This is a genomic window from Salmonella sp. SSDFZ54 (genome assembly GCF_004010735.1).
Lineage (GTDB): Bacteria > Pseudomonadota > Gammaproteobacteria > Enterobacterales > Enterobacteriaceae > Salmonella > Salmonella enterica.
The window spans coordinates 3,051,447-3,109,117 of the sequence record NZ_CP034819.1 but is presented as its reverse complement, the minus strand read 5'-3'; the positions used below and the strand labels follow the sequence as shown (position 1 = coordinate 3,109,117).

The 57,671-nt window shown below is 49.1% G+C and carries 53 protein-coding genes, 1 tRNA gene and 7 pseudogenes (1 of these 61 only partly in view); 16 read left to right on the top strand and 45 right to left on the bottom strand.

From position 1 onward, the window contains the following. Positions 1 to 169: 169 nt before the first annotated feature. The 5 genes and pseudogenes from EOS97_RS15365 to EOS97_RS15345 all read right to left on the bottom strand — a co-directional run bounded on the left by EOS97_RS15365 (position 170) and on the right by EOS97_RS15345 (position 4,566). On the bottom strand, positions 170 to 658 hold the full coding sequence (locus tag EOS97_RS15365; RefSeq protein WP_000545419.1) for a hypothetical protein: 489 nt from the start codon (positions 656 to 658) through the stop codon (positions 170 to 172). Beyond that, on the bottom strand, positions 631 to 1,374 hold the full coding sequence (locus EOS97_RS15360; protein WP_000081372.1) for a transcriptional regulator: 744 nt from the start codon (positions 1,372 to 1,374) through the stop codon (positions 631 to 633). The genes EOS97_RS15365 and EOS97_RS15360 overlap by 28 nt, the downstream gene beginning before the upstream one ends. Before the next feature lie 99 nt (positions 1,375 to 1,473). Then, positions 1,474 to 3,048: an EAL domain-containing protein gene (locus EOS97_RS15355; protein WP_000868281.1), complete on the bottom strand. Its 1,575-nt coding sequence runs from the start codon at positions 3,046 to 3,048 to the stop codon at positions 1,474 to 1,476. Positions 3,049 to 3,558: 510 nt separating this feature from the next. After that, positions 3,559 to 3,859 (bottom strand): annotated as a pseudogene (locus EOS97_RS15350) (hypothetical protein). After that, positions 3,832 to 4,566, bottom strand: coding sequence for a membrane protein (locus tag EOS97_RS15345; RefSeq protein ID WP_001005865.1), 735 nt, complete (start codon positions 4,564 to 4,566; stop codon positions 3,832 to 3,834). Before EOS97_RS15345 ends, EOS97_RS15350 begins: the two are co-directional and overlap by 28 nt. A 663-nt stretch (positions 4,567 to 5,229) precedes the next feature. Here EOS97_RS15345 and EOS97_RS15340 point away from each other — a divergent pair. From EOS97_RS15340 to stbE, 5 genes are all read left to right on the top strand, one after another. Continuing rightward, positions 5,230 to 5,766: a fimbrial protein gene (locus EOS97_RS15340; protein WP_000062035.1), complete on the top strand. Its 537-nt coding sequence runs from the start codon at positions 5,230 to 5,232 to the stop codon at positions 5,764 to 5,766. Positions 5,767 to 5,827: 61 nt separating this feature from the next. Beyond that, entirely contained in the window at positions 5,828 to 6,589 is a 762-nt protein-coding gene (gene stbB / locus EOS97_RS15335) for a fimbrial biogenesis chaperone StbB (RefSeq protein WP_000781496.1), read from the top strand. Further along, the gene (locus EOS97_RS15330; RefSeq protein WP_000075313.1) at positions 6,573 to 9,134 is read left to right on the top strand and encodes a fimbrial outer membrane usher protein; all 2,562 of its coding nucleotides are present in this window, start codon (positions 6,573 to 6,575) and stop codon (positions 9,132 to 9,134) included. Before stbB ends, EOS97_RS15330 begins: the two co-directional genes overlap by 17 nt. A gap of 4 nt (positions 9,135 to 9,138) precedes the next feature. After that, the gene (gene stbD, locus EOS97_RS15325) at positions 9,139 to 10,464 is read left to right on the top strand and encodes a fimbrial usher protein StbD (RefSeq protein WP_000899101.1); all 1,326 of its coding nucleotides are present in this window, start codon (positions 9,139 to 9,141) and stop codon (positions 10,462 to 10,464) included. Then, positions 10,430 to 11,188 (top strand): fimbrial biogenesis chaperone StbE, encoded by a 759-nt coding sequence (stbE, locus tag EOS97_RS15320; protein WP_001247038.1) that lies wholly within the window; start codon positions 10,430 to 10,432, stop codon positions 11,186 to 11,188. Before stbD ends, stbE begins: the two co-directional genes overlap by 35 nt. A 47-nt stretch (positions 11,189 to 11,235) precedes the next feature. Here the strand turns inward: stbE and EOS97_RS15315 are convergent, their stop codons facing one another. The 4 genes from EOS97_RS15315 to proB all read right to left on the bottom strand — a co-directional run bounded on the left by EOS97_RS15315 (position 11,236) and on the right by proB (position 14,411). Then, positions 11,236 to 11,634, bottom strand: a complete 399-nt coding sequence (locus tag EOS97_RS15315) for a membrane protein (protein WP_000766846.1) — start codon at positions 11,632 to 11,634, stop codon at positions 11,236 to 11,238. A 223-nt stretch (positions 11,635 to 11,857) separates the two neighbouring features. Then, positions 11,858 to 11,933, bottom strand: a tRNA-Thr gene (locus EOS97_RS15310). A 115-nt stretch (positions 11,934 to 12,048) separates the two neighbouring features. After that, positions 12,049 to 13,296: a glutamate-5-semialdehyde dehydrogenase gene (gene proA, locus EOS97_RS15305; RefSeq protein WP_000893223.1), complete on the bottom strand. Its 1,248-nt coding sequence runs from the start codon at positions 13,294 to 13,296 to the stop codon at positions 12,049 to 12,051. A gap of 11 nt (positions 13,297 to 13,307) precedes the next feature. Beyond that, positions 13,308 to 14,411, bottom strand: coding sequence for a glutamate 5-kinase (proB, locus tag EOS97_RS15300; RefSeq protein ID WP_001285275.1), 1,104 nt, complete (start codon positions 14,409 to 14,411; stop codon positions 13,308 to 13,310). Positions 14,412 to 14,693: 282 nt separating this feature from the next. Here proB and phoE point away from each other — a divergent pair, with 282 nt between their 5' ends. Then, complete coding sequence (gene phoE / locus EOS97_RS15295) at positions 14,694 to 15,746, top strand: phosphoporin PhoE (RefSeq protein WP_023165961.1); 1,053 nt, start codon at positions 14,694 to 14,696, stop codon at positions 15,744 to 15,746. Positions 15,747 to 15,796: 50 nt separating this feature from the next. Here phoE and crl read toward each other — a convergent pair whose 3' ends face one another. The 3 genes from crl to gpt all read right to left on the bottom strand — a co-directional run bounded on the left by crl (position 15,797) and on the right by gpt (position 18,047). Beyond that, positions 15,797 to 16,198, bottom strand: coding sequence for a sigma factor-binding protein Crl (gene crl / locus EOS97_RS15290; RefSeq protein WP_000174693.1), 402 nt, complete (start codon positions 16,196 to 16,198; stop codon positions 15,797 to 15,799). 57 nt (positions 16,199 to 16,255) lie between these two features. Next, on the bottom strand, positions 16,256 to 17,500 hold the full coding sequence (gene frsA, locus EOS97_RS15285; protein ID WP_000189588.1) for an esterase FrsA: 1,245 nt from the start codon (positions 17,498 to 17,500) through the stop codon (positions 16,256 to 16,258). Positions 17,501 to 17,588: 88 nt separating this feature from the next. Further along, entirely contained in the window at positions 17,589 to 18,047 is a 459-nt protein-coding gene (gene gpt, locus EOS97_RS15280) for a xanthine phosphoribosyltransferase (RefSeq protein WP_001292018.1), read from the bottom strand. A gap of 248 nt (positions 18,048 to 18,295) precedes the next feature. Here gpt and pepD point away from each other — a divergent pair, with 248 nt between their 5' ends. Next, on the top strand, positions 18,296 to 19,753 hold the full coding sequence (pepD, locus tag EOS97_RS15275) for a cytosol nonspecific dipeptidase (protein ID WP_127836166.1): 1,458 nt from the start codon (positions 18,296 to 18,298) through the stop codon (positions 19,751 to 19,753). Between the two features lie 155 nt (positions 19,754 to 19,908). Here pepD and prfH read toward each other — a convergent pair whose 3' ends face one another. The 3 genes from prfH to dinB form a co-directional block, all read right to left on the bottom strand. After that, a complete protein-coding gene (prfH, locus tag EOS97_RS15270; RefSeq protein WP_000602086.1) occupies positions 19,909 to 20,523 on the bottom strand; it encodes a peptide chain release factor H in 615 nt (204 codons plus the stop codon). Next, positions 20,520 to 21,659 (bottom strand): RNA ligase RtcB family protein, encoded by a 1,140-nt coding sequence (locus EOS97_RS15265; RefSeq protein WP_000528891.1) that lies wholly within the window; start codon positions 21,657 to 21,659, stop codon positions 20,520 to 20,522. Before EOS97_RS15265 ends, prfH begins: the two co-directional genes overlap by 4 nt. A 218-nt stretch (positions 21,660 to 21,877) precedes the next feature. Beyond that, positions 21,878 to 22,933, bottom strand: coding sequence for a DNA polymerase IV (dinB, locus tag EOS97_RS15260; RefSeq protein ID WP_001226198.1), 1,056 nt, complete (start codon positions 22,931 to 22,933; stop codon positions 21,878 to 21,880). A gap of 249 nt (positions 22,934 to 23,182) precedes the next feature. On the opposite strand from dinB, the gene dpaA reads away from it, so the two are divergent. Then, positions 23,183 to 23,923 carry a peptidoglycan meso-diaminopimelic acid protein amidase gene (gene dpaA, locus EOS97_RS15255; protein WP_001225658.1) on the top strand — a complete coding sequence of 247 codons (741 nt, stop codon included), beginning with the start codon at positions 23,183 to 23,185 and terminating at the stop codon, positions 23,921 to 23,923. Here dpaA and EOS97_RS15250 read toward each other — a convergent pair. Next, positions 23,894 to 24,661, bottom strand: a complete 768-nt coding sequence (locus tag EOS97_RS15250) for a class II glutamine amidotransferase (RefSeq protein ID WP_000333387.1) — start codon at positions 24,659 to 24,661, stop codon at positions 23,894 to 23,896. The two genes, dpaA and EOS97_RS15250, sit on opposite strands and share 30 nt — an antisense overlap. 212 nt (positions 24,662 to 24,873) lie before the next feature. Beyond that, positions 24,874 to 25,452, bottom strand: coding sequence for a D-sedoheptulose 7-phosphate isomerase (gene lpcA / locus EOS97_RS15245; protein ID WP_000284051.1), 579 nt, complete (start codon positions 25,450 to 25,452; stop codon positions 24,874 to 24,876). A 239-nt stretch (positions 25,453 to 25,691) separates the two neighbouring features. On the opposite strand from lpcA, the gene fadE reads away from it, so the two are divergent. The 4 genes from fadE (at position 25,692) to pagN (ending at position 30,646) form a co-directional block, all read left to right on the top strand. Next, positions 25,692 to 28,136, top strand: coding sequence for an acyl-CoA dehydrogenase FadE (fadE, locus tag EOS97_RS15240; RefSeq protein WP_000973041.1), 2,445 nt, complete (start codon positions 25,692 to 25,694; stop codon positions 28,134 to 28,136). A 108-nt stretch (positions 28,137 to 28,244) separates the two neighbouring features. Continuing rightward, positions 28,245 to 29,012 (top strand): amidohydrolase, encoded by a 768-nt coding sequence (locus EOS97_RS15235; RefSeq protein ID WP_000015789.1) that lies wholly within the window; start codon positions 28,245 to 28,247, stop codon positions 29,010 to 29,012. Positions 29,013 to 29,173: 161 nt separating this feature from the next. After that, positions 29,174 to 29,581: a Spy/CpxP family protein refolding chaperone gene (locus tag EOS97_RS15230; protein WP_000788200.1), complete on the top strand. Its 408-nt coding sequence runs from the start codon at positions 29,174 to 29,176 to the stop codon at positions 29,579 to 29,581. A gap of 345 nt (positions 29,582 to 29,926) precedes the next feature. Continuing rightward, positions 29,927 to 30,646, top strand: coding sequence for an adhesin/invasin protein PagN (gene pagN, locus EOS97_RS15225; RefSeq protein WP_000787605.1), 720 nt, complete (start codon positions 29,927 to 29,929; stop codon positions 30,644 to 30,646). Positions 30,647 to 30,649: 3 nt separating this feature from the next. Here pagN and EOS97_RS15220 read toward each other — a convergent pair whose 3' ends face one another. Further along, on the bottom strand, positions 30,650 to 30,838 hold the full coding sequence (locus EOS97_RS15220; protein ID WP_031603244.1) for a hypothetical protein: 189 nt from the start codon (positions 30,836 to 30,838) through the stop codon (positions 30,650 to 30,652). A 35-nt stretch (positions 30,839 to 30,873) separates the two neighbouring features. Here EOS97_RS15220 and EOS97_RS26950 point away from each other — a divergent pair. Then, positions 30,874 to 31,007, top strand: a pseudogene (locus EOS97_RS26950) (RNA-guided endonuclease TnpB family protein); the annotation flags it as partial. Between the two features lie 601 nt (positions 31,008 to 31,608). Here EOS97_RS26950 and tioA read toward each other — a convergent pair. From tioA to tcfA, 6 genes are all read right to left on the bottom strand, one after another. Beyond that, entirely contained in the window at positions 31,609 to 32,226 is a 618-nt protein-coding gene (gene tioA / locus EOS97_RS15210; protein WP_000241750.1) for a protein TioA, read from the bottom strand. Between the two features lie 139 nt (positions 32,227 to 32,365). Continuing rightward, the gene (locus EOS97_RS15205) at positions 32,366 to 32,821 is read right to left on the bottom strand and encodes an Lrp/AsnC family transcriptional regulator (RefSeq protein WP_023165960.1); all 456 of its coding nucleotides are present in this window, start codon (positions 32,819 to 32,821) and stop codon (positions 32,366 to 32,368) included. Positions 32,822 to 32,953: 132 nt separating this feature from the next. Further along, positions 32,954 to 34,000 (bottom strand): CfaE/CblD family pilus tip adhesin, encoded by a 1,047-nt coding sequence (locus EOS97_RS15200; protein ID WP_086013164.1) that lies wholly within the window; start codon positions 33,998 to 34,000, stop codon positions 32,954 to 32,956. Between the two features lie 34 nt (positions 34,001 to 34,034). Then, positions 34,035 to 36,722: a fimbrial outer membrane usher protein TcfC gene (gene tcfC / locus EOS97_RS15195; RefSeq protein ID WP_000092514.1), complete on the bottom strand. Its 2,688-nt coding sequence runs from the start codon at positions 36,720 to 36,722 to the stop codon at positions 34,035 to 34,037. A gap of 108 nt (positions 36,723 to 36,830) precedes the next feature. Then, entirely contained in the window at positions 36,831 to 37,349 is a 519-nt protein-coding gene (tcfB, locus tag EOS97_RS15190) for a fimbrial protein TcfB (protein ID WP_001056553.1), read from the bottom strand. A 107-nt stretch (positions 37,350 to 37,456) separates the two neighbouring features. Then, positions 37,457 to 38,167 carry a fimbrial chaperone TcfA gene (gene tcfA, locus EOS97_RS15185; RefSeq protein ID WP_001009507.1) on the bottom strand — a complete coding sequence of 237 codons (711 nt, stop codon included), beginning with the start codon at positions 38,165 to 38,167 and terminating at the stop codon, positions 37,457 to 37,459. Positions 38,168 to 39,170: 1,003 nt separating this feature from the next. Here tcfA and EOS97_RS15175 point away from each other — a divergent pair. Continuing rightward, a pseudogene (locus EOS97_RS15175) lies at positions 39,171 to 39,761 on the top strand (ATP-binding protein). 70 nt (positions 39,762 to 39,831) lie between these two features. On the opposite strand, the pseudogene EOS97_RS15170 reads toward EOS97_RS15175, so the two are convergent. After that, positions 39,832 to 39,987: pseudogene (locus EOS97_RS15170) on the bottom strand (transposase); the annotation flags it as partial. Positions 39,988 to 40,039: 52 nt separating this feature from the next. Between EOS97_RS15170 and EOS97_RS15165 the strand changes: the two are divergent. Continuing rightward, positions 40,040 to 40,254 (top strand): annotated as a pseudogene (locus tag EOS97_RS15165) (SymE family type I addiction module toxin); the annotation flags it as partial. 138 nt (positions 40,255 to 40,392) lie between these two features. Here the strand turns inward: EOS97_RS15165 and EOS97_RS15160 are convergent. The 3 genes from EOS97_RS15160 to EOS97_RS26945 form a co-directional block, all read right to left on the bottom strand. Continuing rightward, positions 40,393 to 40,671, bottom strand: coding sequence for a hypothetical protein (locus EOS97_RS15160; protein WP_077906530.1), 279 nt, complete (start codon positions 40,669 to 40,671; stop codon positions 40,393 to 40,395). A 316-nt stretch (positions 40,672 to 40,987) separates the two neighbouring features. After that, on the bottom strand, positions 40,988 to 41,455 hold the full coding sequence (locus EOS97_RS15150; protein ID WP_000828174.1) for an exported pathogenicity island protein: 468 nt from the start codon (positions 41,453 to 41,455) through the stop codon (positions 40,988 to 40,990). Between the two features lie 92 nt (positions 41,456 to 41,547). Continuing rightward, positions 41,548 to 41,823 (bottom strand): hypothetical protein, encoded by a 276-nt coding sequence (locus EOS97_RS26945; RefSeq protein WP_000918611.1) that lies wholly within the window; start codon positions 41,821 to 41,823, stop codon positions 41,548 to 41,550. Between the two features lie 1,071 nt (positions 41,824 to 42,894). On the opposite strand from EOS97_RS26945, the gene EOS97_RS15140 reads away from it, so the two are divergent. Continuing rightward, positions 42,895 to 43,140, top strand: coding sequence for a hypothetical protein (locus EOS97_RS15140; protein ID WP_000994214.1), 246 nt, complete (start codon positions 42,895 to 42,897; stop codon positions 43,138 to 43,140). A gap of 71 nt (positions 43,141 to 43,211) precedes the next feature. Here EOS97_RS15140 and EOS97_RS15135 read toward each other — a convergent pair whose 3' ends face one another. The 17 genes and pseudogenes from EOS97_RS15135 to tssM all read right to left on the bottom strand — a co-directional run. After that, positions 43,212 to 43,637, bottom strand: coding sequence for a hypothetical protein (locus tag EOS97_RS15135; protein WP_001805083.1), 426 nt, complete (start codon positions 43,635 to 43,637; stop codon positions 43,212 to 43,214). Then, positions 43,612 to 43,956 (bottom strand): hypothetical protein, encoded by a 345-nt coding sequence (locus tag EOS97_RS15130; protein ID WP_206613216.1) that lies wholly within the window; start codon positions 43,954 to 43,956, stop codon positions 43,612 to 43,614. The genes EOS97_RS15135 and EOS97_RS15130 overlap by 26 nt, the downstream gene beginning before the upstream one ends. A gap of 1 nt (position 43,957) precedes the next feature. Next, positions 43,958 to 44,655, bottom strand: a protein-coding gene (locus EOS97_RS15125) for an IS1-like element IS1B family transposase (protein WP_225875205.1) whose coding sequence is annotated in 2 segments (ribosomal slippage) — positions 43,958 to 44,406 and positions 44,406 to 44,655 — 699 coding nt in all. Because the reading frame shifts where the segments join, the coding sequence is not laid out codon by codon here. Positions 44,656 to 44,688: 33 nt separating this feature from the next. After that, on the bottom strand, positions 44,689 to 49,092 hold the full coding sequence (locus EOS97_RS26790) for an RHS repeat-associated core domain-containing protein (RefSeq protein ID WP_225875204.1): 4,404 nt from the start codon (positions 49,090 to 49,092) through the stop codon (positions 44,689 to 44,691). Between the two features lie 15 nt (positions 49,093 to 49,107). Next, positions 49,108 to 49,566, bottom strand: a complete 459-nt coding sequence (locus EOS97_RS15115) for a DcrB-related protein (RefSeq protein WP_000186513.1) — start codon at positions 49,564 to 49,566, stop codon at positions 49,108 to 49,110. A 59-nt stretch (positions 49,567 to 49,625) separates the two neighbouring features. Beyond that, the gene (locus EOS97_RS15110; protein WP_000011504.1) at positions 49,626 to 51,875 is read right to left on the bottom strand and encodes a type VI secretion system Vgr family protein; all 2,250 of its coding nucleotides are present in this window, start codon (positions 51,873 to 51,875) and stop codon (positions 49,626 to 49,628) included. A 534-nt stretch (positions 51,876 to 52,409) separates the two neighbouring features. Next, positions 52,410 to 52,544 carry a hypothetical protein gene (locus tag EOS97_RS27385; protein ID WP_001518591.1) on the bottom strand — a complete coding sequence of 45 codons (135 nt, stop codon included), beginning with the start codon at positions 52,542 to 52,544 and terminating at the stop codon, positions 52,410 to 52,412. A 35-nt stretch (positions 52,545 to 52,579) separates the two neighbouring features. Continuing rightward, positions 52,580 to 52,791, bottom strand: a pseudogene (locus EOS97_RS27505) (hypothetical protein); the annotation flags it as partial. 115 nt (positions 52,792 to 52,906) lie between these two features. Next, a complete protein-coding gene (locus EOS97_RS15100; protein WP_001804669.1) occupies positions 52,907 to 53,341 on the bottom strand; it encodes a hypothetical protein in 435 nt (144 codons plus the stop codon). Then, positions 53,338 to 54,069, bottom strand: a complete 732-nt coding sequence (locus tag EOS97_RS15095; RefSeq protein ID WP_000040883.1) for a hypothetical protein — start codon at positions 54,067 to 54,069, stop codon at positions 53,338 to 53,340. Before EOS97_RS15095 ends, EOS97_RS15100 begins: the two co-directional genes overlap by 4 nt. A 49-nt stretch (positions 54,070 to 54,118) precedes the next feature. After that, positions 54,119 to 54,220, bottom strand: a pseudogene (locus EOS97_RS26940) (cytoplasmic protein); the annotation flags it as partial. Between the two features lie 35 nt (positions 54,221 to 54,255). After that, the gene (locus EOS97_RS15090) at positions 54,256 to 54,717 is read right to left on the bottom strand and encodes a hypothetical protein (RefSeq protein ID WP_023165880.1); all 462 of its coding nucleotides are present in this window, start codon (positions 54,715 to 54,717) and stop codon (positions 54,256 to 54,258) included. Then, a complete protein-coding gene (locus tag EOS97_RS15085; protein ID WP_000528843.1) occupies positions 54,702 to 55,172 on the bottom strand; it encodes a glucosaminidase domain-containing protein in 471 nt (156 codons plus the stop codon). The genes EOS97_RS15090 and EOS97_RS15085 overlap by 16 nt, the downstream gene beginning before the upstream one ends. A gap of 103 nt (positions 55,173 to 55,275) precedes the next feature. Next, positions 55,276 to 55,749: a hypothetical protein gene (locus EOS97_RS15080; protein WP_000491748.1), complete on the bottom strand. Its 474-nt coding sequence runs from the start codon at positions 55,747 to 55,749 to the stop codon at positions 55,276 to 55,278. Then, on the bottom strand, positions 55,734 to 56,204 hold the full coding sequence (locus EOS97_RS15075) for a glucosaminidase domain-containing protein (protein WP_000528839.1): 471 nt from the start codon (positions 56,202 to 56,204) through the stop codon (positions 55,734 to 55,736). The genes EOS97_RS15080 and EOS97_RS15075 overlap by 16 nt, the downstream gene beginning before the upstream one ends. A 42-nt stretch (positions 56,205 to 56,246) precedes the next feature. Further along, positions 56,247 to 57,014 (bottom strand): TagF domain-containing protein, encoded by a 768-nt coding sequence (locus EOS97_RS15070; RefSeq protein WP_001254127.1) that lies wholly within the window; start codon positions 57,012 to 57,014, stop codon positions 56,247 to 56,249. After that, on the bottom strand, positions 57,014 to 57,671 hold the 3' portion of the coding sequence (gene tssM / locus EOS97_RS15065; protein WP_001168963.1) for a type VI secretion system membrane subunit TssM. The gene runs 3,212 nt beyond the window's last position; only the last 658 of its 3,870 coding nucleotides appear in the window; the start codon falls outside the window, past its right edge — the gene reads right to left on this strand; it ends in the stop codon at positions 57,014 to 57,016. The genes EOS97_RS15070 and tssM overlap by 1 nt, the downstream gene beginning before the upstream one ends.

Genomic DNA, 57,671 nt, shown 5'->3' with positions numbered 1-57,671 from the left:
CAGGCGGACTGCGAGAGGTTATCAGCGAGTATCAGTCACCTTCCCGAAGAGTCAAAAATTCATAAATAACTGTTTTATATACATTTTAATTAACATTCAAGTTAACCTTTACCCTTGCGGAGGGCAATTTCGCAACTCGCTTTCTGACGCATTCAGACAACATTCAGATCTACTGCGCGGTACAAACGTTATAAAGCTGCCGATTAAGAGAATAAAAAAAGGTTTTCTCACCCACTTTAGATATTCGAATCTCATTAGCCGCTTCCGGATGCAGAACCCGTAAATATGATAACAGATCGCCAGCCGTGTCCGTGGCAAAGACTTTTACCTGGGATACTTCGAACGTATAAACACCAGGCGCTGTTCGATGTAAATTTTTCATATACACGTCCCGGTATAATATTTTTACACCGTTATCTTTTGTTTTTATTTCATATTGAAGCGTAATTCTCTTCATCTTAAAATCAAGAACAAGACTGCCATCGGCATGGATATCTTTAGGTTGTATCGTCGTTACCGTTCTTGTCGTACATAAAAATTCATTAGTATTAATAGAACTATGGTTACTGTTTCGTACCCAAACTACCATCAGTACGACTGAAACAGCCAACATTCCAAGCGTCGCCACGCTTAATAACGTTCTTTTATGGAAATGCATTTCGGCTCCGCTATATCAAGTTGGTTAAGACACTGGACAAAAATATTTGTATTAGGAACGCGAATGTAATAAATGATTTTTCCGTTTTGTTTATGTATTTCATTACTCATCTCAGAGTACGCTTCAACGATATCCGTCAGATGGGTTTTATCATGCCCGACACTATAAAAAGTGTATCCATCATACGAACCCTGGAGGGTAAAGTAATCAATATTTTCACCCTTAACTTTATACATCATAAAAAACATCAGAAGCGCGGCCAGGCAAAAGTAGAGCCAATCTTTTTTATTCACAGCGCCCGGTATTGGGGGGATAATAGTGTCATCGCGTCGCACTTCAACCGTCGATACTTCTGTTTCAGCAACAGCAGGCAACGGCGTATTTTGCGCCTCATCATTCAACGGTTCAATGGAAACTGAGAGTAAAACACCCACGCGAGGACGAGTCACAACAGACGCCCCCTTAAGACCAATTTTATCAAATGATCCTCGTAGCTGGTTAATCAGTTTATAATAACTGGCATCAGAGACCACGACACCCTTGCGCCCCCAGACATAGTTAATTAAATCATCTTTTTTAAAAAGGCCTTCATAAAAAGCGATAAGCAAACTGCGTTCCGATTCAGATATCGTTATCGACTCTCCGGCGCAGGAAAGCGTCATTCGTTCACAATCAAGAATAACTCTTTTGTCAATCAGATAATTGTTCTGACTCATAAAAATATCCGCCCCAGTGCTATCACGTTTCTTCACGGCATAAACATATTACCAGGATATATCGCGCTATTGAATTTTTTTCCGTAGCGAGCTCCTGTATTATTCAGCCACCAGGCCACTCGCAGATTCGTTTTCCCCCTTGAGCAAACCATTTTGCCTCTGGGCCGACTTGCCAAGCCAGCTCATAAAGTCATTAGCCCCCATCGGCCTGGCATAAAGAAATCCCTGAACGAATCCTACCCCGTGGCTTAAGATGTAACGCAATTGGTGCTGGGTACTGACCCCTTCGGCAACCACATTGAGTCCCAGTCGCTGACTCAGCGTAATGATAGTATCCAGGACAGGAACATCATCGCTGCTGGTATCAATGGTATCGATAAACGTTCTGTCTATTTTAAGAGAGTCTACAGGTAATTGTTGGAGATAGGAGAGTGAGCAATAGCCGGTCCCAAAATCATCAATCGCTATTAACACGCCTTTTTCACGGAGCGTTGAAAGTTTTTCCGCGACCTGTGAAGGTTCTACAATCAGGCTACGTTCGGTGAGCTCCAACATAAGCGTTATCGTTCCCAAACGAGTCCTGAGCGCCTCTATATCTTGTATAAAACCGTCATCCATAAGATGCGCAGGCGATATATTTACGCTGATATAGAAATCATCCGGTACAGTCCAGTTTATCACGTCATGAGCAATCAGTTCGAACAGATGACGAGAGAGTGGAATAATCATGCCTTCATTTTCTGCGGCGGTAATAAAAATATCGGGAGTTATAAAACGGCCATCCGGTTGCGGCCAGCGCATTAGCGCCTCCACGCCGCCGCAACTACCGTGTTTAACATTAAAAACAGGCTGATAATGTACCGTAAACTCATTGTGCGTTATTCCCCTGGCAATCTCCCGGGCCAGAGATAAACGTTTTAAATACCAGCGCCTGTAGAACAACATCATCCCTACAGAAAGACACAATGACAGCGGAACAAAAATAAAAAGGTTTTGTAACCAGTATGCCGATAACGTTGAGAAAGGGGTTCGCACCATCAGCTGGATAGTGTGATCGGTTGAGGTGAAGCGCTGCGTTAAAAACGCCTTACCGCGCAACGTCGTAGCGCTGGTAATCGCCTCCCCTGCGCCGAATGTCAGGCTAAAGGCTGATGCTCTCTCTGCTGCCAATATCTCCATGAGCTCCTGGACATACTGCGAATCCACAATGACGAAGGCTGCTTTATTCGCTGCTACTTTTTTCACATAAACCACAACAAGGCGATCGGGTCCTTCGGCCATACTACCGATAGATCGCAACCACCGTTTCGGATAAGAAGCAGGTAAAGAAAGCCCTGCCAGCCGGGAAAAATGATAGCGTTCGGTTCCTGTGACAAAGGAGCAAGTGATATCACCATTTTCCAGAAACCCAATGTCACGGACATAAGGAGTGAAGGCCCGCGTTCTGGACAGTTCTTTCAGCGAGTCAGTACAGGAACTCTCAGCCAGTCTGGCGGCTTTTCCGGCGACTTGCCAGGAGGCGGCTGATATATCCGCGCTAAACCGCAGCAGCGTATTGGCGCTGACGGCGATATCTCGTTTTAGCTGGAAGATACCCGCGAGTAACCCCACCAATATCATTACGATCAGTGGAACGGCAATAAACAACATCAGAAATAGCTTTCTTACTTTCAAATCATTGCCCTCTTACCGGCCTTCCTTTTGCCACTGTACGCTTTTATAGGATAACTAAAGTAACATTAATATAGAAAAGCAATATTGAGAGATAGGTTATACGTTCTTAATGATAGCAAGATGGCACTCCCTGTGCCGAAAATAGACAAGAAAATATCAATACCCAACAGGTGCAGGATACTATCGTTAAAATAAGCGATAGCAGATATCTAAAATACAGACGCATTCAATATGTTAGTCTGATGCCAGGTTCGCTGCCTGATGAGGCATAAATCACGGAACGAATTCCCATCAATACAGGGATTATTGGCTACAACTCAACGTTACTACTGGTGGTACACACATTATACAAATGCCGATTAAGCGAAAACATGTAGGTATTTTTCCCAATTTTGACCATCTTTAACTCATTAATCGTACCAGGCTGTAACAGTCTCAACCAGGAAAACAAATCGCCAGCAGTATCAGACTCAAAAGTCTTAACTGAATTGACTTTAAAAGTAAATGTTTTCATACCCGTTCTGCGCAGTTTGCTGATGCAAATATCACGAAAAAAAAGCCGTTTCTCTTTCGTATCGGTAGTAACATCGTAGTGTAGGGTAATCCTGCCGGATTTAAGATCCAGCACAAGTCCACCATCCATGTACAATTTTCGTGGTTCAATATACGCTTCTGATTTTGTCGTGCATATAAGATTATTGGTTCTATAAGAGTCACGATTTACCCACTCAAGCGCTATTACCGATCCGATTGCGACAATGGCGATAAATATTACAAATATAATCAGTAACGTTCTTTTACTGTAATACATTTTGGCACCGCCATTTCAACAGGATTTAAGCATTGCAGAAAAATATTCATGTTAGGCTCCCTGATATAATAAAGATGGCGTCCATTTTGCCGGTAAATTTTAATTTTTAGAGAGTTAAAAGCAAAAACTACTTCACTTAATGTGACCTTATCCTCTTTTGTTTTATAGATTGCATAATCGTTATATTCGCCAAGATATGTAAAAAAACTATCAGGGCTGTTACGAACAGGCGCTTTATATATAGTAAATACACCATAGAGCAATGCCAGAATAATGGCTCCTGTTAATACCACAAATACGCTGTGACGTTTAATTTTGTAAAATATGTTCTCCCGAGCCGGGGTGCCTTTAACGTTTTCATCACTCACCTTTAGGGAGGTGATTTTTTTTATAGGTTCAATAGCAACAGACAGCGATACCCCCACCCGAGGGCGAGTTACGATGTCAGATGACTGTAGACCGATGCTACTAAAATCATTTCTCATTTGATTAATGAGTTTATAGTAACTTGATTCTGAGACGCAGCCTCCACGATTTTCCCAAACAAAATGAATAATATCTTCTTTTTTGTAAAGACCATGCCAAAAAGCAAGAAGCAGATGGGTCTCAGCTTCTGATATTCTGATTATCTCATTACCATGCGATAAGGTCATCTTCGTACTATCAAATACAACACGCTTATCAAGTAAAAATATGCTTTCATTCATGACAATCCTAAAGGTAACTGCATCCATCATTCAGACGACATATTATCATGCTCAAAAAAGAATTCAGCCCCCTAATTAACCTGAGTTTAACTTATAAGTCTCACTTATAGTAAACAATAATTGACACAAGTATTACCTGCACATTACAAATCAAACAGTTATAGGTAAATCTGAACACTTTTCTTTACCTTAACGCAAACTCAGGAAACTTCTGAAAGGCCAAAAGTAAGAAAAAAGTAAGACTAATTATACTGTTTCAGAAGCACATTTCAGAAAATTTACCTTAATCTCACCATCGTATTATCCATCGGGAGGTTTAACTGATACGGATTTTACATAGCAAAAATGTGCAGGTTTGTATTGCAACATAGTCTATCTATTCAGACGCGGAGAGAATTGTTATCGGATTACACTCAATCAAATGATAACACTATCAGTTGTACTAATGAGATGTATGGACGAAAGCGCTTATCGCTCTATTTCATGATAAGAGAAATAAGTCTGTTTGTTTTATATCGCATTATCAATAGTCAGGAGGGTATAGCTCACATCCAAAAATAGAGTTAATGATCGTTATTTTTACCACTCCTCCATAAGCACGAAAAATTCGGGCGAATTGCACTCGTCCTGAAAAAGTAAAGATTAATACAGGAACATTATCATATGTCTATGAAAAAGTATTTAGCAATGATCACAGGCTCACTTCTTGTCTCCAGCAGCGCGATGGCTGTTTCTGATAACACCATCACCTTTCAAGGGGAAGTCTCTGATGAAACGTGCTCTGTCGTGATTAATGGTAATCAGGCTAAACCCGTCGTGTTATTGCCAACAGTAAGTACTAAAGACTTATCAGAACAAGGGAAAACTGCGGGGCCAATAACGTTTGATATTGGGCTGTCCGGGTGTACCGGCTCTCAGGACAAAACAACAAAAATTTCCACTGTCTTTGTCGGTAATCAGGTCACCAGTAACGGTAACCTGGGTAATACTGGCAGCGCGAAAAATGTTGAAGTCCAATTACTCGACACTTCAGGGGAGCCAATCAATCTGACCGGCGGCTTTACTGGCGACGGCGACCTACAGCTGGAACCAAATGCTTCTGAAGCGAGCGCGACTTATACCGCGCGGTATTACTCTACCGGGAAAGCAGAGGCTGGGACAGTCGCTGCCACCCTTCAATACGCCGTTTCGTATAAATAATTGTCGCTACGGTCTGGCGTTGAAACGCCAGACCATTTTCAATCGCCAGGGAGTTGTTGAGATGAAAATGGATACCCGACATTCCGCATTATATTACTTAATAGTTTTTCTATTGCTGGCCCTACCCGCCACAACATCGTGGGCGAGCGTTACTATTTTGGGTAGCCGAATAATTTACCCATCAACAGCCTCCTCCGTAGATGTGCAGTTAAAAAATAATGATGCAATACCTTATATCGTACAAACCTGGTTTGACGATGGCGATATGAATACCAGCCCGGAAAATAGCAGCGCGATGCCGTTTATTGCCACGCCGCCAGTATTTCGTATTCAACCCAAAGCAGGCCAGGTGGTACGTGTAATTTATAACAACACGAAAAAATTGCCGCAGGATCGTGAGTCAGTATTCTGGTTTAACGTATTACAGGTACCACCAACGAATATTGGCAGCGACAGCGGGCAAAATAAAATGTTGGTGATGCTGCGCTCAAGAATAAAACTTTTCTATCGTCCTGACGGGCTAGGTAAACCTGATAGTCTGGCGAAAAAATTACAGATTAAAACGGTAAATAAGGGTTCCGGAAAAAGCGGTATTGTTATTGTTAATCCGCAGCCTTGGTTTGCCTCTTTAAGTAACCTGAATGTAAAAGTGAACGGCGCTTCGTATAACCTGGATGCTGACATGATTGCCCCTTTCTCCAGTCAAACCTGGTGGCTGCCGGGCAAACGGCCACTCAAATCCTTCTCCGGTACAGTCACCGTTACTTTGGTTAACGACCTGGGCGCAAGGATAAGCGAGAGCTACGATGTCCCCCACCATTAATTTGAACCGCAAAAGCCTTGCGCTATTGATCGCCATAGTTTGCTCAGGCTCCGCGCAGGGTGAAGAGTATTATTTTGATCCTGCGCTACTTCAGGGGGCCACTTACGGACAAAATATTGCCCGTTTTAATGAACAGCAAACGCCTTCCGGAGACTATCTTGCCGACGTTTACGTTAATGGCACGCTGGTAGCCTCGAGCACTAATATTCGATTTAATGCTGTAAAAGAGGGTCAACAGGCTGAACCCTGCCTGCCCTTATCGGTGATGAAAGCAGCACAGATAAAATCACTCCCCGCGACCGACGCTGCGACCGAGTGTCGCCCGCTCAGGGAGTGGGTACCTCATGCCGGCTGGCAATTTGATAGCGCCACGCTTCGCCTGTTGCTGACGATTCCAATGACCGAACTTACGCACAAACCGCGCGGTTATATCTCCCCTTCAGAGTGGGATAGCGGCGCGCTGGCGCTGTTTTTACGCCATAACACAAACTGGACCCACACCGAAAATACCGACAGCCATTATCGCTACCAATACTTATGGAGCGGTTTAAACATGGGCGTTAACCTCGGACTTTGGCAGGTCCGTCATCAAAGTAATCTGCGCTATGCCAATAGCAACCAGGGCGGAAGCGCCTGGCGCTATAATAGCGTTCGAACCTGGGTGCAAAGACCTGTCGCGTCTATTAACAGTATCCTGTCGCTGGGCGATAGCTATACGGACTCCAGCTTATTCGGCAGTCTGTCCTTTAACGGGGCTAAGCTTGTCACCGACGAGCGGATGCGCCCTCAGGGCAAACGCGGTTATGCGCCGGAAGTTCGGGGCGTAGCGGCCAGTAGCGCGCATGTGGTAGTAAAACAACTGGGGAAAGTAATTTATGAAACCAACGTTCCGCCGGGCCCATTTTATATTGACGATCTGTACAACACCCGTTATCAAGGCGATCTGGAGGTAGAGGTTATCGAGGCCAGCGGTAAAACCTCACGTTTCACCGTGCCTTATTCTTCCGTGCCGGATTCGGTTCGCCCCGGTAACTGGCACTATTCGCTGGCCTTCGGCAGGGTTCGTCAGTACTACGATATTGAAAATCGTTTCTTTGAGGGAACGTTCCAGCACGGCGTTAATAACACCATTACCCTCAACCTCGGTTCACGAATTGCGCAGCGTTACCAGGCATGGCTGGCGGGCGGCGTCTGGGCCACCGGTATGGGCGCGTTCGGCCTTAACGCCACCTGGTCGAATGCGCGCGCAGAGCATAACGATCGCCAGCAAGGCTGGCGCGCGGAACTCAGTTACAGCAAAACGTTTACCACCGGCACTAACCTGGTGCTGGCGGCTTATCGTTATTCAACCAACGGCTTCCGCGATCTTCAGGACGTGCTCGGCGTACGCCGGGAAGCAAAAACGGGGATTGATTACTACTCCGACACGCTGCATCAGCGCAATCGCCTGTCCGCGACGGTAAGCCAGCCGTTAGGACGGCTTGGCACGCTTAACCTCAGCGCCAGCACCGCAGACTACTACAATAACCAATCGCGTATAACACAGCTACAAATGGGGTATAGCAACCAGTGGCGGAATATAAGCTACGGGGTGAATATCGCACGACAGCGCACCACCTGGGATTACGATCGCTTTTATCACGGCGTTAACGAACCACTGGACGTGAGTAGCCGACAAAAATATACCGAAACCACAATGTCGTTTAATGTCTCTATACCGCTGGATTGGGGCGAAAACAGAACGTCTGTCGCCATGAATTATAACCAGTCCAGTCAAAGCCGTTCCTCAACCGTATCCATGACCGGCAGTAGCGGTGAAAACAGCGACCTGTCATGGTCGGTTTATGGCGGCTACGAGCGTTATCGCAATAGTAATAGCGATAGCAGCGCGCCAACGACGTTTGGCGGTAATCTACAACAGAACACCCGGTTTGGCGCACTTCGCGCCAACTATGACCAGGGTGATAACTATCGTCAGGAAGGACTGGGCGCGTCCGGCACCCTGGTACTCCACCCTGGCGGTCTGACGGCTGGCCCCTATACCAGCGATACCTTTGCGCTTATTCATGCCGATGGCGCGCAGGGCGCGATCGTACAAAATGGCCAGGGCGCTGTGGTTGATCGCTTTGGTTACGCCATTCTGCCTTCGTTATCTCCTTACCGCGTCAATAACGTTACGCTCGATACCCGTAAGATGCGCAGCGATGCCGAACTGACGGGAGGAAGTCAGCAGATTGTGCCCTATGCCGGCGCCATCGCGCGTGTCAATTTCGCCACTATCAGCGGCAAAGCAGTGCTGATCTCCGTGAAGATGCCGGATGGCGGCATACCGCCAATGGGCGCTGATGTTTTCAACGGTGAAGGCACAAACATCGGCATGGTCGGCCAGAGTGGGCAGATTTATGCCCGTATCGCCCATCCGTCGGGTTCTCTACTGGTGCGCTGGGGAACAGGGGCAAACCAGCGTTGCCGGGTTGCCTACCAACTCGATCTTCACACCAAAGAACCGTTTCTCTATCTGAACAAAATCTGCGAGAAGGAATAGCACAATGCTTTTTAGTTTCCGAACGCTATTGTTTATCACCAGCCTGTTCGTCAGCGCCGGAACATGGTCGTCATGTATCAAAGTCACCGATAAGAGCGCGCTCTCTGACGCGGCGATAAAAGCGGGCTACACGGCGCAAAACTGGATCGGCGCAACTGACACGAATACCGGTAATATCGGTTTGCCAACGGTGATTAGCGTCAGTAATAGTGAAACATTTCAACCCTCCGGCACGCTATTGGCCAGTGGGATCGGTAACTTCCTGACGGCCGCCACCGGCACGCCCTATTCCAGTAAACAGGTACTTTACCGCTGCGATACCGCCGATGCCGGGAAGCTCTATGAGATGTATTCGACAAATGGCGATAGCGCTTTTGCGGGGGCATTTTTTACTCCCGAAGTAGAAGGCGCTTATTATGATGTGGAGCGTAATGTTGCTGTCCGTATGACAAACCTCAGTACCGGCGAATATTACAGCCGTTTCTGGAAAGAACGCCAACTTACCGCAGACAGTTGGTTTCAGGATGACAAATATATTTATATTCCTGCCAGCGCGTTTAGCAACGTGCTATATGAGATGTTTAAAATTGACTCAAGAAAATATTTTGCCTACCAGAATCCAATGGACCGAGATACCTGGACGCAGCCTCGGGGTTATATCGCGTTTAAAGGCCCAGGCTTGATTACCGAGCGGATCAAAGCGGGACTGGATCATGCCAGCGATTATTATGGCTGGCCCAGCTATTGGCCCGGGGCATGGAGTACATATAATAGCGTCACCTATGTTCGCGGCGCGTTATGTAAAATCACAGATTATCCTGCGATCGTGAAAATTCCCCCTGTCGCCGTCGGCATATTAGCCGCCGGAGGCAATAGCCAGGCGCCTTTCCACGTCAGCCTGGAATGTGAGTCCGGTGCCGTGTCCAGTGCCCTCCCGTCCACCAGCGCCGCTAATGTCGCAATGGGGTTTGTCGTTAATCAACCCACCGCCGTGGCGGCGGCGCGTCGCCTGGGGCTAACCACATCCGCAGGCGGTCTGTCGTGGCTACTGGACACCCATTATGGCGAACCTGGCGTAGCTTCCGGAGTGGGTATCCGCATCTATAACGATGCCGGTACGCCGATTAACCTGTTACCCGATCGGATCAGGACAGGCACTGGCAACGCCCGAGGCTGGTATGGCTATAAAGATTTAACCACACGGGTATCATCCGGTTCAGTAGAAACCTATAGCGGTGATTTTACTGCCTCGCTTGAGGCGATCGGCGGACAAACAGTAACGGCAGGAAGCGTGAATGCGCAATTACAGGCAGTGGTTAGTTTTCAGTAAAGTCATATTAACGCTACTTGGGTTGACGGGATGGTATGGCCCGGCACAAGCTGCCGTTAATATTGACAGAACCCGAATTATTTTTGCTTCAGATGAGGTCGCTCAATCGTTGACATTATCCAACGATAATACAACGCCGATGCTGTTACAGGTATGGACCGACGCCGGAAACATTGACGCCTCTCCGGATAACAGCAAAACGCCGCTGGTGGCGCTGCCGCCGGTATTTAAAATGCAGCCAGGAGAACTGAGAACGCTTCGCCTGCTCCTGAGTTCCCGCCAGCAGCTTGCAACGGACCGGGAGAGTCTCTTCTGGCTAAACATTTATCAGATACCGCCAGTCACCCAGGACATTAAAAACCACCCGCGAAAACTGGTGTTACCGCTTCGTTTGCGGCTAAAAATTTTAATTCGCCCGACCGGATTAAAAGCGCCCACGGAAGCGGAGGAGAAAAAATTACGCTTTATTGCTAAAGAGAATACTATACGGATAGTTAACCCCACCTCGTGGTATATGAGTTTAACACTAACGACGGACGACAAGAAAAGTATCGGCGATATCATGGTTGCGCCGAAAACAGCACTTGATGTGCCGCTAACACGCTCGCCAACGCCGGGAGCATCGATAAATTATGCAGTAATCAACGACTCCGGGAACTGGCGACAATATACCGCCATACTGGAAAAATATATTAGTGAGAGTGATTTTACTCCTGAGTTTTGATGGGAAATATTCAGGGATACGATCGTATCCCTGAGACAGGCCAGAATTCAGCATGTACCATTGTCAAAAATAGCATTAAGCTGATATTTTACTTTTTGCACGGCATCTTTGTTCTGTTGAGCTCCCCTCTCCTCAACAGACATATCCCATACATTTTCATTATCTGATTCAATTAATGTGTAGAACGTATTATTATTACGCATCATATAACCACGAAAATTATTTTCGATGCCCGTTGTCACAGGCTTAGCAACCCCTGAAATAACAGACTCCGTCTCTTTATTGAAAAGCTGATATTGAATATTTGCGCAGTTTAAATCACAGGGGGAACATTTAAGATTTAAAACAAGCAGTATCGTGTTATTTTCAAAAACAAGGGCATAATGATTGCTGGCAGATGAACATAACGGGAATAGCGCGAGAAGGAGAATTATTATCAATTTCATATTTTTATATAGACTCCGTCAAAGAAAACTTTCATTTCACTTGTTCTTCTGTTAACTCACCCTTTCATTTCACGCCCCTGAGAATAGCGAAAGGCATACCATGCAGAACGAATGCTTTGCGGACTGACGTCCTCATAGACATCTATACCATGCCAAGCAAGTATGCGAGAAAGAAAATGAGAAGATTGTTATGACAGAAAAGGTTGTAACCGCTTGATTGAGATGGTGCCGATAATAGGAGTCGAACCTACGACCTTCGCATTACGAATGCGCTGCTCTACCAACTGAGCTATATCGGCCCTGAGAAGGGTGTGTTCACGCGGGTGAATCACGGGGTAGAAGGTTAAAACTAACCGGGCGGTGCGTCAATAGCCTTGCTACTCAACCGGCTATTTTTGCACCGCTCGTCATTAATTACGCACGAATCGTACCATCGCCAAAGCCTATCCACTTATAGGTGGTAAGCGCTTCAAGCCCCATCGGACCGCGGGCATGTAATTTCTGCGTGCTGACCGCCACTTCTGCGCCAAGCCCAAACTGCCCGCCATCGGTAAAACGGGTAGAGGCGTTGACATAAACCGCAGCGGAATCCACTTCGTTCACGAAACGCGCAGCATTATGCATATCGCACGTTAAAATTGCATCGGAGTGCTGAGTACCATGTTCGCGAATGTGGGCGATAGCGCCATCCATATTTTCGACCACCACAACGTTCAGATCCAGAGACAGAAACTCGTTATCCAGCTCTTCCGGTTTCAGCGGCACCAGTTTGGCAGGGCCATGCAGTTGCATGACGGTTTCATCCCCATGCAACGTCACGCCGCTCTCCGCCATCTGCTTGCTCAGCGCAGGCAAAAAGCGTTCTGCGATGTCCTGATGCACCAGCAAGGTTTCCACCGTGTTACAGGTGCTCGGGCGCTGGGTTTTGGCGTTAACAATAATCTTCAGCGCCGGGGCGATGTCTGCGCTGCTATCGACAAAAATATGGCACACGCCAATCCCGCCGGTAATCACCGGAATGGTGGATTGCTCGCGGCACAGTTTATGCAAGCCTGCGCCGCCGCGCGGGATCAGCATATCGATGTACTTATCCATACGCAGCATTTCATTGACCAGCGAACGGTCCGGATTATCAATCGCCTGAACCGCCGCCTCCGGTAAACCGCAAGCTTTCAGCGCCTTCTGAATGACACGAACGGTTGCGGCATTCGTGCGATGCGTCTCTTTCCCACCGCGTAGAATCACCGCATTACCGGTTTTCAGACACAAAGAAGCCACATCAACGGTAACATTCGGACGCGCCTCATAGATAACGCCAACCACGCCCAACGGCACGCGGCGGCGCTCCAGACGTAGCCCGCTGTCCAGCAGACCGCCGTCGATCACCTGCCCGACCGGGTCGGCAAGATTACAGACCTGGCGCACATCGTCAGCAATCGCTTTCAGACGCGCAGGGGTCAGCGCCAGGCGGTCCAGCATCGCTTCGCTCAGGCCGTTGGCCCGCGCCTGCTCAACATCTTGTACGTTCGCGCTGAGGATACTTTCCATTTGCGCTTCCAGTTCATCGGCTATTTTTTCCAGCACGCGATTTTTTTCGCCGCTGGAGAGCAGCGCCAGCTTATACGACGCCGCTTTAGCAGCAATGCCCATTTGTTCCAGCATATGCCTGTTCCTTATCGAGTAATCATGTCATCACGATGAACAGCGACCGGGCCATATTCATAGCCCAAAATCGCATCGATTTGTTGAGAGTGGTGACCGGCTATCCGCCGCAGAGCATCACTGTTATAACGGCTGACGCCATGAGCAATATCACGCCCTTGCAGGTTACAAATTCTGATGACCTCCCCCCGCGAGAAATTGCCCGTCACGCTTTTGATGCCTTTTGGCAGAAGTGAACTGCCACGTTCCAGCATTGCCGCGGTCGCGCCTTCATCAACCGTAATTTCGCCTGCCGGCGGCGCGCCGAAGATCCAACGTTTGCGGTTCTCCAGCGGCGAGGCTTGCGCATGAAAACGGGTGCCGACGGAAATCCCCTCCATCACATCGCCGATAACGCCCGGTTTACTGCCTGAGGCAATAATCGTATCAATACCCGCGCGACAGGCTACGTCTGCCGCCTGAAGCTTAGTGCTCATACCACCGGTTCCCAGCCCAGAAACGCTGTCTCCCGCGATAGAGCGCAGCGCATCGTCAACGCCATACACATCTTTGATAAGCTCCGCCTGCGGATTGCTACGCGGATCGGCGGTAAATAATCCTTGCTGATCGGTCAGCAGCAGCAGTTTATCCGCGCCTGCCAGGATCGCCGCCAGCGCGGAGAGGTTATCGTTATCGCCCACTTTAATTTCCGCTGTCGCAACGGCATCATTTTCATTGATAACCGGCACAATATGGTTATCCAGTAATGCACGTAGCGTATCGCGGGCGTTCAGAAAGCGCTCTCTGTCTTCCATATCCGCACGCGTCAACAGCATCTGCCCGATATGGATACCGTAAATTGAAAACAACTGCTCCCACAGTTGAATCAGACGGCTTTGCCCTACCGCCGCCAGAAGCTGTTTAGAGGCAATTGTTGCCGGCAGTTCCGGGTAGCCGAGATGTTCACGTCCGGCGGCAATCGCGCCAGAGGTAACAATAACAATACGATGTCCCGCGGCGTGTAGCTGCGCGCACTGGCGGACAAGTTCTACGATATGGGCACGGTTCAGGCGGCGCGATCCGCCTGTTAGCACGCTGGTGCCGAGTTTTACGACCAGCGTCTGGCTGTCACTCATGATTCTCTGCCGTTCAAAATAAGAAATAAAGACCAAATGAACGTTTTAGCAGGACTGGCTCCGGTTGCCAACAACCTGTACGCGTAGCGTGAAATTTTGTTGCGCAGGATCAGCAAGCGTAGCGGCGGAATTTGACCATTTTATTACCGCAACAATTAAACATATTTTTTTAAAAAAATTCTCACTTTGTCATAAATCTTTCATTACCGAACGTTAAAAACCTTCCTGTTTTTTACCGGGTCTCCCGACAAATCATAGCGCGTAATTAAAACAGGAATGGAAATGAATAAGAGCACTCTGGCAATAGTGGTGAGTATCATCGCATCAGCATCTGTTCACGCCGCCGAGGTTTACAATAAAAACGGTAATAAGCTTGATGTGTATGGAAAAGTTAAAGCCATGCACTATATGAGCGATTATGACAGCAAAGATGGCGATCAAAGCTACGTTCGTTTTGGTTTTAAAGGCGAAACGCAAATTAACGATCAATTGACCGGCTACGGGCGCTGGGAAGCTGAGTTTGCCGGTAATAAAGCCGAAAGTGATTCGTCCCAGCAAAAAACCCGCCTGGCCTTTGCTGGTCTGAAATTAAAAGATATCGGTTCTTTTGACTATGGACGTAACCTGGGCGCGCTGTACGATGTTGAGGCCTGGACGGATATGTTTCCCGAATTCGGCGGCGACTCTTCCGCCCAGACCGATAATTTTATGACTAAACGCGCCAGCGGGCTGGCGACTTACCGCAATACCGATTTCTTCGGCATCGTTGATGGACTGGATCTTACCTTACAGTATCAGGGGAAAAACGAAGATCGCGATGTGAAAAAGCAAAACGGCGACGGCTTCGGCACATCCGTGAGCTATGATTTCGGCGGCAGCGATTTTGCCATCAGCGGCGCTTATACTCTCTCCGATCGCACCAGGGAGCAAAATCTGCAGCGCCGCGGTACGGGCGATAAAGCCGAAGCCTGGGCTACGGGTGTAAAGTATGACGCGAATGATATTTATATTGCGACTTTCTATTCAGAAACCCGCAACATGACGCCAGTTTCCGGCGGATTTGCCAATAAAACCCAAAACTTCGAAGCGGTTATCCAGTATCAGTTTGATTTTGGTCTGCGTCCGTCATTAGGCTATGTGCTGTCAAAAGGCAAAGATATTGAGGGCGTCGGCAGTGAGGATTTGGTGAATTACATTGACGTGGGCGCAACCTATTACTTCAACAAAAATATGTCCGCGTTTGTAGATTACAAAATCAATCAGCTTGATAGCGATAACACGTTAGGCATTAATGACGATGATATTGTGGCAATAGGGTTGACCTACCAGTTCTGATAAGTCGCATTGTGCCTGATGGCGCTACGCCATCAGGCATGACAGCAGGGTTATGCCGACAGTTTTACCGGCTCGTCGTTGAAATCGTCAGACGGCTCCAGCGCCAGCTCCATAGAAATCAGCAGGTCGCGTAGCTTCTCATGAAACTCGCGTAGCGTGTATTCCAGTCGCTCCACCACTTCGGTTTCGTTAATCGGCACTGCGGTCCAGTTGCCCTCTTTATCAAACAAACCAAACTGATAACGATAAGTGAAGCGTTTCTCTTGTGCTTCCAGCTCCATCCACCAGCCCCAAAATTCACGCTTCTCTGGCGCGGGCTTCACGTTGACGCAAACTGCCAGGCAATCGAAAAAAAAACGATTGTCTTCGCACTGCCCTTCCCGGATATAGGGGCCAAGCGCGGTAAATTTCTTGATCAATCTACTTTTCGGGTGTCCACTCGGTAACGTCATTGCGATCTCCTTTAATGAAGCAACTGTTTTACCAAATCAATAGAATTTATCAATCTATTAACACAATCTATGATTAATCCAGTCGGTAATTTCTTGCAGCGCGCGGTCAAAATTGCGGTACACCGGGTTAAAAGGGATCTCTATCAGCTTACCGTCTGAAGATGATGTTGTAATTAAGCGAGACTCTTCTTCCGGGCTGAAAGGATCGTTTTTCCAGAAGCCGGAAAGCATTGGCGTAGGACAACGTCTGCCCAGTAGCCCCTGTACTTTCAACGAATAGCGATTGAGCTCCACACGCAGCGCCTCATCCGAAGCATCATGCATACCCAGACGGCTGGCCAGCACATCCAGATACATCTCCGGCACCGTGCTCTGTCGTTGCGGATCGCTAAGTAGCGCATGGACCACCGGCCCCAGGCAAGCCACCGCTTTCAAACGCGGCGCTTCCAGATAGGCCAGACGCACCGCAACGTTGGCGCCAAAACGGAAACCAAACGCCGCAACACGGGTATGATCCACCCAGGGGACATTAGGAAGCGCTTTTAACACATGCTGGTGGAGCAAGCTGGAATCCTGGGTTAATTTCCACTTTGATGAAAATCCAACCGAAGGCATATCAAGCGTTAACATCGCAATACCGCGCGGCGCGAAATAGCGTTCATACAGGGTGTAATAGTCGGTTTGCATGGCGTCCAGGCCGCCGCACATGAGCACCGTCGGAAACGGACCATCCCCTTTCGGCATATGTAAAAACGCGGTGACAGGCGAACCGCCAGGAACGGCAAATTCCATTTCACGTAACGAGCCTGGCAACCGCTGCGCGGCCTCTTCATAGGCGCGATTCGCCAGCGCCTGCGCCTGCTCCGCCAGCTCATCGCCCTTCAAATGCGGGTAGGCGGCAATGTTATAGAGCGTTGAGGCATGAAGCCAGTAGCGTCCGCTGCGCATGGCGTCCTGTTCCTGACAGGCTTTCTGCTGCCAGTCCATCGCCTGCTTTGCCCACTCATAAATCCAGTTGCCGCCGCGGTAACCGATGACCGTATCGTATAAATCATCATCCGTTCGCTCTGCGTCGCTCATCACAATGCGCGCCTGCACATCAAGGATTTCTCGTGGGTCAACGCCGCGCCAAATCCACATCAGGCGGTTTATCATGCGGTACCAGTGCGGGACGTTCTTACCGTCCAGCGCGGATTGCATGGGCGGCTGCGACCCACGATTGAACCGACGGACAAGGGTAGACGTTTCAGTATGTTTAAAGCGGGGTTTGAACAGGGTTTCGCTGAGGTTAGCCTGTGTCATTCGTGCAGCCTCCTTGGATACTCATAGAGGCTTATTGTAACCAATAAAACAGCGCCCGGCATTGCCGGGCGCTCTGAAAAGCTGCTGATTAACGACCTGAAATCGGCGGTACAAATACCACACCCATATCCCAGGGCTGCTCAATCCAGGTGTTCTGAGGAATATCAATAACATAATCATCAACCAGCGGACGGCCCGCCGGTTTAGCGAAAATCGTGACGAAATGCGCTTTAGGGTACATTTCGCGAATCGCGACGGCGGTGCCGCCGGTATCGACCAGATCGTCGATGACGATAAAGCCTTCGCCGTCGCCTTCTGCACGTTTCAGCACTTTCAGTTCGCGCTGGTTATCGTGATCGTAGCTGGAGATGCATACGGTATCGACATGACGAATGCCCAATTCACGCGCCAGTAGTGCGCCCGGTACAAGGCCGCCACGACTTACGGCAATAATGCCTTTCCATTGTTCTGAAGGCATGAGGCGGCTCGCCAGTTTGCGTGCGTGAATCTGCAACATGTCCCAGGTGACGACGTATTTTTCGCTCATGTGAAGTGTCCCAGCCTGTTTATCTACGGCTTAAAAAGTGTTCGAGGGGGAAATAGTTGCGCGAGATTATAGAGACCTGACGCGCTAAAAACCAGTGTTTAGCGGAATCCACGCCTCTTTTTGTATGCTTTATACTACCCGCAGGCGGAGAAAGTGGTATTCTCAGTCGCATCTCGTAAGAGTTATCAATTCCGCTAACCCTGTGGCCTGTAAGAACGTTTTTCAGACCACCGCCAAGGAGACTTATCGTGTCTGAACTGTCTCAGTTATCACCACAACCTTTGTGGGATATTTTTGCCAAAATCTGTTCTATTCCTCACCCGTCCTATCACGAAGAGCAACTCGCGGAACATATTGTGAGTTGGGCCAAAGAGAAAGGCCTTTACGTGGATCGCGACCAGGTCGGTAATATTCTGATCCGTAAGCCCGCCACTGCAGGTATGGAAAATCGCAAGCCGGTCGTTTTACAGGCGCATCTGGATATGGTGCCGCAAAAAAATAGCGACACCGTTCACGACTTCACTACAGATCCCATCCGGCCTTATATTGATGGCGAATGGGTTAAAGCGCGCGGTACTACGCTCGGCGCCGACAATGGTATTGGAATGGCTTCTGCGTTAGCGGTACTGGCTGATGATAATGTCGTCCATGGCCCGCTGGAAGTGCTGCTGACCATGACCGAAGAAGCCGGCATGGATGGCGCGTTCGGCCTCCAGTCCGGCTGGTTGCAGGCCGACATCCTGATCAACACCGACTCTGAAGAAGAAGGTGAGATCTATATGGGCTGCGCAGGCGGCATCGATTTTACCTCTAATCTGCCGTTGACCCGTGAAGCTGTACCCGCAGGATTTGCATGCTTTAAGCTAACCCTGAAAGGCCTGAAAGGCGGCCACTCCGGTGGTGAAATTCACCTCGGCCTTGGCAATGCCAACAAATTGCTGACGCGTTTTCTGGCCGGGCACGCAGAAGAACTGGATCTGCGTCTGATCGATTTCAACGGCGGCACGCTGCGTAACGCGATTCCGCGCGAAGCGTTCGCTACCCTCGCCGTTGCCGCAGACAACATAGGCGCGCTGAAAACATTAGTGAACGCTTACCAGGATATTCTGAAAAACGAACTGGCGGAAAAAGAGAAAAACCTGACGCTGCAACTCAATGAGGTTGCCAGTGATAAAGCCGCATTGACCGCGCCGTCACGCGATACCTTTGTGCGCCTGCTGAACGCAACGCCGAACGGCGTGATCCGCAATTCAGACGTGGCGAAAGGCGTAGTGGAAACATCGCTGAACGTTGGCGTGGTCACAATGTCCGATGCGAATGTCGAAATTCACTGCCTGATTCGCTCTCTTATCGACAGCGGTAAAGATTATGTGGTGAGTATGCTGGATTCGCTGGGCAAGCTGGCTGGCGCGAAAACCGAAGCAAAAGGCAGCTATCCTGGCTGGCAGCCCGATGCGAACTCGCCGGTCATGCACCTGGTGCGGGAAACCTATCAGCGTCTGTTCAACAAAACACCGAATATCCAGATTATCCACGCCGGCCTGGAATGCGGTCTGTTTAAGAAACCCTATCCGGATATGGACATGGTTTCTATTGGGCCTACCATTACCGGACCTCACTCTCCGGATGAGCAGGTACATATCGAAAGCGTCGGCCACTACTGGACTCTGCTGACCGAATTGCTGAAAGCGATTCCTGCGAAGTAAGAAAGCGCTAAAATGCCCGTCCCATTTCTGGACGGGCTAGCAATATGGAATATCGGGTATCCATTGCCAGATAAGCTCTCCTGAATGCGCTGAAATAGCGCTGCGGCTACACGCGAATAGCCGGACAGCCCTATAACAGCGCCGGTAACACCGAATTATTGTGGCGTAAACGCCATTCCTTTAAATATCCGCAGCGGATTGCCGCGCTCAATCTGATGATGGAACAGACGCCTTTCAGACTTCAACGCCGCACACTCATTTTGCCGTTGCTGTTCCAGCCGCCAGGCAATCAGCAGCCGGGCCAGACGCTTATTCGCATGTTGACTGCGCTCCGACTGAACCTTCACGCTAATCCCGCTCGCCAGGTGCGTGGCCCGCACTGCCGAGTCGGTTTTATTAACGTGCTGCCCACCCGGGCCGGAAGAGCGCAGAGTCTCGAAACGAATCTCATCAGACTGTATGTGCTCGTCGGCGGAAAAGCGCCCAATGCCGACGTACCAGTTTTTTCGCCCATGGTGCGGACGATACGGGCTGGTACAAATCCACAGTAACGTGCCGCACCAACGTTCACTGAAAGCCATAGCTTTTTCGCCGTCCAGCGAGACCAGCGCGGAACGCAGCGTGTCTGGTAATCGTCCCGGCTCTGTTTCAAGTCGCGTCAACGATACCTTTTCTCTGGCAGCTTCTTTCGTCAGACAATCCAGCGCTTTTTTTACCGCCAGACAACACTCGTCCGGTCCCTGCGCAGAAGAAAGTTGCAGTAAGATCATGCGCTTTTCTCCCCTGAGGTTTTCAGCGTCAGCACCGGACGCAGGCAGGCAACTGGCGTAATCAGTCCGGCGTCTGCCAGACAATCCACAACGCTATCGATGGATTTATACGCCTGCGGCGCTTCTTCATAAATGAGCTGGCGATCGCGGCAAATCACCCGGCTACCCATCCCGGTACGGCAGAGCTGTCGCGGGGTAAATTTTGCCGATAACCGGTCTTTACACTCGGTACGCATCCATTTGCGCCCCGCGCCATGCGCCAGGGAGAAGAGGCTCTCCTCGCTGACGACGGGTTTCACCAGCCAGCTATAATCGCCGCGCGAGCCGGGGATAATCACCAGTCCCTGCCCATCTGGCGTAGCGCCTTTACGGTGCAGCCACCCCGCCTCACCCGCGACAGTACAGGGTTCAACGAAGTTATGCGCCACATCCAGCCGCGGTTCGCCCTCAGCCCTGAGCTGTTGCAGTATCCGGCGGGCAATCAGCGCGCGATTACTGCGGGCAAATGCCAGCGCATCGTCATGTTCTGCAAGGTAGCGGCGCGCATCGTCGCTATCTTCCGGCAAACCGTTATGCGAAAACGCCTCCACATGACGACGCAGGATAGCTTGCCCCAGACCGCGTGAACCACTGTGTACCAGCAGTAATAACTGCGTTTTTTGTAACCCCGACAAAGCGAACGAATTAGCATCGACGATGCGATCGACCTGTTGTAGCTCGGCAAAATGATTGCCGCCGCCAATGGAACCCAGCGCAGAGCGCCACGAATGATGTTGCATGGCGGCGGGGACATTCTCCTCCAGCCACTGCGCGTCCGCCACGTCAGGCAGCGACGCCAGCCGCTTCTCCAGTTTATCGGCGTTATATTTACGCCCTAAAATATCCGTTTGCCATAACGCCATGCCGCAGCCGATATCGTTGCCGACCAGCGCCGGATAAAAACGTCCACGTGAGAAAAAGGCTGCGCCAATAGGATAGCCACGCCCCGGATGCAGATCTGGCATCCCGATAACGCGTTTCATACCGGTTAACTTAGCCGTCGTATATAATTGTTGGATCGCGGAATCTTCGATCCACAGGTTATCCGATGCGATAGAAAATACCACATCTGATAAAGGACGAATATAATTGCCCATATACCATTCCATGTATGAATTAAAAAATCAGGAAATGGCAGACGAATCCAGGGCAATAAAAGAAAATTAATCCTGGAAAGGTCTGCAAAGTGCGTTCAGAGAATAAAGTGTCATGATGAACCTCCTTTGCAGTTATTGAGAATGAGAAAACGCGGGTATAGTAATACTGAAATTTAGATGGCGCAATCGTAATAGTGATAAAATCTTAATAGCCTGACTTATAACCCTAACACCAACTGTCGTTCCAATTGAGGGTCGAGCAGCGTTACATGTAGCCCCACCAGCCGTACGCCGCGCTCGCCGCGACGCTCGTCCCAGGTTTTACGGGCGGTGGTAATTAAGTCTTCTTTATTTAATTGCGGCCAGACATGTTCCTGAGTGGTTTGCTGAAAATCATTAAATTTTAATTTAACGCCCTGTCGGGCAATCAGTAAATCGGGCTTTACTATAGCCAGACGACGCTCCAGTTCCGGATATAAATGTTCAATAATGGCCTCGCAGTCCGACCACTCATGAATATCCTCCGCCAGAGTACGCTCAACGCCTACCGATTTACGCAGCCTTTCGCTGTTAACATCACGCTCGTCAATACCCTGACTACGCTCCCATAATACCCGGCCAAATTTACCAAAGCGTTTGAGAAGCATCGCCAGATCGCACTGTTGAATATCCCCGCAGGTTCTTAACCCCATATTTTCCAGTTTGGCGGCGGAAACTTTCCCCACGCCTGGAATTTTGGCTAACGGCAACGTTTTAAGAAAGTCGGGTACATCGGCTGGCGTAATAACATATTGTCCATTCGGTTTATTGAGATCGGAGGCAATCTTCGCCAGAAATTTCACTGGCGCAACGCCGGCGGAGGCGGTGAGTTGCAGTTCATTGAAAATAGTCTGACGAATCTCCCTGGCGATCAGCGTCGCCGATCCATAACAGTGCGGGCTGTCAGTCACATCCAGCCAGGCTTCATCCAGCGAGAGCGGTTCAATCAGTGAAGTGTAGCGGGAAAAGATGTCACGTACATGCCGCGAAGCCTCTTTATAGGCGTCAAAGCGGCCAGGCAATAGGGTGAGATGGGGGCACAGCTTTAGCGCCATGGCGGTCGGCATCGCGCTGCGTACGCCAAACTGGCGCGCAGGATAGTTGGCGGTACTGATAACGCCTCTTCGCTCACGACTCCCGCCAATGGCAATGGGAATATCGCGTAACGCCGGATTATCACGCATCTCTACCGCGGCAAAAAAACAGTCCATATCAACATGTATGATTTTGCGCATCGCTCGCCCCCACAATACTGTTTAAGTGTACAGTATGTTTTATTGCGCGCAAAGAGACATTCGCGTTAAAAATGCGACATATTCGAAGGTATGACGACGAAAGCGGCGGGAAAATTGTAAACGTACACACGGGGACTTGCGAAAAACTGCCGTGGTGCTAATGTGAGCGCTCCAAATCCAGATTACTCCGATTTGGGGACTCTTTTGCCGTTCTGGCGTGTGTAACCGTTTTATCAAGGAACAAGCAGTATGCGTAAAATCGCATTTTTTCTTGCGATGCTTCTGATGCCGTGCGTCTCATTTGCCGGTTTGCTGAGCAGCAGCAGCCCCGTCACGCCGGTCAGTAAAGAGTATAAGCAGCAGTTAATGGGCTCACCGGTCTATATTCAGATTTTTAAAGAAGAGCGCACCCTTGATCTCTACGTCAAAATGGGTGAGCAATACCAGTTGCTTGATAGCTACAAAATTTGCAACTATTCCGGCGGGTTAGGCCCGAAACGCCGTCAGGGCGATTTTAAAAGTCCGGAAGGGTTTTACAGCGTTCAGCGTAATCAACTCAAGCCAGACAGCCGTTTTTATAAGGCCATCAACATTGGTTTTCCCAATGCCTACGATCGCGCACATGGCTATGATGGTAAATATCTGATGATTCACGGCGCCTGTGTTTCCGTCGGCTGCTATGCCATGACCGACAGCGGCATTGATGAGATTTTCCAGTTTGTCACCGCCGCGCTGGTCTTTGGTCAGCCGAGCGTGCAGGTGAGTATTTATCCGTTCCGGATGACCGACGCCAATATGCAGCGTCATAAATATTCATATTACAAAGATTTCTGGGCGCAGCTAAAACCCGGCTACGATTATTTTGAACAGACGCATAAGCCGCCAACTGTTTCTATCGTTGATGGACGTTACGTCGTGAGCAAACCGTTGAGTCACGAAGTCGTTCAGCCACAGCTGGCCTCAAATTATACGCTCTCCGAGGCAAAATAACGCCCATTCGCCTGGCATAATCTTTTGCCAGGTTTCATTCCCCGTTAGCGGCTGGGTAGCAATCACGGTAACCACGTCATTTGGCGTGGTCTGTGAACTGAAATCAATTTCCATATCCTGATCCACCAGCGTGGCTACGCCAAACGGCGCCCGGCGAGTGATCCAGTGCAAATGGGTTGAGCAAAACGCCATCACATATCGCCCATCTGACAGCAGCATGTTAAAAACGCCTTTTTCACGTAATACCGTCGCCAGTGTCGCAATATATTTAAATACCGCCGTCATGTTGCCCGGCGTGCGGGGATAACGCTGCGTTAATTTATGCAATAGCCAGCAAAACGCTTTTTCGCTGTCGGTTTCCCCCACCGGACGAAAATTACCGGTTTCCAGCGACTTATAACCGTTGAGCTGACCGTTATGAGCATAAGTCCAGTTGCGTCCCCATAATTCCCGGGTAAAAGGATGTGTATTTTCCAGCGCCACTTCACCGCGATTAGCCTGACGGATATGAGCGATAACCGAGCAGGACTTGATCGGGTAATTCTGTACCAGTTTCGCAATCGGCGAATGGTAGCTCGGTTGCGGATCTTTAAACGTGCGACAGCCCTTTCCTTCGTAAAAGGTAATTCCCCAGCCGTCTTTATGCGGCCCGGTTCCGCCGCCACGCTGCACCAGTCCGGTGAAGCTAAAGCAGATATCCGTCGGCACATTGGCGCTCATCCCAAGCAGTTCGCACATACATCACCTCCACAAACGCCTTAAGCGGGAAGGCGTAATTTTTACAGCCAATAAAAACTAAAAATATCAAAGAAAACAATATGCTATACCCTAAATAATTCGAGTTGCAGGAAGGCGGTAAGGGAGGAAATCCCCAGGAACATAGATAACTATGTGACTGGGGTTTCTGAGCGCAACCAACGCACCTGCAGCTTGAAGTATGACGGGTATAGTTATTTAACCATCTCTTTTTCGATCAACTGAATCAAAATATGAATCACTTTGATATGAATTTCCTGAATACGATCGGCATAACCGAAGTGCGGTACGCGAATTTCAATATCCGCCGTTCCCGCCATTTTGCCTCCGTCTTTGCCGGTCAACGTAATCACTTTCATGCCTTTTTCACGGGCCGCGGCAATCGCTTTAATCACGTTACCAGAGTTACCCGACGTCGAGATCCCTAACAGGACATCGCCTTCGCGCCCTACCGCCTCAACGTAACGAGAGAAAATATAGTCATAGCCAAAATCATTACTGACGCAGGATATATGGCTAACATCAGAAATCGCAATTGCCGGGTAGCCCGGACGATTTTCACGATAACGACCTGTCAGCTCTTCAGCAAAGTGCATCGCATCGCAATGGGAGCCGCCGTTACCGCAGGAAAGTACCTTACCACCCGCTTTAAAACTGTCAGCCAACAGGACCGCCGCGCGCTGAATAGCGTGAATATTGGCGTCATCTTTTAAAAAATTAGCCAGCGTTTCCGCCGCTTCGTTCAGTTCGTTACGAATAAGATCCTGGTACATGAGGATATCCTTCAGCATGAATGTAAATGACAGTATGCAGTGTACCGGATAGCAGTACAGGCGAGAAGCATAAGCCGAATTAACGCCTCACGCTTTTGATTTTTCGTGCCCCCAAAAACGGCAACAATGTGAGCTTTGTTGTAATTATTTTGTAAACACATTGCTAAAAAATTTTACATCCACTACAACCTAATCATCACAAGTGGTCAGACCTCCTACAAGCAAGGGAGCTTTTCGTTATGATGATTTTGAGTATTATCGCTACGGTTGTTCTGCTCGGCGCATTGTTCTATCACCGCGTGAGTTTATTTCTCAGCAGCCTGATTCTGCTCGCCTGGACCGCCGCACTTGGCGTCGCTGGCCTGTGGTCCATCTGGCTGTTGGTTCCTCTGGCCATTATCCTCGTGCCGTTTAACCTCACACCGATGCGAAAATCAATGATTTCCGCACCGGTGTTCCGCGGCTTCCGTAAGGTCATGCCGCCGATGTCGCGCACTGAGAAAGAAGCGATTGATGCCGGTACAACCTGGTGGGAAGGCGATCTGTTCCAGGGCAAGCCAGACTGGAAAAAACTGCACAACTATCCGCAACCGCAACTCACTGCCGAAGAGCAAGCGTTTCTCGACGGTCCGGTAGAAGAAGCGTGCCGGATGGCGAACGATTTCCAGATTACCCATGAACTGGCGGATCTGCCGCCGGAACTGTGGGCTTATCTGAAAGAGCATCGTTTTTTTGCGATGATCATTAAAAAAGAGTATGGCGGGCTGGAGTTCTCCGCTTATGCGCAGTCCCGTGTACTGCAAAAACTGTCCGGCGTCTCCGGAATTCTGGCTATCACCGTCGGCGTTCCAAACTCACTCGGCCCTGGCGAGTTGTTGCAGCACTATGGTACGGAAGAGCAGAAGAATCACTATCTGCCGCGACTGGCGCGCGGCCAGGAGATCCCCTGCTTTGCGCTGACCAGCCCGGAAGCAGGTTCTGATGCAGGCGCCATTCCGGATACCGGCGTGGTTTGCATGGGCGAATGGCAGGGCCAGCAGGTGCTGGGTATGCGCCTGACCTGGAACAAGCGTTACATTACGCTGGCGCCGATAGCTACCGTGTTGGGCCTGGCGTTTAAGCTTTCCGATCCGGATAGATTGTTAGGCGGAGAAGAAGAGCTGGGTATTACCTGCGCCCTGATCCCCACCTCAACGCCGGGTGTGGAAATTGGTCGTCGTCACTTCCCGCTTAACGTTCCGTTCCAGAATGGCCCAACCCGCGGTAACGATATTTTCGTGCCTATTGATTATATTATCGGCGGCCCCAAAATGGCCGGACAGGGCTGGCGTATGCTGGTGGAATGTTTGTCGGTAGGACGCGGTATTACCCTGCCGTCCAACTCCACTGGCGGGGTGAAATCCGTCGCGCTGGCAACCGGCGCCTATGCTCACATTCGTCGTCAGTTCAAAATTTCTATCGGCAAGATGGAAGGTATTGAAGAACCGCTGGCGCGTATTGCAGGTAACGCTTATGTGATGGATGCCGCCGCATCGTTAATCACCTACGGCATTATGCTGGGTGAAAAACCGGCGGTACTGTCGGCTATCGTGAAGTACCACTGCACCCACCGCGGCCAGCAGTCCATTATCGACGCGATGGATATCACTGGGGGTAAAGGCATTATGCTGGGCGAGAGCAACTTCCTGGCGCGTGCTTACCAGGGCGCGCCTATCGCGATTACCGTGGAAGGCGCGAATATCCTGACCCGTAGCATGATGATCTTTGGTCAGGGCGCCATTCGCTGCCATCCTTATGTACTGGAAGAGATGGCCGCAGCGCAGAATAATGATGTGAATGCCTTTGATAAACTGTTGTTTAAACATATTGGCCATGTCGGCAGCAATACCGTCCGCAGTTTCTGGCTTGGCCTGACCCGCGGATTAACGAGCCATACGCCAACCGGCGACGCCACGAAGCGTTATTACCAGCATCTGAACCGACTGAGCGCAAACCTGGCGCTGCTGTCTGACGTGTCAATGGCGGTACTGGGCGGCAGCCTGAAACGCCGCGAGCGTATCTCCGCGCGTCTGGGCGATGTGTTGAGTCAGCTTTATCTGGCCTCAGCCGTACTGAAGCGTTACGACGACGAAGGTCGCCACGAAGCCGACCTGCCGCTGGTGCACTGGGGCGTACAGGATGCGCTGTATCGTGCTGAACAAGCGATGGACGATCTGCTGCAGAACTTCCCGAACCGCGTCGTGGCCGGATTGCTCACCGCGATGATCTTCCCGACTGGCCGTCATTATCTGGCGCCGTCTGATAAGCTGGATCACGCCGTGGCGAAGATCCTGCAGGTGCCGAACGCCACACGTTCACGCATTGGGCGCGGTCAGTATCTGACGCCCGCCGAACATAATCCGGTCGGTTTACTGGAAGAAGCGCTGCGTGATGTCATCGCTGCCGACCCTATCCACCAGCGCATCTGCAAAGAACTGGGTAAAAATCTGCCGTTTACTCGTCTGGATGAACTGGCGCGCAATGCGCTGGCGAAAGGGCTTATAGATAAAGATGAAGCCGCCATTCTGGCGAAAGCGGAAGAGAGCCGCCTGCGCAGTATCAACGTTGATGATTTTGAACCTGAAGCGCTGGCGACCAAACCGGTAAAGCTGCCGGAGAAAGTGCGTAAAGTCGAAGCCGCATAATCAGTCTCGCCTCTTTCCTGCCCCGCTTTCGCGGGGCTTTTTCTTGCCGCTTTTTTATTATTGCTCATGCTACAGTGTAAAGACGCTGTTCAATGAGGAGCTCCGATCGTGTCTGGTTTGAAAATTACTCTGTTGCAACAACCTTTAGTCTGGATGGACGGCCCGGCAAACCTGCGTCATTTTGACAGACAGCTAGAGCTCGTATCTGGCCGGGATGTGATTGTTCTGCCTGAAATGTTTACCACCGGCTTCGCGATGGAGGCCGCTAATAACTCACTTTCGCAAGATAGCGTGATTACGTGGATGCAGGCCAAAGCCCGACAAACTGACGCTCTGATTGCCGGCAGCGCGGCGCTACAAACTGAGCGCGGCGCCGTAAATCGCTTCTTACTGGTTGAACCGGAAGGCAAGGTTCATCTCTATGATAAGCGCCATCTGTTTCGTATGGCGGATGAACATCAACATTATGCCGCAGGCGATAAACGCATCATCGTGCAGTGGCGCGGTTGGCGCATTCTGCCGCTGATCTGTTACGATCTGCGCTTTCCGATATGGTCGCGCAACCGCAATGATTACGATCTGGCGCTGTATGTAGCGAACTGGCCCGCGCCGCGCTCGCTACACTGGCAAACATTACTGACAGCGCGCGCTATTGAAAATCAGGCTTATGTCGCAGGCTGCAACCGGGTTGGCACCGATGGCAACGGGTTACATTATCGCGGCGATAGCCGGATCATTAATCCCCAGGGCGACATTATCGCCACCGCCGAACCACACCAGGCGACACGTATCGATGCCGATCTTTCTCTCGTCGCCTTGCAGGACTATCGCGAAAAATTTCCAGCCTGGCGCGATGCCGATCCATTCACCTTGTAAGCAACCTGCCGCTCACCGCGGCGGGATTGTTTCACTCCGTAACTCTCCGTAAAACAAATTCGCGTGGCGTAATGTGGCAGGCAACGTATTCTGACTAAGATAATTGCTCGCCATTCGCGGGTAATAAAAACGGTTAATCACTCCCTTATCAGGATATCTTCATGAAAAACTTTGTACGCACAACTTTACTGGCAGCGACTCTGGCGGGCGTTTCTTTTGGCGCTTTCGCCACCGCTGTTCCCAATCCTCCCCTGCCCGCCCAGGATCCTATTGTCCAGCATCTGAAGCTGACAAACGATCAGATTACCCGGATCAAAAAACTTCACCAACAACTGGAAACCGACGTCAGTCAGATTTCTATGAAGGGAATTAAAGACGGTGCGCTGATAGAGGTGATTAAATCCGGTAAATGGGATGACGCCGCCGTAAAACAGCAGCTTGCAGCCTTCAGTAACATAGAACAACAGGCTCGCTATTATCGGGTTAAATATTATTTTGATTTAAGCAAAGTCTTGACACCAGAACAACGTCAACAGGTACAACAAGATCTCGCCCAGGCACTTGAGTAAATATTTTTGCCCGTTATTCCTGGATAACGGGCTTTATTCTGGTCGGGTACAAATTCATCTTCATCTTTTTCTTACAGCATCGCTCCATCTCACACTACCCGTTACATAACATAGAAGTGAAACCGTACGTGGGGCTGGCATACGTTGGGCAATTTGGCGAGGAGATGGATTTCCATACCGACGATTATCGTATTGTTATTTAAAATCTTCATCTCATTTTTTACCCGCTTACAGAAAACCCAGCGTTACAATAGACCGTTTTTTGGGCTTCGTTTATGTAATCGTTATATCACACCCTATACCGTGAAACTTGTCTTTTAGCCCAATATTAAGGCAGGTTCTGAAATGAAAAACTTTTTCGCAGTCTGCATCATTCCCCTTGTGGTAGCCTGGTCCGCTACTGCATCAGCAAAAGAAGGGATCTATATCACCGGGAAAGCGGGGACATCCGTAGTAAATGTCTATGGAATCAACTCAACCTTCAGCCAGGATGAGATAGTCAATGGTCATGCAACGTTACCTGACCGTACCAAAGGCGTTTTTGGCGGCGGGGTTGCTATCGGTTATGACTTTTATGATCCATTCCAGCTTCCAGTACGTTTAGAACTGGATACCACTTTCAGAGGTGAGACGGATGCTAAAGGCGGGCAGGATATTATTGCATTTGGTCAGCCAGTACACATAAATGTAAAAAATCAGGTCCGAATGACCACTTACATGGTTAATGGCTATTATGATTTTCACAATAGTACGGCATTTACACCCTATATCAGCGCAGGCGTTGGCCTCGCTCATGTGAAGCTAAGTAATAACACCATTCCTGTTGGTTTTGGTATTAATGAAACTCTGTCTGCTTCAAAAAATAACTTTGCCTGGGGCGCAGGTATCGGTGCAAAATATGCTGTAACAGATAATATTATGATTGACGCCAGTTATAAATACATTAATGCAGGCAAAGTAAGCATTTCAAAAAATCACTATGCTGGTGATGAACATACCGCTTATGATGCAGACACAAAGGCTGCCTCCAATGACTTCATGCTCGGCATTACTTACGCCTTTTAAACACTATCGGTAAAATAGCTGGTTCTGTGGGTTCCCGAAGGCGCAATGGAGGATATCAGTAATGAATACTCCTGCGCCTTCAGAAAATCGTTGAACAGGTGCAACCTGGCGCCATTTTTCAGTACACTGCAACGTTTCTGGTATGGGCTTAACTTCCGGCTGCCCAAAAACAGCCCCGTCCTGTTGTATGATCTCTAAATGTGAATGGCACGATTATGCGAGATACTTACAAGTGTCTGGTATGAAGATATACTGCGAACGCCGATGTAAACGGCGCGCGTAACATTTTAGAGCGGGACACGCCGTGCTTGCCTGTGGAAGGAGCGTGCAGTCAGGCAGCCCGTTGGAGCAGGAACCCACGCCCTTCAGGACGTGGAGGATGTCAATGCACAAGAATTGGGGAATCTTTAGCAGAATTTATTATCTCTACAGTAGCATCTCTCTTGTTCCCGTCATAAATAACCCAATGCCTCCAGAGCTGAAACCGCCTTCAGCATGAGCACTGGCTGCAAATAACACCAAATAAAATAATAATATAACAACTACCGAGACAAAAAACACCTCTCTAAAGTATTTAGAATTCATACAGTCAGCTCATTTAAATTTAACGTCACATGCAACCATGCATGCGTAAAACAAGAACCACACTCATATTAATAATGATTAGTAATGTGAGTGTGCGTATAACGAGATACAGATGTATATTCCTTAATGTAACGGAACATCATCAATGCAAATAGCAACCATCGATATATTAAACTAAAATAATACATCTAGTGCATATATAAACCATTCGTATGGTGGCTGTAATAAAATTGTTGATAAACGGTCATCCCCTAAACTTCCAGCCTCCCCACCGCACGAACAATGATGTTCTTTATATTTAATCGTAATAAAAAACAAAACAATAATTAAACAAAAAATAAATAAGATATTTTTGATTCAAATTTTCACTCCTTCTGTTATATATACCAAGTTTCATTTTTTTTATGATCCCGAAAGAAAAAACCGTCATATGACGATGGCCATTGCATTCCATACATGTAATCAACTTCGTTCTGGTACACGGCTCTCTGTTCTACATCATTTATATCCCCGACAAGAATCTTTTGGAACTTATGATAATGATAAACACTACTAATAAAATTAGGATCACGAGGCACTACGCAAGCCTGAAAAAAGAACCCAAGGTTTTTAATTTCACTGGAATAAGAATGTTTACCACAAAAATCAAACCAAACTTCCATACCATAATCTCTGCGACTCCTGATGTACTCGCTCAGAAATTTGTGGTTGTTATTAAAGTCAACAGAAACAGCAAATAACCCGACGCTATTTAATTTACTGATCCTTTCCATATGTATGAGCAAAAATTCCCAGGGGATCCTGAGTATATATTTATTTAACCCATATTTATGGTTGAATAAATTAAATGACTTTTGTAACTCTTCAAAAAACGTCAATGACTCAATTATGTGGTTTTCGCCTTCTTTCCAGAAGGGTTCAACGAAATAAATATCAGTAACATCATCTGTTTTAATGCGGTTTTTTGTTACATGCACGGGGTGATATTTAACCATATGATATTCCGCTATGTTATTCTGTGCCGCTTAATTTCACCACTGCTGATTAAAATCCTTGTTCAACAGCCGCAATCTGCCGTTGTTGTTCCGTAAGAAGGATAATAATGTATTAAATCAGTAAGTACACATCACACTTTCACACTGGCAGTTCGTTTGTTTCTTTTATTTTCTCAAGAACAAAGCTCGATGCAGATCCACTAATTGAAGAATTAGTTAATATTATTTTCTCATAAAAACTATAGTAATCGTTCATATCTGTAAATACTGTATGCATTAAATAATTAAATGATCCAGAAATTCGATAAAAGGCAATAACCTCAGGCATTGACTTTATTTTCTCAGAAATACTAGCGTATTGCTCCTCAGATATGTTAATCATAATAAAGACATTAAGTGAAAGACCTAGTTTTTCTTTATCCAATAAAGCAAACTGACCAATGATAACTCCCCTGTCTTTAAGTTTTTTTAAACGTTTGAAACATGGTGTGGGCGTAAGTCCCACTTTATATGCAAGTTGCCATAAAGTTTGTGCACAATCTTTTTGGATTTCTTTCAATAATTCTTTATCTTTATCATCTAAATACTCAGTCATAGGAAAGCAGAACCTCACGCATTGATTTTCATAAGTGAATAGATTCTCTTTATTAAATAAAACAAGTATATAAAGAGAACTCTGATTTAAAAAACCATATAAGAAAGATATCAATAAAATAAATAATTACTGTCAGGGGGTTTGTGTTCCCATCAGCATTGTCACTGTCAGCGTTCCCTGATATTCACCAGAACGCTTCTCCCTGATGTTAAAGGGTTGTGTTGTCAGGGTAAGGGGCACTGACACACAACGTACCGCCTGCCGTTGCCCGGGAAGTACCACCGGACGCGTTGCTGCTTTATCCACGTTCTCCAAACTGAACTCCACGCCACGGGTGACAGGAATACTTCGTCCCCCATAATTCATACTGACCGCATAATCAATCGTATCAGCAGAATCACTCTTTATAACCTGAAATCCCGTACCTGACTTATTGCTTCCTTCTATCTTCATCTGTAATGAACGGGCTTTCACACCTCCGTCATACAGACACATATCCAGATTAGCCCTGCCCGACATTTGTGAGGCATTCAGCCGGTGCAGATTCAGGTCCACCCGAGGTGTTGCAGTACCAAACTGCGGAAAATAAATAGCCGCATTTTCTGCAAAGTGGTCTGTCACATTCAGCGTGATATCTGCAGTCCCGACACCAACTTTTCCGTCTAGCCATCTATGTACATCCAAGACCAACGTTGCTTTCCATATACCGGCTTTCGGTATTTTCGCTAGCTCTTCGGCGGAAATACCGGCCGTTACGTAGTTATGTGGATATACACAAGTACAGGCTCCATTAATAGTAAAATATCCACATGCTCCTCCAGCACGAGCGTCCAGTATGAGCGTAGTTTCAGCATGACTGATTTGTTCTCTGAAACGCAGACGAATCTTTGTTACCCCCCGTTTATCCCATATCAGATTTGTATCGTCACACGCCCCCTCGTTTTCATTACTATTGGATCTACATACCCATCCTAGATAATTCGTATCTATATGCTGCTCAAACATGCGTTCAAAGCCTAGTACATTACTCCTGTCGTAATTCAGGTCGACGGTGCTGGTCCGGTCGTAGGTAGTCTCCGCATCGGCGACTTGTGGCAGTGTAGCGCCAGCCATCAGCAAGATTGCGCAGGCCGAACAAATTTTCGGATGTAAATAATGGTTTATCTTTGTCCACTTCATTTTATTCTTCATAGTAATCGCCTTTATCTCTACGTCAGGCTTCCTGAACGGAATGGCGCAGCAAACCTGCCACGTTCAGCAAACGGATGACCCGCGGCGATATTTGCAACGCCTGTGGCAGGGCCTCCACGTCACTTAATTCACACCGCACATCACCCACTACCTGCATAACATCCCGACGTTTATGTACTGACATCGGACAACGCAGGATCCTGTTTTTAGACAGCAGCCACAGGCTGGATTCTTTATGCTCGCTCTGCAGGCTAAATCGCCCGGAAGGTCCCAACGACAAAAATGGATAGTTCAGTGGCTGTGCGTCCAGCAGCGGTCTGCCATCCTTGTCCAGTACGCGGCCAACGTACAGTCGGCTCATACTGGCGCTGATGTTGTGAACCAGCAGATGCCCGGGTGTCAGGAAGTAACGCCTGCTTCCCCCTCCCGCTTTTACGCCTGCCATACCCTGTGAACTAACCCCTGCATCCTCAATGGTCACCTCCGTGGCGTTATAGCCTTCCATCAGCAACAGCGACTGCTGACCAAAACCGAGACTGAACGACTGGCTGCTGCCACGAACGCTGACTACTTTCCCGCTACTGCCCTCGTCCCCCTCTGACTCCACGTTCACCGCCATGCCAGAGGCCGGTTCACCGTCCTGACCACCTCCCCAGAACAGTCCATTACGGGATAACGCCAGAGACGAGCTGTAGCCAGCGGTGAGTGAACTGGCGCTGCCCGCATTACGTTGATGGGAGTTACTGATAGTGGCGCTCAGTTCACCCATACGGCCGCTCATGCGTCCGCCGAGACTCCCGCTCCAGCTGTCGTCGTTATAACCGGAGAAACCCACCGACAGTTCACGATACAGATCCTGCTGCCAGGATCTCACATGGTTCACATTCCAGGACGTCTGTGTTTTTTGATTCCGGCTACTGTGAATATCGGTCCCGGCTGAGGTATACCCATTACTGCCAGTCATTGTCGGTGGTTGAGAGGCATATGACACACTGACACTCATAAACAAGCCATCATCATTCACTCCGTCATTTCGGGTTCGCCATACTCCCCCATGGGTATTAATATTCATGCCAGCCATATTAAGGCTGTACGTTGCACTAGCCTGAGCAGATTCGCGGTGAGAGGCAGGGATGTATGCCTGTCGCCAGAACACATTTTCTTTGTCACTGTTATCATCATATCCCCGGTAAACTGGCCGACCTTCTGTCCTGCTGGTACTGTATCCCAGTAGGGCATACCAGTTCCCCACCGGAACCGACAGGGAGGCGTTCATCGAAGTCTGGCAGGTCATACTGGCATGCACTGACTGTGGATGACGACCACTACAGGCATCACTTTCCGTATGGTTACGCCACAGACTCGCGGAAAATCCGTCGTTGTATGTCACCTGCTCAGTGTTACCGCTCGTGCTGTCTGTCCCATGCAGTATCCCGGCAGAAAGGTCCAGCGTGCCATCCAGCACTGCATGCTGTGAATTCAGTCGGGTTTCACTGTACCAGGCCTCATGTGCCAGAGAGATACCTTCGGTCAGACTGATATTTTTCCGCAGCCCAGTTTGGAATCCGGCAGCCATGACAGTCTCACCGTCATAATGGCTGGCTTTATCCCCGGTATCTTCCAGCCCGCCCTGAATAAACCACTGGGTCTGTGCACTGAAGCTATTACCCCCCTTACTGAAGGGCTGGCTCTCCGTTCGTCGCAGAATTCCATCCTCATATATCCGCAACGCCAGAGGATAGCTTCCCGGTGGAAGAGAGTGAGTATCCAGGGTATGCATTCCCGGGGTCAGGAACTGACTCCCCAGCAACTCGCTGCCACGATAAATATCAATACGGGCATTTCGGGTAACCTGAACCATAACCGGAGTGGCATTCTGGTCCACCTCATGGTTAACATAAGCTTGGGTGGTCCCGGTTCGTAATCCATCAAACCGGCTCAGGGGAAGCAGACTGAACCCAAAATCCCCCCCCGTGGCGCTGGACAGATTCCGCTGATCCATCCGACCAGCCTGGAGATAATACTGATTGCCGAGATCCTGACGGACAAACAGATTGTCAAACCAGGTCTGACTGTTACTGTAATGTTCTGACTGATTCCAGATAGCCGCCCAGTTGCCTCCCAGATAACGACCGTCACCAAGCCCCAGGGCACCGCTACCATTCAGTGTCATATTACGGCTGTGGAGATCATCACTCAGATACAGCGTCTGGCGGTGAATAAATGCGCTGACACCCTCCGGCGTCGGAGTCAGCCAGCGTTTATCACGTCGTTCTTCATCCGGCAACCAGTCCCGGTTAAGAAACAAAGATAACTGACCGTTGTTTTCATCAAAAATAACCGCAACATCCTCTTTATCTGTTGCCACGTAACCACACTCGCTGCTGTCTTTTGCTTCTGAGACACCACAGACCAGATTGCTGTTACGTAGCAACGGACGGCTGAGTGCAGCCAGCGCTTTTTGCCGTTCTGCGGCCGGCAACGCGGCAAGCCCACTGCTTTCAAGTACCATCAATGGGGACATGAACTGCACGGTGTCCGGTTTAACCACCACCGGAAATAATCCCAGTGAATGCCCTGGTAGCAACACTTCAATTTGCTCAGTCTGTCCTTCCAGCAGAGATTCAAATCCAGGAGGGGGAATAAGAGTTGCCTGGCTGGTAAAACTGCACAATCCCAGTAAATAATACATCCAGAAATAACGACTCACGTAAAGAGACCTGAATTGCAATGAATAATAAAATCAATACCGGATCCGGTTCAGGTACGAACGGTGACACCCCAAAACCGGATCAGATGAAGAGCTAATAACCGGTTATTAGCCGGCAGTGACAGCCTGTGAAATCACCAGACTGACCAATCCGCTGTATTCACCGGCAGGCAGGTTTTGTAAGGCTGCTCCAGCCTTCTGACCAATATCCAGGTTCAGCGGAGCTGAAGCATCGCCAGTTTTTCCGTCCGGGAACAGGGTTTTAGCTTCCAGTACAGAATTGGTGGTGGTCAGTGACCGTCCTCCCAGAGTCACTTCCATATCAATGGTTTTGGTGGGATCCAGGACGTTGATAAGTTGTGGAGCATTCAACAGTTTTACATTAACCGACTTGGTCTGATCGTTGCTGTAAAGGCGGGTCTGGAGTGATTTATGGACCAGGCCCTTACCCGGCATGAAATCCAGCTTCATAGTCGACGGGAGGGATGAACCATCGGCCTGCAGCAGTTCAAGTGTACTGTCAATATTGGCAGTGACGGTAATATCCTTCTGAACCGCAGAAACAGAAAAAGAATAAACGGTGGCCAATGCCACAGCTGCGGCAATAAAAGATGTTTTCATGTTCATAAAAAATAACCTTGCTTTGTTGTTTATTACAGTGATATATGTACACTCGGTATACATCCGCTCCCCCTGAGAATAAATGTAGGGTATAGCGTACGCTCCGTGTGTTTTTACTTTCCGGCTGCTGTTAAATCAGCAGAGATTACCGGTGAATTTGCACCCGTACGATATTCCACACGAAATGCATTACTTTTTATTCCGGCCGGAATATCAGCACTCCCGCCGGGATAAATACTTTTGTCTATATTCTGCCAGTGGCATGTGGTGTCGCAGTTGCCGGCCCGAATAAGAGAAAGCCGGGTATTTCCCGTATTCAGCAGGTGGTGACCGTTCGTTACCAGCGCAGGCCTGGGGTCTGACGGAGAAACACGCAGCAACACCCCCCAGACAAGATTCACACTTACGGATGAATTTTGCTTTCCGCCTGCCTGTGGATCATCTTCCAGTTCAGGAACAGCCTCGAAGTATACCCGCCAGGCTTCCTCTCTTTCCGGTGCCTGAGTACTGATAACACGTATTGTTTTTTTTGTTCCCGGGGAAAGGGCAAATTTCTCCGGGGAGACAACAAGTCCTGTCTCTATATCATTCCCTGCTGGTACCTCCTTCTCCTGTGGCATACCAGGGTGTTCAATACGCATGATTCTTGTTCGAATATATTGCACATGATCTGATTTAGAATAGACGAACAGCGAGGTGGCCTCTTCGCGGCTACTATTAATTTCTGCCGCCATGGGATAAACGAGCATATTCGCCCTGGCATGACCACATGCAAACATAGCGACACAGAGAAACACCCCGGGAAGAGTATCTTTAAAATTCATACCAGATTTTACCGTATAAAAGTCATCTAAATTTTAGTATTAGCATAGACAGAAAGTTATCAGCATAAAGAAGCAAATTACGATTCAGTGTTAATACATTTTGTGTGGAGGGCATCATACGGAATAAAATTTTTCGCTCAATACCTCTGTTTTTTTCAGGAAAGGAAAAATTAGTAAATAAAAGTCCACGGATTTCATTCACCAAAAGCGAACGACAGATCTGTAAGAATCGCTGAACAATTAATAACGCCGCAGTAAAAATTTTGGAAATTCTTTATAAGAAAGTTGTTACTGTGTACCTGACTTACTCAGATAAATGGAACTGTATTTTCACCCCCTTCAAAGCAACAAATACGTAACATAACAACGTAGGAGACAGAGAATCTAAAGAAAGCCCTCCAGGAGGGAGATACAATTCAGACTACAAAACCAAATAAACCTTAAACAAAGCCACAAATAGACTGATCATTATGAGGTTTTACAAAACCAGGTAAAAAAAAGTAAGCAAGGTAATTAATTTAGAAAACTAAAGTTACAGTTAGATCAGATTTACTTGCTCAATATCTGTTAAAAATATGATATCAGCAAACAAAAACTCATATACATCATATGGTTATGCTTGATGTTTACACCTCTCCAGCAAAGTGTAATCAATATAATACACTGTTTTTAGCCGAAATATTGGTTAAATACTCCATAAACAACAATAGAAAACAGAATAATTCACCATGAAAATATAATTCACCTTTTAAAACATAATGTTATAAAAAAACACCATTCAAATTGATGCCAGTCCCTTACCTGTCAATGTTGTTTACGGTTCCTTTCCCCCTTTTGTGCGAGTAAGCAACATGAATATACAAGTCTTAACGACCAATGCCTCTGTCAGCCCAAAAATAAGTCGACATTCCTGTGCATGGCGCTGCAGCAGGAATAGAACGGCAGACATCAGCGCGGAATGGAATCCCGGCTGAAACAGGCTCGTCTGCCATGAGTCAAAACGCTGGAGCAGTTCGACTTCAGCTTCCAGCCAGGCATCGATCGTAAGGTCGTCCGGGAGTTGGCCGGTCTGGCGTTCGTGGAGCGCTGCGAGAATGTGATCCTGCTGGGGCCCCCGGAGTGGAGAAAACCCACCTGGCCGCTGCCCCCGGTGTGAAAGCGGCAGATGTGGGCCATCGGGTGTTGTTCATGCCGCAGGACAGGTTGGTAGACGCTGATGAAAGCGAAGCTGGAAAACCGCCTGGAGCGCCAGCTACAACAACTGAGCTATGCGCGGGGGCTGATCCTGGACGAAATAGGTTACCTGCCAATGACCAGCGAGGAAGCCAGTCTGTTCTTCCGACTGCTGAACCGACGGTATGAAAAAGCGAGCATTATCCTGACGTCAAACAAAGGCTTCGCAGACTGGGGAGAGATGTTCGGTGATAACGTGCTGGCAACAGCGATCCTGGATCGGCTGCTGCATCACTCAACCACACTGAATATCAAAGGAGAAAGTTACCAACTGAAGGAAAAACGCAAAGTCGGGGCGCTGACCAAAAGCGCAACGCCAATCAGTGAAGATGAAATGGCGGAAAGCGGACAGCAGAAGTGATCAAACAGCGGATATTAAAAATAGCGAAAAACGACCATAAATCCTGGCGTTGACATCCTCAAGATTTAATATCAGAAGCTTCCATGCCGCCGTATCCAGACATCCAGTTGTCCCTGGTGGCTTCAGAAATACCGGCCTCCCGGCAGGCATCTTTAACAGTCCGTCTGGATTCGACTGATCTAATCACAGCGATGATCTGGTGCGCAGTAATACGGGCTTTACGCACAGCGATCTCCTGCGTTGGCAGATTGATTATGTCGGATGATCTCTAAATGTGAATGGCTCGATTATGCGGGATACTTACAGTTTGTACGGTGAATGGATGCCGCAGGCGGGGTTTATTAACGGGATGCCCGTCAAGGTGCGGGTAATGAGGGATTGCATCGTGATCACGCCGCAGCATACCCGCGGACTCTTTGGCTGTATTGAAGGGATGGGCGTGACTTTTATTAATCAAAAGAAGGTGAAAGCGTGGCTAAAAACCTTTCCGGGGGCGCTGAACGATACCGGGGATATTCCGGTGATTAAACGTAAAATAACGGAACAGGAGTTAATGAGTAATTGATAATAAAAAGCCGGGAAAAGATAACCCCTCCGGCTTTTACACATTATTCCTCCGGTTCCAGATGTTTTATTTCAATCCTTTTGGTTTTATTTCGGGATGTTTTTCATATAATGGATTCATTATTTTAATAAGCATTTCACCCATGATCAAACCAACCGCTTCTCGATATACCTTAAATTCATCCTCATCACAACGGGACTGAACAACAGTAACAGATTCATCAAGTTCCTTACCGAATCTCAACATTAAATCACTAATTAATATAGCTGTATCCTTATCGTTAACCATACCTATTCCTGTAGTAAAAACATCAACAGCCTTGATTTTATTTGCATTCGTTAACACAATTCCAGAAGGCAAATCCGTTACTTTTTGTAGGTAAAGACGTAAATAAGCATTCACTAATGCAATTATTTTCAACCATTTTTCATCTTAATAACTTGCCAGAATCACCTCTATCAGCACCACAAGTAATAAGGCCAAGAGGATCACTATCTGTAATAGGATTCAGCGGAGAATGATATCGGTTCCATCCCCCTTTCAGCCCTATTGGATCTGCGTAATATACCTTCCCAGTCCCGGATTATAGAACGGTGCTAGTTATAATACAGCCCCAATTCTTCATCGCATTGGGATAGGCTCTAACTGGAGTTATCACACGTTAATGTAATTTAATTACCTCCCCATGTTTCCCCGCATCATCCGTAAACATTGCTTGCAAGCATATTTTTTGTCCATCATTTTTAATATAGTTAAATTCTTCAATTAAAGAATAGTTAATATAGTCCACTCTATAATATAACTCCACGGATTTTGAATTAATGACATTACTATATTGAAGTTTTCGCCCTTTAAATTCACCGAGTATTTTCATTTTAGTTCCCATAACTGTTAAAAAATCTTTTCTCGCAGTGGCATTTTTGAAAGAGTCACATGACAAATCATATATCTCAGCATACTCCCCTTTATTATAAAGAGAAAAAAGCTTATCAACTTCTTCTTTCGCAACGTCTCGAATAGCGCTATCATTTTTAATATTCTCTCTACCTAACCATGTAAAAAATAGAATAACGAACAACACAATCAACACCATAAATAGTAACGATAGAAAAAATCTATTTCTTTTCACTTGAATTCACCTGATAACCAATCATATTCCTTATCCATCAGATCGAAAATCTCCGATAGACACCTCGAATGCCGGGAGCATGTGAGTTCCCCCTAGTCTCCAAATCCGGGTCCCATACTCACACCTTTTGTATATTTATAACTATCATTTTTATTACGAGCATCTGTATAAGCCATTCCCGCAAGAAGTGCCCCCATAAGAATCCCCTCCAGACTCTGATATTCCTGGTGATAAATCAGCATCAGGGGCTGATAGTGTGAATAACAAACCAGCAGAAGTACCTGTACCGCTATGATCACACAATGAATAATACGCACAACCCTCTCTTTCCTTTGGGGTGTGTACTCCGGCTCCAGTTGTCCCGCCATCTGCTCCGGCGTCAGCCTCCCGTAACAGTCATACCGGTACAGTTACTACATATCTTCCGTGATGCGGTTATCCGCCTATAATGATTTCCCAGCTTTTATTCAACGAATGATTAATAATTTCATGTACAGTCTCTTATATTCTTTACTCAGAGTTATCAGCCTATCCCCCAAAATAAATCACATATTATCTTGATTATTTTTTTAAGATTATCTCTAAACATCCCTCTTTTCGATAAAGTGGCATATAATACCCATATTATCGCGATTATACTTCCAATAATAAAGATCAACATGGATATTTTATTAATCATATTCATCAAACATCAATGTCCCTATCTTTTTGATGAAATTCATTGGAGAATCCATCATGTTATGGAGTTTCTCTTTACACACATCGCTAATTGATGGCTTACCTGGGCGTCAAACTGTTCGCTATAAGGGAATACATCTAATAAATTTCTCCAGCACCTATCCTTGTCGGTTTCATTAAGTGATTCTGATAATCATAAATTTGCCCTGTTATATGAAGCAGTTGCTAATTTGATATTCCCCCCATGCCAGAGAGACATTGCCCACTGGAGACAATATAATAAATCCATCAGCAGCAATACCTATCCCGAGTTTGGTTACCCCACTTGTGTGCAATCTTGCAGAATTAGCCGTATTTAAACTAGCCGTTAACATTTTTGCCGGATTAAATGGAAGATTATCCAGACTATTATTAGTCTCATCTATCATGCGACTACATAATTCACATGTAAACAATCCCAGCGGATCTGTATCTGTGACGGGATTCAACGGATAGTGGTAAGGATTTAATCCCCCTTTCAGCCCTGTCGGGCCTGACTGACGAACCTGCCACACTCCGGTGCATAATATCTGAACAGATTTTAATGCAGGCCCGTTTCATCGTCAAAATACGGCCCCGGCAGCCGGTTGCTCATCACCGCCCGGTGCTGGCCGGGGAGAGGGAGGCGCGGTGCCATGATGTCGCGCCCATACTCGCTCACCCTAAGCTCCACAATCAGCCAGCATCCGGCGGAGAATTAAGAATTTATTTAGTCAGCAAATATGAATGCCTCCGGCGCCAGCGTCCGCCACATCAACAGCGAAACCTGCATGACCGCCTGTTACTCACAAATCCCCAGCGGCGACAGCCAGGAAGAAGCGGGATTTGAGACCGGGCGCAGCGTGACCGTGAAGGTTTCGGAAGGATGCCTGACCATCATCGCTGACAATAACGAGGTGCAGGAGTTGCGGGAACAGCTTTATCAAGCTAAACAGGTAGTTAAAGGGGTGAAGGAAGTGCTTGTTTAGTGGATTGAACGAGAGCTAAATAATAAAAAAGCCGGGAAGATTTAATTTCTTTCCCGGCTTTATTTAACTAATTATCTAATTTCCCATTTAATAGAACTATCTAAAGAAGTTAGCGGGCAACTTAGAAAATTCTTACTTCCTATGAAAGCTAGGTTATATCTCATAATATTCTTTCTGCCATAATACAATGAGTAATTTTTCCCAGAAAACTTCATTAAATTGCTAAAGTCCTTTGGAGGAATATAATACCCATTTTGAGAATCCAATACTTCATGCATATCTTGTATTACAATTCTGCAAATATTCAAAAGTTTATTAGGAAAAAGAGGTGATGAATGAACAGTATCAGTCTCGATAATAATAATCAACTCATCATCATCATAAGTTGTGAGATTAACACTAAGCTCTTGTCCCTCAAAAGACCAATGATTTAAGGTTGCTTCAGCACAAAGCGATAAAAGTAATTTATTATCACTCGAAAAATTTTTCAAAGTCATCCCACTGCCCTCGATTAATAATTTTATCCCTCAGGAAGAGATGCCCTTTCTCACCATTAATATTTACATTCAGATGAGGGAATGTCGATTTCCCCACACCTTGCCCCCAATCTCCATGCCCCCAATAAACAGAGTCACCAGCTTTATTCTGCCAACCTATCCACTTACCATTAGAGTCATATATTCTGGTTTTTCCTAAACCTAGCTGATTAGCGGCCCAATTTTTTGCATCATTCATATTATTGAAAAGAGTATCAACCTTAGTAGTCCCTTTTTTAGTTGTGAGTCTTTCTATTTCGACCCCAGGTAATGACTCCAACTTATTGATAGTGTTTTATGTTCAGATAATGCCCGATGACTTTGCCATGCAGCTCCACCGATTTTGAGAACGACAGCGACTTCCGTCCCAGCCGTGCCAGGTGCTGCCTCAGATTCAGGTTATGCCGCTCAATTCGCTGCGTATATCGCTTGCTGATTACGTGCAGCTTTCCCTTCAGGCGGGATTCATACAGCGGCCAGCCATCCGTCATCCATATCACCACGTCAAAGGGTGACAGCAGGCTCATAAGACGCCCCAGCGTCGCCATAGTGCGTTCACCGAATACGTGCGCAACAACCGTCTTCCGGAGCCTGTCATACGCGTAAAACAGCCAGCGCTGGCGCGATTTAGCCCCGACGTATCCCCACTGTTCGTCCATTTCCGCGCAGACGATGACGTCACTGCCCGGCTGTATGCGCGAGGTTACCGACTGCGGCCTGAGTTTTTTAAATGGCGGAAAATCGTGTTGAGGCCAACGCCCATAATGCGGGCGGTTGCCCGGCATCCAACGCCATTCATGGCCATATCAATGATTTTCTGGTGCGTACCGGGTTGAGAAGCGGTGTAAGTGAACTGCAGTTGCCATGTTTTACGGCAGTGAGAGCAGAGATAGCGCTGATGTCCGGCGGTGCTTTTGCCGTTACGCACCACCCCGTCAGTAGCTGAACAGGAGGGACAGCTGATAGAAACAGAAGCCACTGGAGCACCTCAAAAACACCATCATACACTAAATCAGTAAGTTGGCAGCATCACCTCGACCCCATTCTTTCCTAGATCTTTATTTTTTAAACTACCACATTTAAGACCCAACGGATCGAGCCAGCTTAACGGATTCGGCGCATACTGATAAAGATTAATGCCCCCCGCCAGCCCTATCGGATCGCCCGATATAAACTTCCCGATATCCGGATCATAAAATCTGTACAAATTGTAATGCAGCCCCGTTTCCCTGTCCAGATACTGCCCCTGGAAACGCAGGTTCTGCTGTACGGGCCGGGTTTCTTTTTCATGCGTCAGGTTCCCCCATACCTGATAGCCCGCTTCCCAGACAATATTGCCCCCGCCGTCCGTCATCTCCTCCGGCGCGCCGTTTACGTCCGTATGGTAATACAGCACCTCATCCGCTTCGCCCGGCGCCGCCCTGTCCACCCGCGCCAGCGGCTCGTGGCTCCCCTGGTCGCTGTAGATATACAGGCTGCTGCTTCTTCCCAGCCTGCACTCCTGCGCCAGCCGCATTCCGTCCCATAAAAACGTCGTCCGGTTATACGGCTTTCCTTCCGCGTCCAGTTCGTGCTTCTCCACCCGCCTGCCCGGCGCGTCGTACACGTACCCGTAACGCCGTACGGTGCTCCCCCGGATGACCGCCACTTCCGTCAGCCGGTGCTCCGCGTCCCAGCGGTAGTGCTGCGTGCCGTTGCGGCCCCGCTTTTCCACCACCCGGCCATATTCATCGTAACGGTAATGCAGCCCACGGTATGACGTTATCCGGTTGAACGGCACCACGCTGCCTGCACCCGCCTGCGCGGTCTCTCCCTGCCGCCTGTCCAGCAGGTTCGCCGCCGCGTCATACTGCCAGCTGTCCAGGTATGCCTCATTCCGGCACGCCGTGATGCGCCCCGTCGTGTCGTAAAAATAATCCGTCACCCCCTGCCGGCTGTGCCGCTTTTTCAGCAGCTCGTCCTGGCCGCTGTACGCATATTCCCGGTCAATAAACGTCTCCGGCACCACACCGCGCATTCCTTTACAGGTCAGTTTCCGCGTTAACCGACCCGTCCGGTCGTACATCCGCCGCGTGTCCAGCCGCCCCTGGCTCCGCTGCACCTCACGGTGCAGGTGGTCGCGCGTGAACTCGCTGATGACATCACGCCCCAGGTTGATTTGCTGGAGATGGCCGCTCCCGTAGTACAGGTACCGCAGCGTCCGCCCGTCCGGCATCTGCGTTTCTGTGCGGTTGCCCTGAACATCGTACCGGTGCTGTAGCACGCCCTGCGCCGTCTCCTCGCTCAGCAGGTTACCCGCACTGTCGTAGCTGAACCGGATAACTTCCGGCTCTCCGCCTTCCGCCGCATCATGCCGCCTGCGGCGGATTTCCAGCAGACGGTCCGCCGCGTCGTACCGGTATTTCGTGCGCGTCTCCGGCGTGATTTTCGCCGTCAGCCTCCCCGCCGCATCACGCTCCAGACCGTGGCGGATTTCGCCCCCGCGCTCCCCGCCGTATATCACTGCCGTCACCGCATTCAGCGCGTTATACCCGTATACCCGGCGGCTGCCGCCGGGGTCCGTCTGTTCCGTCACCCGGTCCAGAACATCGTACCGGAACCGGTAGCTTTCCCCGTTCTCGTTCGTGAGCGTGGTCAGCCGCCCGTAAGCGTCGTACTCATACGCCGTTCTGCGACCCGTCGCATCCGTCTGCCTGCGCACCCGCCCCTGGCCGTCCCGCTGCCAGCGTGTTATCTGCCCTGCCGGGCTGGTGTATTTCACCAGCCGTCCCGCCGCATCCGGCTGGTAACGCTCCGTACGCCCGTCCGCGAACATGACCTCCGTCAGATGTCCGTTGCCGTCATAGCTGTAACGCGTACTGTTACTCTCCGCGTCCGTCACCCTTTCCAGCCGCGTGCGTTCATCATAAAACCATGCCGTCTGCGAGCCAGAACAGTCCGTGTGGCGCATAAGCTGCCCGTCTTCGTTCCACTGCAGGTATTTATCTCCGCCCCGCGCGTCGGTTATCCGCACCACCTGGCCGTGCCGGTCATACCCGTATACCGTGCGCTGGTGCAGCGGGTCGATGACCGCCTGCAGGTTGCCCCGCTCATCATACTCATAACGCCACGCCGCCCCCGCGGCATCCACCTCCGTTTCCGGCTGGTGCCACACCGGATGCCACTGCGTCTGCTCAACCCGGCCCAGCGGGTCATGCGTCTCCGTCAGGTGGCCGAGACGGTCATAGACATAACGCCATTTGCCGCCCTGCGCGTCCGTCATCCCCAGCAGTAACCGCTCTTCATCGCTCCAGCGGAAAGTGGTCATCTGCCCGGCCTCGTCCCGGTACGCCGTCACCAGGCCCTGCGCATCCCACCAGTGGCAGCGCGTACGCCCCAGACTATCCGTCACGCACAGCGAACGTTCTGCCAGATTCCAGTCCAGACGGTACTGCTCGCCGCTGTCCGTATGATGGCCCGTCACCCGCCACGCCGCATCGTCCGGGCCTTCAAACCACGCCCAGGTGTAGTAATACCGTTCGCCGCCCGGCTCCCGGTGCATCGTCATGCAGTCGTTGTCGTCGTACGCAAACTCGCGCTGATACTGACCTGCGTTGTCCACTACCCCGTTCAGCCGCCCCGCCTCATCGTAGCGGTAACGCCGCAGCAGCTCCGGCTCCCCTTCCGGGTAATGGCGGAAGATGCGCGTCACGCGCTGCGGGTGCGCTGCCAGCTCATAGTGCAGCCGGATGCAGGGGCGCTGCCGATCGCCGCTGATTTCCAGCAGACGCCCGTGGTTGTCGTAGGTCAGGTGCTGGCAGTTACTGTTGCGGTCGCCCAGCATTTTCAGCCGCCGACGCTGTGGGCTGAACGGGTCCGCTTCAAACAGCCTGTACACGCCGTCATCACTGCTGATAAGCCAGTGGCCCTGTTCGCTGCGCCGCACTGCCAGCCCCTCGCCGGGGCTGTAAAAACCACTCCCCGGCTCCACCGCCTGCAGGTCAATTCGCCGTCCCATCGGGGCCACATACGTCATGCAGTTTTCATCCGGGTTGTCCGGCGTACGCTCCAGGCACACTTCATACAGCACGCTCCAGCCCCGCCCGAACATCCCCTCCGTCCGTTCATCACGGCTGCTGTAGGTCCGCTGCCACTCCAGCGGGAAGTGGCCGGGCAGACTGAAATCAACGTCATCATCGCCTGCCAGGTACTTGGCTCCGGTGGCGGCGTTTACCGGGCGGTTCAGCGCACTCCCCGCCTTCTGAACCATCATGTTAATGCCCAATCCCATCATAAAGCAGGCACTTTTAGCTGACGCCCGTCCGGGCTGCATGAACGTCAGCGCAATGGTGGTCACCAAGGTTATTTGTGACTTACCGCTTTTGATATCCCGTACCACCAGAAGCGGCCCGCCGATACGTACATCACCGGATACATGTACGCCGTTCTCAGGCTCATCCACCACTTTTGCCTCGCAGGTACAGCGTACCCCGCTGCGCGCCGCAGGCTGGCTGTTGATACGCACATCCCGCGTCCCTTCGGCGATATATTCTGCTGCGGGCGGCTCATCGTCGCCTTTGAACAGGTTCGACACGCTGCCGATAAGCGCGCTTGCCGCCTGAAAACCGGTTTCCAGCACATCGAAAGTGTTCATCGCCCCCAGTACCGTCCCCACCGGGTCATCCGTCAGCGCCTGCAGTTTCTGCGCCATAAACTGGGTGAATGAAGAGGGATGTTTGTGGCAGTCGATTTTATCATCCTGTTTCGGGTCAGACCCCGGATATGCCGTTGCCACCGTGGGCTGCCACATCTCTGAAATAAAGTGGCCCGTGTCGGAAAGCATATCGCCCGCCTCCGCCAGAGCATCATTTCCCAGCGAGGCCCATCCTTCCGCTGATCCCATCCGGCTCACCACGGAAACGACGCCCTTAGCCATATTCTCTGCCCGGCCTTTTACTGCATCCAGATATTCCCCAGCCACATCCCACATTGATTTGGCGTCCTGCCTGCGTTTTTCTTCTTCTGCCTCTGCCTGCGCCTGCGCATCCAGGGTTTCTACATCATGGCGTGATAATGCCGTTGCCGCCGCCCGCGCCGCCCGTTTGCTGTTAATCCGGGTGTCGCCTGAGCCGGTCAGGATATATCCCTCAATTTTCGGCGGAAAAAGGCTGTTGGCTATGTCTTCACAGGCTTTACTGATTTTCTCCCCGGCGCCACTCAGCAACATCGTCGCGCCGACCACGGTCCCCACAAGTAATACGGCGCTGCATCCCAGCGTTGCCACCGTAGCCCCCGTCGCCAGCGCCACAACAGCCAGTGCCGCAAAATCAATAACCGCATTGATGGCGAATTCCAGCGCACTGCCCACCAGATCTGCCAGAAAGGACGTATGCAGCAGCGCGTCGCCTTCCCTTGCCGCCCAGAATGCTTCTCCCATACCACACTCCCTGTGTTATTGTCCGGTTGCCGTGTTTTCCGGGTCCAACCTGAAACGCAGATTCTTTTTGATATCCGCCCAGCGCCCCCTATCCGCTTCGGTTAACGCTGTTGAGCGGGCATAGGTCAGGGCCATCATTACCCGGCTGCTCTGTAGCACAAATACCGCCTGGTACTGATATACATGCTCATTACCCCGGATGAACTGACTCTGTATTTCCAGCCCTTCCATTTTCCCGTCAATACCCAGCCGGACAACCTGTGCTGGCGTATAACGCAGTTCCTTAACCTGCTTTTCCAGTTTTTTCATCTGTTGTTCAACCTGGGACGCCAGTTCATCACCGTCCTGCATTTTGCCGCGGCTGATAATCAGCGCCGCATCCGGATCGCTCAGGCGGATCATATTGAGGGTGCTGTCCTGGGATATATTACCGGAGAAACTCAAGATGGCTTCGTTGATATAATAGTTCGTCATGATTATATAAAATCCTTTTTGGTCTGAAAGTGTTGATAAGTCCGGCACTAAAATAAAAACTATTCTTTGGGTGGGAAAGTTTCCTTAATTACTGCTGCCATTGCTGTTTTTTCTGACTCACCAAATGTTCCCACTTTGGGTTCTCTTTTATCCATATTTAAATCCAGCTGCCCTTTTATAGTATTAATCTGACCATCGGCATCTGTTGCAGTAATATTGAACGTTTTACAGGTTACGTAAAATTCCCCCTTACTGCTCATGTACAGAACGGTGTCACCACAACTCAGGGTAATAGAATCACCCGCTGCCAGATATAATTCTTTTACCGTCTGAATGGTTTTATTTCCTCCGGCCAGAGAGGTATCGTCATACTGAACTTTATGATCGCGGACAGCGCCAATAGTGGCTATTTCTGACTGATCAATGACCTTAACCCGATTATTCCCCACCCAGTGACTTTCATTATTATTAACTTCAATACGCTGATCTTTTTCAGCATGTAGCCAGACCTCTTCACTACCGGGTTTATCTTCAAAACGCAGGGCGTTGGCATTGGTCGGTCCGCCGCCGATAGTGTGGCTGTATATCCCGCTCTGTGTTGCCGCGCCCGGCAGTCCCCACGGCGGCATGGTGTCCTGGTTGTAGGTACGCCCCACGATGATCGGCAGATCCGGATCGCCGTTTTTGAAATCCACCAGCACTTCCTGGCCGATACGCGGGATCTGGATCATCCCGAAGCCTTTGCCCGCCCACGGGTAGCTGACGCGTATCCAGCAGGAGCTGTTTTCATCCATTTTGCCGTAGCGATCCCAGCCAAACTGTACCTTTACCCGCCCGTACTGATCCGTCCAGATTTCCTGGCCCGACGGGCCGGTGACGATGGCGCTCTGCGGCCCTTTGGTGTGGGGTTTGCTCACCGTCCGCTGCGGGCGGAACACCTCACGGGTCGGGTGCAGTTCAAAACGGGTGGAAAAGGTAAAGTGCTGGTCCTGCCCACTGTGCTGCGCGTTGTCCTGCACAAACAGCAAGGTCTGCATCAGCAGGTATTCCTGATTGACTTCGGCAGTGGGATAGTTTTCCAGCGTGAAGGTATAACCAGTCATGAGTGTGCGGATATTCCCTCCCCCCAGCACCCGACTGCCGGGGCTGCGCTGCGCTTCCATACGAATGCGCGTCAGCATCTCGCCTTCACTCTTGTCGAAGTAGTCTCCCGGCCACTCATAATGCTCGTAGGTGGCATGACCGGTTTCACGCGGGTTTGCCACTGTGTTTGCCAGCCGCGAGCGTGGTTTTTTAAAGTCAAAATCGTCCAGCACCCACTGTCCGGTGCGCAGTCGCTCACTGGCTGTAATGGTGTGGATAAACTCCTTATCCAGCTTCAGCCCTTCCTGGTGCCACTCGACCAGCGGCGAGTCCGGACATGCTTTGTGGGCGCTGATGGCATCCGCCAGCACCAGCGTGTGGCTGTCCTCGCTGTGCTCAAACCACCAGTAGATGCCCCACTCCTGCATCAGTCGCTGAAGAAAATCAAAATCAGTTTCACCGTACTGCACCTGCCAGGTGCGTACCGGGTAGCTTTCCACCAGCCGCTTTTCCACCGGGTAGGGGTATTCCGCCAGCACCTCATCCAGAATATCCACCACGGTTTTATTCTGGAATGCTTTGTAGTCGCTGGTATGGGTCAGCAGTTTTACCCACGGCTCCATACGCAGCTCATAGGTAACCGAACGCCCTTCATGGCCCACCACCCGCGCCGCCGTGACCAGCCCGCTGATATGTCGTTTACCGCCACCATCCAGTTCGATGTTGACGCACAGATCTTTGCCCACCATCGGTTTGAGCGGCAGGTTGGCCGCCGGGGAGACATAGCCCAGATTCAGGGTGTCGGGCGTTTTTAGCTGTACAATGTAGGTAAACAGGCTGCCAAGTTTCTCCGAACCATTTATACCAGCAAAAAGCAGCATCTGCGGCGGCACAGCGCTACCGCTTACCGTGACGTTGTGCGCTCCCGGCCCACCGGCAGCAAGCGACGCCGCCGCATCCTGGGCAGCACTAACTATATCCGATATCCCTGCCGCCGCTGCGGCGGCCTGCGCTGCGGTTACTGCCGCTTTCACCAGCCCTGACGGCTCCGGCAGCGCACCAAACAGCTCCGCCGCTGCCTGTTCTGCCATCTGTTCGGCTGCGTCAGCAACACCGGTTGCGACTGAACCTGTGCTCATATCGCCACTTTCGCCAGTTATTGGCGGCGTGGTGATGACGGGTCCACCATTTCCAGCTGATTTATTACCCGTAGATACAAAACTCATGATATTTACTCCTTAAATATCGGATTAAAATACAGAACCAGGTGGCCAGAAAACATAAGATATAACTATCACTCTCCGTCTTTGTAATGAAGTCAGCATGTCAGTTTTAGATCATCTTTCAGGTGCCAGAACATTTCTTTAATGGGAATATTTTTATATTCAGGATGTTTTGAAGGATAAATCTGCTCTATTCCCCTGTAGTAAATACCAACAAATTTATGTCGGGGTTTTATAAATCAATGCTCAGGATGACCATATTCACCCACAAGAATGTTTTCACTGCCGTCTTTTTTCACCTCATTCCCGTTGTCGTAATATTCAAAATTTAGAGGTAATTAAGAAGTGTACGCAATACATATCGATGCCATACTCCACACCATAAAAAATAACAAAATTGCACCTCATCACTTCAAACCCGAAAAAAAAGTGGCATATCCAGCATGATGTCGTCATAAGTATCATATGCCCACCGAATAGCCTCATCACGAAGATTGTCCATATTCACCTTCGTATATTGCTATATTTGTTTCCACTCTACACATTTAGCGTCATATTTTTTATCCCCAGACGCAGCGCATCACATACCGTCCCTTGTTGTTCTGCTGCCAGTAGCATCCTGGCCACAGTAACGCGCGCCAGCGTCTTACCTGGCCGGGTCGACCACGGCAAATTATTTATCCTGTTTTCGTCCTTCCTTATGCCGCCCCGTCCAGTTCAATGCTGACACATAGGTCTTTACTCACCATAGATTTGAGTGGCAAGTTCGCGGCGGAGGAGATACGGTCGAGATTCAGATTGTCCGGGAGTTTTTAGCTGTACGGTATAAGTAAATTACTGAGCACTACCGGCAACAGAACCTGCTGTAGTTCCAATATTTTTACCGGTTATCGGCGGCGTGATTGTCGTCACCCCCCATACCGGATTTATTGTTCCTTTAATGCTAAATTTAAGCGCAGCATCCGGCAACCGAGAAATACCCCCCGCTGAAACAGATATATTTAAAAATGAGAGCCCCCCATTTTTACAGTAAACTAGAATACAGCGCCGGGTGGCCAAAAAATATAGGAGAACACTCGCCACTGCTCGTCCTTATAATGAAACCAACATGTCAAGTTCAAATCATCATGGAGATGCCAGAACATTTCTTTAATCGGTACATTGCTATATCTGGGATCCGTTGACCTATAGGTTTTTTCCAGCCCAATATAATACTCCCCAACAAACATATAGCGAGGTCTGACAAATTCATGTTCAGGCCTGCCATATTTTTCAACAAAAGAAGCATCAACCCCTCCGTTTTGTATATTATTTTTTTCATAATATTGAGTTACCTGTTCATCTTTTTTTGTTACATTTACCAGATCATATTTCATACCATTTATCGCAGTGACAGAGGGTTGAGGGTGGGGATTAAACATTACGCCATGCATCAGAAAATGAATGAGCAGAATACATGTTTGTATCATTTACCTACACTCAAAACTGTAAAGTAAGTATCAGGAATTATTACATTCAGAAATGTGTTAACATGTTCCAGGTAACGACTTCGAAGCTCCATTCCAATATTCATTAATGCGGCAGCATCCGATCTATATGCCGTTGTTGCTTTACCTGATTTATCCAGAGCATACTCATCGTCATGATAACCAATCATATGTCCAATTTCATGAGGTACGTTTATCTGGTTAGAGCAAACTGTCTGGGCTGGATCAAGACATTTCCGCACTGCGACCACATCTTCGGAGTCAATATGGAGGATACGAGAACCCCAGATAACATAAGTCCTTACATCATCCCCTGGTCTCACTTTCAATGCAGTCACATCCCAGTGCTCGCCATGATTGACAGGGATCATCTGTATATCAAATGGCAGAGGCTTCCCCTGAAACTTCCTGGCGAAATCTGAACTTCCTGAAACAGAAAAAAATATTTTACCATTCCATTCGGAACAAACTGTCGTATAAACATTAATGATAAACAATGATTTTTCTATAAACGTCCAGTCGTCCTTCACATCGCTATTTTTAACCCATGTATATTTACATTTTAACAATAATGAAATAGCTCCCGTTTCACTATTTATGACAAATTCACCTCTATCACCATAATCGTTTTTGATAAACTCCCCGTCTATCTTTGTTCTGGAAAAATATTCAGCCAATGGGCTATGAGGGTCAAACTGTAACTTACTCATTCGATTTCCTTAGGGATCCCCGAAGCATATCGCATTGATGCCATACCTTTTATCTTCGGACATCACCTGAATTATCAACTTCCGTGATGAGCCGCAGCGCATCCATATACCGCCCTTCACTGTTCTGCTGCCAGAACCAGCCTTGCCCTGGCAGGTAACGTATGCCCGGTAGATCCAACTATCCCGCTATTCATCTGTACAGCCCAGCCCCCGGCGCTGTACCACTTCACTGGCAAATGTCGCGCCAGTTTTTTTCATTATTTCTTGTTGTATTTTTTGCAACTGCGGAAATATAATTCTCTCACATTTATTTATTTCCCATATATCACCAGTTTGAGAACTTACTGAAAACAGCCCCCAATAATCTATTGCTCCGACAGTCGATGTATCATAGCCAAGGCTAAAATCATAATATCCCGGATGGGGAGGATTTCCGTGTTTATCCTGCAAATCACCGTCAACAAAAACGCCATCCAGCGATAAATCATATTTTTGATATTTAAGTGCAATAATGAGTAGTTTTTCTGCCTGTGCTTTCGTCATTCCACCGCGATTTATATCTGACAAATTAAATTCAGATACAACCACTTGGGCATTACAGAACTCAGATATAAAGAGAAAAAAAACAAGCATTATTTTACGGGGCATGCTATTCTCCGTCCGACCATAATAATTATTCCAGCAGTTATCCTGGCGTAATTATCCGTACCACCAGTAATATGAGATCCTGAATTAAACCCAGCAGCTACCAGAGCTTCAGAGAAGGCCAGAGCATCTTTTTTCCCCCGAACAGCGTCACCATACTTGACAGCAAAAGATCGTGCACAAACTGAAAACGAAGAAAAAATAGCCACCCAAGTTTTGTTACTATCCTTTGGATGAACCCGACCTGACTGAAATGATGCAGGAGCCTGGAGAGAAAAGTAATTATTATATTCCCTGGCAATACGACCTGTACCATATTGACTTTCGGCAGCAGCAAGACCCAGTATATTCTCTACCGGTACATCAAGCTCTTTTGCAATTATCTCACAAACCTTCATGTGCTCCTGGACAAATCTTACCGCGCCCACGTTATTACACGCTTTATCATAATTACCCATTTCTTCATTCCTTAGCAGGTGTTTTTAAAACCACCATGCTCATTATTTCTCCGCCAGCCTTGCCCTGACAAGTAACGTATGCCCGATAGCTCCAACTACCCCGCTATTCATCTGTACAGCCCAGCCCCCGGCGCTGTACCACTTCACTGGCAAATGTCGCGCCAGTTTTTTTCATTATTTCTTGTTGTATTTTTTGTAGCGCCGGAAATGATATTCTCTCACATGAATATTCTTCCCAGATATCTCCTGTTTTCGGACTGACGGAGAATAATCCCCAGATATCCGTAGCACCGGCAGAAGGAGAGTCATAGCCCACACCAAAGCTATAATATCCAGAATGAAATGGTTTACCCTGATCATTTTTTAAGGCCTCGTCCATAAAAACGCCAGGCAATGTAATATTATATTTTTTATTTTTTAATGATAAAACCAATAATGCCTGAGCCTGTGTCTCGGTAAGCCCTTCCTGATTTAATTTAGTCAAATCAAACACCGGGATATTTGATACAAGAACCTGGGCATAACTGCTCACGGATAAAATAGTAAACAAAAGCAATGACACTATTTTACTGAACATGCCATTCTCCGCTTAACCATACCAATCATAGCCACCAGTTCACTGGCGTATCCGGTATGCCCTCCATTACTACTTTTACCTGAATTAAATCGTGACTCAATCAATGCTTGTGCAAATTGTTTAGGGTCCTTTATCTTTCTGACTGCACTACCAAACCTGATGGCGAATGATTTCGCGCAATTTAAAAAAGACGTATAGGTGGCAACCCACACGTCGTGACTTCCCTGAGGATGAACTTTACTCAACTGCAATGGTGCCGGACCATGCATTGAAAAAAAATTATTATATTCAGTTGCAATCCTTCCCTGCCCATAACGACTTTCCTTTGCTGCAACCGCCAGTATAAATTCCACTGGCACTTCAAGTTGATTAGCGATTATCTCACAATCATTCTTATATTTTTGAATAAACCTTACCGCCTCTGTGTTATTACACGCTTTATCATAATTACCCATTTCTTCATTCCTTAGCAGGTGTTTTTAAACCCACCATGTTCATTATTTCTCCGCCAGTCGCAGCGCATCCACATACCGCCCTTCACTGTTCTGCTGCCAGAACCAGCCTTGCCCCGGTGTTGCCTGCCCCAGCGTCTTACCCGGCCAGCCCGGCCACGGCAGATAACGCACGCCCGGCAGTTCTACTACCGGTGCTTCATCCGGCAGCCCGGTCAGTTCCCGGCTGCGCTGCGATGTTCGTCGTAACCCGCGCAGCCACTGCGCCCACCACGGCCCCGGCTGCCACATCGCCCATAGCTGGTCCACCTGCTCCGTCAGCCGCCCGCGCCGCATCGTGTCCGGCGTGATATGCTGCGCCGCCAGCCTCGCCAGCCAGTACAGCCAGCCCTGCGTCTCCTGCAAACTCTCGTCCAGCCACTCCCGACCGCAGCGCTGGTAAATCACCAGCGGCCACGGGCGTCCCACGCTATCCCGTGACGCCATCAGCACTCCGGTCAGCCAGTCAGTCGTCCCACCCATCGGCAAAAATCCCGGCGACATCACAAAGCTCCACGGCAGCGGATGGTGTTCCGGCGCGGGCATATCATGTTCGCCACGCGGCGACAGGTGCATCCAGCCGTCACGCTCTTCATCGGTCGTCTGGCCTTCCGGCAACACGATATGCCGCCCGCTGCCCACCCATGTCTGGCGGTTCAGCCAGTCCTGCCATATTCGTCCCTCTTCAGCGCCCACCCGCCAGCGCACATAGTCGCGCTGGTCCGGCAGCCTGCCGAACATCGCCGGGGCTGATACCACCGCTGGCCGGCGCATTACAACGCCCTCGCCGGACAACTGAAGTTCTGCAATAGCTCCCGGCTGACCGGGTTAAAATCCCGCCCGGCGGTGATTTCCAGCACCACCCGGCGACCGTCAAAATCATATTCCACCAGTTGACGCCCCCGCACCGCCGTTTCCTGTACCATTCCGGCGTCCAGCAGATGAAACAGCGCCCACGGCCCGCCGGTCAGTAGCGTTGAGGTGTCCTGGCGAATACGCGGGCTGGCGGTGATTTCCGCCATCGAGCCGTTGCGCGGTCCCGGCCACGTCACTTTCAGGGGCCGGTCCGGACCATGGGCGTAGCGCAGCACCTGGCCGTCGATATCAATCACCAGTTCCGTGATGGCCGGGTCCATATCCACCACGCTAATCTGCATCGACCAGGAAAATTTTTTCCCGCCCTCGCTGTTAAAAAACACGCTGCGGATCTGCTTCGCCTGCTGAAACGGCGTCAGATCCGGCCCCTGCAATGTCATGTTGCCTTCGGTTGGTTTGTAGCGCCACGGGTCGCTGGCGGTGTCCGCCAGCGGAGCCAGTTGTTTGCTCCAGAAAGCATCCAGTACGCCGCCGCTGGCGAAGATGCGGTTAAAGTCCTCGGCGCTGACCTCCTGCGGACTGTCGGCGAACGGATAGCGCCCGTCGATGGCGTCA

Excerpts from the sequence above, each read along its gene's own strand:
- EOS97_RS15315 (WP_000766846.1), bottom strand. The coding sequence starts at position 11,634 with ATGAAATTGATAATAATTCTCCTTCTCGCGCTATTCCCGTTATGTTCA.
- EOS97_RS26790 (WP_225875204.1), bottom strand. The coding sequence starts at position 49,092 with ATGGGAGAAGCATTCTGGGCGGCAAGGGAAGGCGACGCGCTGCTGCAT.
- EOS97_RS15365 (WP_000545419.1), bottom strand. The coding sequence starts at position 658 with ATGCATTTCCATAAAAGAACGTTATTAAGCGTGGCGACGCTTGGAATG.
- dpaA (WP_001225658.1), top strand. The coding sequence starts at position 23,183 with ATGCGTAAAATCGCATTTTTTCTTGCGATGCTTCTGATGCCGTGCGTC.
- frsA (WP_000189588.1), bottom strand. The coding sequence starts at position 17,500 with ATGACACAGGCTAACCTCAGCGAAACCCTGTTCAAACCCCGCTTTAAA.
- gpt (WP_001292018.1), bottom strand. The coding sequence starts at position 18,047 with ATGAGCGAAAAATACGTCGTCACCTGGGACATGTTGCAGATTCACGCA.
- EOS97_RS15140 (WP_000994214.1), top strand. The coding sequence starts at position 42,895 with ATGAATGCCTCCGGCGCCAGCGTCCGCCACATCAACAGCGAAACCTGC.
- EOS97_RS15200 (WP_086013164.1), bottom strand. The coding sequence starts at position 34,000 with ATGAAGTGGACAAAGATAAACCATTATTTACATCCGAAAATTTGTTCG.
- EOS97_RS26945 (WP_000918611.1), bottom strand. The coding sequence starts at position 41,823 with ATGGCGGGACAACTGGAGCCGGAGTACACACCCCAAAGGAAAGAGAGG.
- EOS97_RS15330 (WP_000075313.1), top strand. The coding sequence starts at position 6,573 with ATGTCCCCCACCATTAATTTGAACCGCAAAAGCCTTGCGCTATTGATC.
- EOS97_RS15345 (WP_001005865.1), bottom strand. The coding sequence starts at position 4,566 with ATGAATGAAAGCATATTTTTACTTGATAAGCGTGTTGTATTTGATAGT.
- fadE (WP_000973041.1), top strand. The coding sequence starts at position 25,692 with ATGATGATTTTGAGTATTATCGCTACGGTTGTTCTGCTCGGCGCATTG.
- pagN (WP_000787605.1), top strand. The coding sequence starts at position 29,927 with ATGAAAAACTTTTTCGCAGTCTGCATCATTCCCCTTGTGGTAGCCTGG.
- EOS97_RS15070 (WP_001254127.1), bottom strand. The coding sequence starts at position 57,014 with ATGCGCCGGCCAGCGGTGGTATCAGCCCCGGCGATGTTCGGCAGGCTG.
- EOS97_RS15205 (WP_023165960.1), bottom strand. The coding sequence starts at position 32,821 with ATGACTGAGTATTTAGATGATAAAGATAAAGAATTATTGAAAGAAATC.
- dinB (WP_001226198.1), bottom strand. The coding sequence starts at position 22,933 with ATGCGCAAAATCATACATGTTGATATGGACTGTTTTTTTGCCGCGGTA.
- proB (WP_001285275.1), bottom strand. The coding sequence starts at position 14,411 with ATGAGTGACAGCCAGACGCTGGTCGTAAAACTCGGCACCAGCGTGCTA.
- EOS97_RS15085 (WP_000528843.1), bottom strand. The coding sequence starts at position 55,172 with ATGGGTAATTATGATAAAGCGTGTAATAACGTGGGCGCGGTAAGATTT.
- stbB (WP_000781496.1), top strand. The coding sequence starts at position 5,828 with ATGAAAATGGATACCCGACATTCCGCATTATATTACTTAATAGTTTTT.
- EOS97_RS15075 (WP_000528839.1), bottom strand. The coding sequence starts at position 56,204 with ATGGGTAATTATGATAAAGCGTGTAATAACACAGAGGCGGTAAGGTTT.
- EOS97_RS15090 (WP_023165880.1), bottom strand. The coding sequence starts at position 54,717 with ATGCCCCGTAAAATAATGCTTGTTTTTTTTCTCTTTATATCTGAGTTC.
- EOS97_RS15135 (WP_001805083.1), bottom strand. The coding sequence starts at position 43,637 with ATGACTTTGAAAAATTTTTCGAGTGATAATAAATTACTTTTATCGCTT.
- EOS97_RS15250 (WP_000333387.1), bottom strand. The coding sequence starts at position 24,661 with ATGTGCGAACTGCTTGGGATGAGCGCCAATGTGCCGACGGATATCTGC.
- phoE (WP_023165961.1), top strand. The coding sequence starts at position 14,694 with ATGAATAAGAGCACTCTGGCAATAGTGGTGAGTATCATCGCATCAGCA.
- EOS97_RS15095 (WP_000040883.1), bottom strand. The coding sequence starts at position 54,069 with ATGAGTAAGTTACAGTTTGACCCTCATAGCCCATTGGCTGAATATTTT.
- EOS97_RS15100 (WP_001804669.1), bottom strand. The coding sequence starts at position 53,341 with ATGATACAAACATGTATTCTGCTCATTCATTTTCTGATGCATGGCGTA.
- EOS97_RS15080 (WP_000491748.1), bottom strand. The coding sequence starts at position 55,749 with ATGTTCAGTAAAATAGTGTCATTGCTTTTGTTTACTATTTTATCCGTG.
- tcfA (WP_001009507.1), bottom strand. The coding sequence starts at position 38,167 with ATGAATTTTAAAGATACTCTTCCCGGGGTGTTTCTCTGTGTCGCTATG.
- stbE (WP_001247038.1), top strand. The coding sequence starts at position 10,430 with ATGCGCAATTACAGGCAGTGGTTAGTTTTCAGTAAAGTCATATTAACG.
- tcfB (WP_001056553.1), bottom strand. The coding sequence starts at position 37,349 with ATGAACATGAAAACATCTTTTATTGCCGCAGCTGTGGCATTGGCCACC.
- crl (WP_000174693.1), bottom strand. The coding sequence starts at position 16,198 with ATGACGTTACCGAGTGGACACCCGAAAAGTAGATTGATCAAGAAATTT.
- EOS97_RS15115 (WP_000186513.1), bottom strand. The coding sequence starts at position 49,566 with ATGACGAACTATTATATCAACGAAGCCATCTTGAGTTTCTCCGGTAAT.
- proA (WP_000893223.1), bottom strand. The coding sequence starts at position 13,296 with ATGCTGGAACAAATGGGCATTGCTGCTAAAGCGGCGTCGTATAAGCTG.
- EOS97_RS15265 (WP_000528891.1), bottom strand. The coding sequence starts at position 21,659 with ATGGGCAATTATATTCGTCCTTTATCAGATGTGGTATTTTCTATCGCA.
- EOS97_RS15110 (WP_000011504.1), bottom strand. The coding sequence starts at position 51,875 with ATGAGTTTTGTATCTACGGGTAATAAATCAGCTGGAAATGGTGGACCC.
- tioA (WP_000241750.1), bottom strand. The coding sequence starts at position 32,226 with ATGGTTAAATATCACCCCGTGCATGTAACAAAAAACCGCATTAAAACA.
- EOS97_RS15340 (WP_000062035.1), top strand. The coding sequence starts at position 5,230 with ATGTCTATGAAAAAGTATTTAGCAATGATCACAGGCTCACTTCTTGTC.
- prfH (WP_000602086.1), bottom strand. The coding sequence starts at position 20,523 with ATGATCTTACTGCAACTTTCTTCTGCGCAGGGACCGGACGAGTGTTGT.
- EOS97_RS15230 (WP_000788200.1), top strand. The coding sequence starts at position 29,174 with ATGAAAAACTTTGTACGCACAACTTTACTGGCAGCGACTCTGGCGGGC.
- lpcA (WP_000284051.1), bottom strand. The coding sequence starts at position 25,452 with ATGTACCAGGATCTTATTCGTAACGAACTGAACGAAGCGGCGGAAACG.
- EOS97_RS15360 (WP_000081372.1), bottom strand. The coding sequence starts at position 1,374 with ATGAGTCAGAACAATTATCTGATTGACAAAAGAGTTATTCTTGATTGT.
- stbD (WP_000899101.1), top strand. The coding sequence starts at position 9,139 with ATGCTTTTTAGTTTCCGAACGCTATTGTTTATCACCAGCCTGTTCGTC.